Source organism: Mesorhizobium sp. LSHC412B00 (assembly GCF_000503035.1).
In the GTDB taxonomy this organism is placed as follows: domain Bacteria; phylum Pseudomonadota; class Alphaproteobacteria; order Rhizobiales; family Rhizobiaceae; genus Mesorhizobium.
In genome coordinates this window covers 455,429-499,765 of record NZ_AYWB01000002.1, presented here as the reverse complement: position 1 = coordinate 499,765, position 44,337 = coordinate 455,429, and the positions used below count along the sequence as shown (strand labels likewise).

Sequence of the window (44,337 nt, the reverse complement as noted above, 5' to 3'; positions counted from 1 at the left end):
GCTCTTGTGCAGCGCTTCGGCTGCCGCCAGGAAGCGCTCGATTTCAGCCCGGGAAAGCTGTTCGGAAGGTTTGTTCTGGCCATTGGCGCTCTCCATTGAGGGCGTCGCCGCAACGAGGACCATAATCCTACATGCCAGGCCGTCTGACAAGCGCCTCGCCGGCCTTACCCGAAGGAAGACGCAGGGCCACGGCGCCAAGCGGAGCCATCAGGAGCAACCCGCAAAGATGAGCAACGGCAGGCCCGGCGACCTCCTTTGGCACACGCGACAAACAAAAGGGCGCCGAGCCTTACCGGCGCTGCTTTGTGAGGGAGACGACGCCGGATGATGAGAGTATGCGATCATGCTAGTGTCTGCGAACCATGCGAATGAAGGAAAGCCGCGTGGCAGTGCCAATCAACGACGTTGAGACCAAGGTCGGTGGGTGCGATCAGGTTCGGACCATGATGACGGGCTGGTGGGCCTGCACATGGTGGTGGCTACCGCGCTACCGCCTTGCTTTGCGCCAGCCGGCGGCCCATGCCTCTGCCTCGCTGCACAGCCAGCGCTCGCTGTACTGAAACTGATCGTCGTCTTCCAGTAATGCTCCTGCACTGGACGTGATAAATCGCTCATCGGTACTGGTGGAAATGTTGCCCTTGATATCGCAGCTCCCCGCGTGCGGGTGCCACTCAGCCAGCCAGCTGGGATGAGCCGGTCAGGGAACCATCACCAGCGCCGGCAGATATTGCCGTCGCCACATCCACCGCCCCTTTGCGTTCTTGCGCCAGCGGTCGGCCTGATCCGCACCTTGATGACGCTGGACTTTGCCCACGCCCTCTCCCCCGAGTGCAGAATGCTTCCAAAGCGGTAGCGAGTCCAGACCGGAACATTAGCGCCGACTAACGGTTATTTCGGCAGTGTTCCGAACCGTGATTGGTAGAGCGTTGGTGGCGTTTCATCTTGTCTATTTTTCCGGCCTGACGGCAGACCAGCTGCTAGGCAGCGCCGTTTCTATGATAGTGTGTTTGCTGCTTTATCACGCTCTAGCTACGGACCCTTAACTGATGGTCCACTTCCCGGCTACCCGGCAATCGAAGGTCGCGCGACGTTCCCGACCTTTTCAGCATGATGAGAAGCGCCTCTAGGATTTGTTGTGCGCCCGTAGCCAGTGCCCATGCATTCGCGACGATCTCTTGCTCACGCTCTGTCATCCCGCCCTCCTGAAAATATGAGGTCGGAGCGTGCTTTAGAAAGCTTCGCCCCAGCAGGGGCGTGCTTGACGATTTCGGCGAACAGAAAAAGTCGCCGGCTCCGCCCGACCAGGCCGGGATGGTCGTTGGGATATTTGTTGACGGCGCTCGTGTTCACCTCACGTCCAACGCGGTTGAACTGCAGCTGACCGTCGATGTCGTGGCTGAGAATGTCCTTGGGGCTGTCCTTGGGCGTCGCCGGGTCCAGCCAGNTTGTTGACGGCGCTCGTGTTCACCTCACGTCCAACGCGGTTGAACTGCAGCTGACCGTCGATGTCGTGGCTGAGAATGTCCTTGAGGCTGGTCCTTTGGTCCCCTGGTCCAGCCAGGCGTCATAGTATGCCTGGTAGAGAATGAGGCTGTTGATCATGCAACTGCTTCATCGGTTCTGCGGCAGGCTTTGTGATGATGGTGCAGCTGGTTATGTCGAGATTGGAATTGTAAGCCCAAAGTCCGGCGAACGAGAAAGGCGCGTGGCCTGGCTGGGGCAAAACGCGCAGCGAAGGAGAGGCAATGAGCGCGTTCGCTATTGTTCTCCCTGAGCAGCACGTTCACGCGGCGGTTGCTCGGCCGTCAATCTAGGGAGCATGGCAGTTGCCGGCGCGGTTGATGTCGTCGACAATATCGTGCCATTCTACACCGATGCCTCGATGAAGACACTGAAGTCCATGCCCGAGTTCAAGGCGGTCTTCATAGCCAAGCCTAAGCCCATGCACGAAATGATCATGCGCGAATGCAATGACGCGGCAATGAGCAAGCCCTACGCCGAGTTCTGCGCCGACGTGAATTCCCTCCGCGGAATGCAGTAGATCATTCACGGTGCCGCGCAGTTTGACGACGATGGTGGGCAAATTGCCCTCATCACAATGACTGCCAGCTTCTGCCGGCAACAGCGTAATGCCAGGGGTGACCGACGCCGGCCCAGAGACTCCCCGGGCCGCTCCTCCCCAGCCTCCAGGCGAGCAGGCCGGCATCGGTCAGTAAGGTCCCGTAGGTGTGCAATATATCGTTGACGCCACGAATTGCGGACGTTCGAAACCGGTCATTGGCCATTTCGTGTGACCAAATTCCGCGACTGTTTACTTGCGATCACAAGGCCCCGCAACCTGGAGGTTCCGAAGCGCCATACTGGAGTACCATTGGCGTGGTCACGCGATTTGAACCCGACAACGGTGCTTGAACCAGACCAGGTTAAACGTCCGTTATCGTTTTGCGCCAGAAGCGGCCAGTCAGCTTCCGGCCAAATGCGGCAGCGCTCATACTACCATGGTCAAATACAGCTCCCATGGAACTAGTTGTCTTCTTGGCCTTTGGTTCGCCAGACCATACGAGAGAATACGAGAGAAACGGCTTGGCGAACCAACCACTGACGTACTGATTTCCTGTAGAAAACGCTGACCCTCCGGGCCCACAAACTTAATAATCAATGGATTACGCTTAATTCTCAAAGTTTGAATTGAGCATCATCGGCTAAGTCTTTCCGCTAGAGTCAAATGACTTTGGCCCTGTTCGTCAATTTCTCGGTCTTTCGTTGGCGCCTGTCACAGTAGCTCAAGCCTCCCGGTCTCGAAAGACCCTGCAACGATGCGTGCGGTAATCGGCGGCAACGACGTGCAATTAGGCGGGTTCTGAACTCCGTATGGCGAGGACACGTATGAAGACGACTACCTGGGCGCATCCAGATCGTCATCCATAAGAATACGCTCGGCCTCGGATCGCCAAGATCTATGGCCTTCCGCATGAAGATGACCGATGCCGGCATTTCCTATGGGTTTCACGGGCTTACCTATAGCCATATCGCTTCGCAGCTTCGGACCCGCTACGGACCCGCAGCTGGCGGCAAGGTGATCGTCGCCCATCTCGGCAGCGGTGCCAGTCTGTGCGCCATGAATGCTGGAATAAGTGTTGGGTTTTCGACATTGGACGGCCTCGTCATGAGCACGCGTTGCGGCGCGCTCAATCCTGGCGTCACCCTCCATTTGCTGAATGACCGGAAGCTGCAGACGGACGATTGGTCACCCTTCTCTACGAGCAATCCGGCCTGCTCGGAGTGTCGGGGATATCCGGTGATATGCGGACGCTAATCGACTCCGATGATCCTCTTGCCGCCGAAGCAGTCGATCTCTTCGTCTATCGTATCGCACGCGAGATCGGGTCGCTGGCCGCTGCGATAGGCGGACTGGACACGCTGGTGTTCAAGGCAGGCCTAGGCCAAAACGCCCAATATATTCGAGAGAGGGCCGGGGCTGTGGCCGGCTGGTTTGCGGTTAATATCGACCACAAGCTGAATGGACGAGGCGACGAGGTCATCAGCCTTGCTGGTTCCGACGTCGACGTGCTTGTGATCCCCACGGATGAAGAGAGAGCCGTGGGGATCCAGCTGCTATCTGTGCGCCCTCAAGCTTTGTCGCTCGTGCCCTGAGCGCCGAACCTGATGCTACTCGCGCGGCGGGTGTCTCGACCTGTCAGGAGTTCGGCGGCAGCAGCATGGTCCCATAGCCGGCCATCAAGGCGATCAAGGTTGCTGCAACCAGCGGCAACCAGAACTTGATCGGTCCGGCAATACTGCCAGCGATGCGCGGCGATGCCGTCAGCACCGTCAGGAGCCAGACCTCCCACGGGTTGAAACCGCCCCATGGGTCAATCGTCCGGTTTGGCAACAAGGGCAAGATGATCGCTGTCGCAGCCGTGCGGCAAGACATATTTGCGGCGATGTTCCTCCGGCAACGAATCGTCCCAGCTAGTTGTGGAGGTGCGACAGTTGAAGTCCAGGCTGGTGCTCCATGCCGGATAACAACGATTCCGCCGATCGGAACATGTCCTCGAATTCCAACTCGTTTTCAAACACCACGCCGCCGACGCTGATGGTCAGCGTGTCCGCGGTTCCTTTTGGCGCGAAATAGGCTTGGGCCACGCGCGCCCGGATACGCTCGCCGATCTCCCTGGCGTCTTCTTCTGTCGCACCGGGCAGAAAGACCCCGAACATGGAGGTTCCGATCCGGCCCACCAGATCTTCCTTGCGTACCGATGACTGGATGGTCGAGGCTATGAGCCGCAAGGCTTCGTCACCCCAGCCAAGGCCGAAGCGCAGATTGATGGACCTGATGTGTTCGGGATGAATGACCAGGAAGGCGCCAGATCTTGGACCAGACGATTTCGGCCTGGTTGCTCTCCTTTCGACCATCGACGTGAAGACTGTCCGGTTGAGGCAGCCTGTCAGGCTGTCAAAGGTCGCCGACTTGTTGAGTTCTCTTCGATAACGGACGAGCTCGGTCCGCTGCAGGCCAATGAACAGCAAAAGCGGGCCACCGACGATGACCGGCAACAGGATCGCTGTGACCATGCTGCGGCCGAACGGCGTCAAGGCTTCCGAGAACAGAAGCAGATAATTTAGGCCAACCGAGAGGAGCAGAATTCCCGCCGATCCCAGGGCAGTCAGCCATGCGATATCTTTCCATTGCCGGGGCGAGCTATTCGCCATTGGTGTCATCATTAGCCAATCTCCCGCCTGATCGGCTGTCATAAGGCCAAGGTGCTGCACTTTCAGTTTCGAGGAAACATACAATTTTAGTAATGGCGCAATCACCTACCATCGGCCCGAAATCAGGCCTTCAAAAGCAAGGCTACGGCGGTAAAAGCGACGACACCGAATTATCGGCTATTGCGGCGGGCCGAATATCCCCATCTGCGCGTCTCTGGCCACTGCCTCCGCCTTGCCGTAGATGCCACTCGCCAGGGCCGTCGCCCAGCCATTGGAAACAAGCCAGGCGCCGACATCCTGCTTGCCCAAGCTGCACGGTGCCGCAATGGCAAAACGATCGATTTCCGGCGGCACGACGCATTTCAGCGCCCGGCCGCGCAGCCAGGAATTGAACGTCGCGCGCGCACGCTGGCCGCAAGGCCAGGCGATGCCACGAAAGGAACAGGTCTCATCCAGGTCAATGCCTTGGATCCCGCTGATGGCTACCTTGCGCCCCATCGATTCGAAGGTTGCCGACGAGGTGGCAACCGGTTGGTACAGCAGGACCTCTTTCCAATCCTTTGGCATCCGCATCCCTGCAGGCGAAGCCAGACCAAGGTCGCTGAGCGGCGGGCGCGGCTCGACCCGTTCGATTTGCGCCGGATCAAGCTGTGGCGGCGCGATAAGGTCCTGAGCAATCTTGCGTGCCCGTCCTCGCCATGGCGTATTGGCGGCGCTCGCAATTGGTCGCAGTGGCTGGCTATCGTCGATGGATTGACGCGACGCTGGTATCGGCCGATCGATGGGAAGCAGATCGGCGGCCCGCATGATCAACAAGACCCCGGCCAGGAGGAGCAGGCTTCCGAGCGCTATCAAGCGATTGTGCCTCAGCCAGCCCATCAACTCAAGCAAGGTTCCTTGCCCCTCAATACCCCGATGTCGATTTGGCGACCAGCTTGAGTGCGCCTTTTCGAACCTGATAGAAGGGCATGGATCGCTCACTGGAGCCATCCGCCCGAAACCGGAACAGGCCGGTCGATCCGCGAAATCCGCTCCGATTTTCGAGCACCTGCTTGCTGAAGCCGTCAGGCCCGGCCGAACTTGCAATTCCTGCTGTCAGGGCGACCATATCATAGGCGTAGGCGACATTGGCGTCGGCTGGATAATTGTAGGTCGTCTTGAAGCGGTCGGCGATCGGGCCGGTTTCGGTTGGGTCGAGCGTGGCGATGTAGGAGCTCTCAAACAGCGGCTCCATCGGATGTTCCAGCCAGCGGTTGGTTCCAACGACGGCAATTGCTTTTCCAGGAATGCCTTTCGTTTTGAGCGCCGCAAGGATCTGCGCCGGATTGTCGTCGCCGCTGGCGATGATGATGGCGTCGGGAGCCTCGACCAGCGAGCCCACATCATCGACCACTTTGGTGCCGCCGTCGCCGGCCGGATACGGAATGGTGACGGCGAGCGTCGCGCCATAGATGCTGAGACTGTTGGCGACCCGCTTTTCCACCACGCTGGCATTCGGGCCCGCCGCAACGAGCAACACGAACTTCTTGCTGCCTTTGGCCGCCAGGCCGGCTGCGCCCGCGGCCGCGCTGTCGGCCTCGTTGAGGCGCACCGCATAGACGCCTGGGCCGCCGGCGAAATTGTCGGCCAACGCCAGCACCGGCGGCCGCTTCGATCCCGACAGCTTGGCTATGTGCTGCGCGGCCGCGAGTTCGACCGGGCCGATGACGATCTTGGTTCCAGTGGTGATCGCCTTCACAGCCAATTCGCTGGCGTGCGCGCTGTCGCCCTTGGTGTCCTCGACCGTAACCGTGAGCAGTGCGCTGCCAAGGTCGGCCATTGCCAGCTTGGTCGCATCGAGCATCTTCCGGCCGTTTTCGCCGGCGACTCCCGGGGCCGACAAAGGCAGCAGCATCGTGACCTTCGTCGACCCGGTGCCGAGCGATCGCGTGGCTTGGGCCGGGCTGGCAGCGGTGCCGGCGGCCGGCGCTCCGGGTGCGGCGATCGCCGCCTGGTCGAGCGCGTCCGAGACGCTGCCTTTCGACTGGCAGCCCGACACTATGCCCGCTAACGCAAAGACGATCGCCCACGTCCACGAACCGTGTCGCTGCCGGCCAGAATCCATGATGCCTCCCTCATATCCCGCCGGGTATTTGTCCCGGTCTCATCCGTTCATCTTACGGCAGACTTGCCTCGCCGTCTTTGCAATTGCTGGATTATGGCTCAGCCGTCGAAAAGTTTTGCCCGGAGCGCCTTGATCATTCTGGCTTGCCCGGCGCTTCGATAGTCCGCGCATTTCATGTATCGTGGGCCCGGCACGAACAGGCGGCGCACACAAATCCGCCTCGCCGGGGCAGGGGCACCATCGTCTCCTGCTGTCGGGAATGCGGAGAATCCGAACGTCGCCACCGGCAATGGCCCGGCCACCGCAAAACCTTCTCTCGCCAGGATTGCACGCGCACGCCGGCAGTAGCGGACCGAAAGTTCGGAGAACCGGGTTTCACCGTGCCCGGCACGATACTTCATGACGGTGGTGCAGAGATCGCCTGCGGCAAGGCTGTTTGCCTGCGCCAGATATCTGACGCCGAGCGCGATGTTGGTCGCCGGCGCGCCAAGCTCGTCGAGCGAGCCGCGAAAGCCGAGCATTCGCGCCGTTCCCGGCATCACCTGCATCAACCCGACCTCACCATCGGCGCCGCGCACATCGGGATCGAATTCGCTTTCGATCTCCATTACCGCGTGCGCCAGCACCGGCTCCAGGCCGTAGAGCGATGCCTGGCATGTCGCAAACGCCTTGAATGTCGCGCGCGTCCATTCGGAGGCGGCGTCGCAGCGAACCGGCCGCCTCAAGCCGAACGGTGCTGGTCTCTCCAGGCTAGGTCGTTCCAGCCAGTTGGCGCAGGCTTGAGTGGCAAGCTGGCCAAAACCGGTCAATGCGATCGCTCCGGCGATCGCCCTCGTCAATCGTCCGCCGACCATGGGGTCAGCCAACCGGCACGGCCGGATCCCTTCCGGTCAGTTCATGTACTCGACCATGCGGTCGTGGAAGCACTCGCACTTGTTGAGGGTGTCTTCGTCCTTGTAGTTCGTCTTGAGATAACCATAGGCCATGCCGCAGGCGACCTTGGCTTCCGATGCCCAAACGAAGGCGGGGCGCGAAGAATTGATCCATTCCGAGCTGTTGGCGACGGCCACCGACTCGTCCATCAGCTTCACCACCTCGGCCTTGAGATCGACGATGTTGTCATTCAGCACCAGGTTCGACGTGCCGACCGTGCGGCAATAGTCTGCCACCGGCCCTTCGATGATGTCGGCGGCGAAGCCCGTCGATCCAGCCAACAGCAGCGCCGCTGCCGAAGCCAGCAATCTTGCACAACGCTTCATTTAAGTCCCTCTCCAAACTGCGGTTTTATGTTTCGCTAATATATAGCATGGGAGCACGGCCACGCATAAGTGCTAAATCGTGGCCGTGTGCTGTACGTGGGCCGTGTCGTCGTAAATCAGATTGATGGTGCCGGCGACAGGTGCGTTCTGCAAGACGGCGACGTCGACGAAATTGGCGCCGCCGGTTGTACCATTGGTATCGACGCTGAGCGTGTGTGAGGCCGAATCGTATTTCACGAAGTCGGCGATGTTGGCCCCCGGTCCTGTTTCAAACAGGGATGACAGGTCGATCTTGTCGCCTTGGCCGCCGCTGTAGTCTGCGATGAGGTCCTTGATGTCCAACCCGTCGAGCTTGAATGTGTCGGCGCCCGTGCCGCCGGTCATGGTGTCCTGGCCGGCGCCGCCGATCAGAAGGTCGTTGCCGGCGTTGCCGTTGATCGTATCACTGCCGGCGCCGCCATAGAGCACGTTGTTGGCGCCGTCGCCGTTCAGCGTGTCGTTGAAGTCCGACCCGATGATATGAGGCGCCGCCAGCGTCGACGTGTACGAGTGAGGGTCTCCGGCCAGATCCGACGAGTGATTCTGGATGGTTTGTCCCGCCGGGCTCAACGTGATGCCGATGGTGCCCGCAGCGGTGTCGTTATCGCCATCGACGACACTAACCGGAAGATCGAAGCTCACCGGACTGTTTGTCGAAACTGCTGCGCCAAAATCTCCGAGCTTGAAAGTATCGCCCGATTCGTAACCGATCTGGAGGCTGTTGTACCCGTCGGCCGTATAGGTCGCTATCGAAGTGTTCGAGACGATTGAACCGACGACTGCTTCATATTGTGTTCCAGCCGCTGCGCCATCGACGAAATGCACTGTAAATAGATGACCGCCGACTGTGACGTTCGTTGTTGTTGTACCAATGTCGGCGAACGACACCAAGGTCGTCGCGCCATTGTAGCTTATTGCAACTGCGGTAAGGGAATCCTGGACGCCGTCGCCGACTTTCGTGTTGCCGTCCGGATCATCGAAGGCAGCGAAACGAGCCGCAGACCCGGACGTGCTGGTGAACAACGCCGATGCGCCGTTGGTCGTATAGTGTTGGTCGAAAAGATGATTTTGGTTCGCCACCGTCGAGTAGTCACCGTTCGGTGGACTTCCGGTCAGGTCCACGACAAAGTCAAGGCGCATTTTCTCACCTAACCCAACCGAATTGCCGCCGCTGACGCCACCCTCATTCGCGTTTGTGTTCAGAGTCCCGGCGTTTACGCCGCCTTCCATCGGCGTTAGCAGCAGATCCTTGCTGTCGTCATTGGCTGCGGTATTGAAGCCTGCCCACACCTTGTTGCCGCCGACGAAATCATAGGCGCCCCCGTTGAAATCGACAGTGGTTATGCTGTCCACAATTCCGTTCATATCGACGGAGTATGAGGCGGTCGCCGGGTTGAGCGTAATGACAAACACGGATGTGGCGCCGGCCAGACCCGTGAGCATGTGGCCGTCTGCGGAGACGTCGTACACGATCGAAACGCCGTTTGAGGTCAGCCCGCTCGCCGTGCCGTCGAGCGACGTCGGGAAGATGACTGTTCCGCCATCAGCGCCGTAGTTGTTGGTAAGTATCCCGTCGATATCGAGGTCGAACGAGACGGGCGCTCCTGCTCCGTTTGCCACGACTGCGGAGGCCGGAGATATAATCGTCGGGCCGTCATCGAGGAAGGTCAGGTTCTGGCCGATGTTGAGCGTCGCAGCGGAGCTGTCGCCGTCCTTGTCNCGAGATCGTCGGGCCGTCATCGAGGAAGGTCAGGTTCTGGCCGATGTTGAGCGTCGCAGCGGAGCTGTCGCCGTCCTTGTCGGTGATCGTTGCCGTCAGCGTCACCAGATTGTCGGCATTCAGGCTGACTGCTTCGTTCGGGTTGGCCGTCGGATGGACGACCGCCCGCTGCTGGTCGAGCGTCACATTGCCCGACGCATCGGTGGTGACCGTGAACACGATCAGGCCGCCGGCCCCTGCACGGCCGACCACCTGGCCGGCTTCGAGGCTCAGCACTACCGCCTGGCCGCTCGCCGTGTCGACCAGTCCGGTCGTTCCGGCATTGAAGCCAAGCGCATAGCTGATCGAACCGGCGCCGTCGGCGCCATAGCTCGACGTGAAGGCACTGGCAAAGCTCTGCGTGTCGTTGGTCGCCAGAACCGTCTCGTCGACCGTCAGCGAGTTGCTGGCGCCAGGCGCCGAGATCGTCGGGCCGTCATCGAGGAAGGTCAGGTTCTGGCCGATGTTGAGCGTCGCAGCGGAGCTGTCGCCGTCCTNCTCCCGCCGGGGCGCTCGCCGTGTCGCCCAGTCCGGTCGTTCCGGCATTGAAGCCAAGCGCATAGCTGATCGACCCGGCGCCGTCGGCGCCATAGCTCGACGTGAAGGCACTGGCAAAGCTCTGCGTGTCGTTGGTCGCCAGAACCGTCTCGTCGACCGTCAGCGAGTTGCTGGCGCCAGGTGCCGAGATCGTCGGCACATCATCGACGATGTCGACAGAGATGGTCGAGGTCGAGCTGTTGCCGAAGCTGTCCGTCACCGTATAGGTGAAGACATCCTTGCCGAGTTCCGTCTCGGCGCCGTTGTTTGTGGCCGGCGCCGTCGTGAAGGGTGTCGTCAGCGTGTAGGTGTAGTGCCCGTCCTGGTCGATCTGCAGCACACCGTAGGTGCCCTGCACGGTCACAGCGCTGCCGCCGACCACCGATGACGTGGCCCCGGCGATGTTGGTTACATGCGGGCTGTCCGGATCGCCGAGCGTCAGCGTCCCCATAACAGTCTCGGCCGTGCTCGACGGGTTCGTGCCCGTCACTGTGCCATGGTCAATGTCGTCGCCTGTCGTGCTGGTGTCCAGCGCCGCCTCGTTAACCATTAGCGTTGCCGCAACCGGCTGTGGCGCGCCGCTCGACACGGTGATTGTCAGCGTCGAGGGCGAGGTGTCGCCGTCGCCGTCCGTGATGGTGTAGTTGAAGACGTCGACACCCGACGCGTTCGGGTTGGCGTGATAGCTGTAGCCGCCATTGGCATCGACCGTCAGCACACCAAAGGTGCCTGTCACCGTGCTGCCCGCAACATTCGTCCAGGCAATCGAGGCGATGCCGTCGGCGCCGGCCGTGTCGTTAGTCTCGACATTGCCCACAACCGTCTGGCCTGACTGCGCCACGTCGGTATCGATTTGCGCCGTCGGCACGTCGTCGGACACCGTCACGTTGACGGTGCCGGTTGCCTGGGTGCCATCGGTATCGGTGGCGACCACGCCGACATGGCCCAAATTGACCAGGTCGTCGGCGTTAATGCCGGGATGGGCATCGTAACTGTTGTTCAGCGTCGCTGTCACCGTCGCCACGTTGTTGGCAACCGACAGATCCAGCGTCACCACGGTCACGGCGCCGTCCTTGCCCACGACCTGGGTGTCCGATACTCTGGTCCAGGTCAGGTTCGCGGTGTTCAGCCCGCTCAGGTCGGTGCCGAAGGCGATCGAGGCGATCGCATCCGAGCCCGGCGTGAAGGTGATCGAGTTCGAGGCGAAGTCCGGACCGGCCGGCGTCGAGCCGTCGCTCAGGTTCTGGTCGTCAAGCGCCAGCGTGATCGGAGCGCCCGCAACCGGGGCCGCGCCGTCCGTGATCGTGAAGGCGATGTTGGCCGTNTCAAGCGCCAGCGTGATCGGAGCGCCCGCAACCGGGGCCGCGCCGTCCGTGATCGTGAAGGCGATGTTGGCCGTTGACGTGTCGAGGTCGCCGTCCGTCACCGTGTAGGTCGCGTTGACCGCCACGGGACCGGAGCTGTTGTCGACCGAGGCATCCGGCGTGAACGAGTAGGACCCGTCCGCCTTCACCTGGATGGTGCCCGCGCCGATGTCGATCGACTGCGAGTAGCCCGTACCGGGATCGAAGGCCAGCAGCGTGCCGTTGATATGCGTCACTGTCGCGCCATCGGCGCCGGCGACGAAGTCCAGTGTTCCCGTCAGCGCCGGGGCACCTTCAGCAATCGACTGCGAGGCCTCATCATGCGCCGTCGGCACGTCGTCGGACACCGTCACGTTGACGGTGCCGGTTGCCTGGGNAGTGTTCCCGTCAGCGCCGGGGCACCTTCAGCAATCGACTGCGAGGCCTCATCATGCGCCGTCGGCACGTCGTCGAGGATGTTGACGGTGAGCGTGGCGTCGGTGCTCTGCAGATCCTGATCGGTTAGCGTTACGGTGAAGTTCTCGAAAAGGCTGTTCGTGTCTTGGCCCGCGGCATGCGCCTCGTTGTCGGCCAGCGTGTAGGTGTAGCTCACCTGGCCGGTGGCGGCATTGTAAGCCGTCACATTGAGTGTGTTGCCGAGCGCGGTGGTGAAGGAGCCTGCGGTGAACACGCCATCGGTGATGAAGGTGTTGCCGCCGATCACCAGCGAGTGGATGCCGTCGGGCGAGGAGACAATGAAGGTGCCGGCGCCGGTCTCGGCCGTGCTTGCCGGATCGGACCCTGGTCCGCCCGGCGTGCCGGCGTCCAATGCCGCCTCGTTGACGATGACGTCGCCGCCACCGGCCTCCGGCGTCAGATCCGTGATCACAGGCGTCGAGTTGCCAATCGAAATCGTCAGCGTGGTGTGCGAGGTGTCGCCGTCGCCATCCTTGACGGTGTAGGTGAAGACGTCGTTGACGCCGCCGGCCGAGCCTGCATCGCGAACGTAGCTATATGTTCCGTCGGCGGCCAGCGTCAGCTTGCCGTAGAGGCCCTGGACCTGGACGCCGAGCGAGCCGGTGGCGTCGGCATTGGTGTCGCCGGCGGCGACGCCAACCACCGTCGCGCCGTCGGCGCCCTGGGTGTCGGCAACGCCGTCCGTGGTGTTCGCGTCGACCGCGTCCGTACCGCCGACAAGCACATTGCCCGTCGCGGGGCCAAACTGGCCGGCGGCGATGCTGTCCGTGTCGGCAACCGCTGTCGGCACGTCGTCTATGATGGCGACGGCAAAGGTGGTGCTGGCCGAATCGCCGTCGACATCTGTAACTGTGATGCTGAAATTGTCCGGAACCGTGTCGTTGGGATTGAATCCGCCCCCCTGAAGGGGATGAGTGACCGATTCGGTCACCGTGTAATCGTATTGGATAGCACCCGTGCTCGGATTGTAGGAGACGATCGTCAGGTAGCCGAAATCGCCCGGAATATGCTGGCCGACGGCGGTAACGGTGACGCCGTTGATGACGATCGACCCGATACCATCTGGTGCGTTGATGCTGATCGATCCGATGCCGGAGGTTTCAGAGTTACTGGGCGCATCGCTGCCGGGTGATTGAGCCGGGCCGCCGTCAAGACCAGTTTCGCTGGCCGCCTGGTCCGGGGTGAGCAATGATGTGGCCACTACTGAAACCGGCCTGTCGACGACAGACGGGAAGAGTTCGCGCCGATCCAGAAGGCCAAATTGCAGAGCCGTGGGCGGCAACAGCGCCGAAAGACCGAATCCGTCGCCGATGCCACCTGGGGGAACCGAGAAGTCTCCGCCGGCACTTGAGTTCGAACCGCCTTGACCGGCCGATATCGAGCCATCGGCACCGAAGGCGACATCGACATGGCTTGCTTCAAGCGCTGCCAGCAAGGCAACGCGCGGTACCTCGACGTCACCGATGATGAAGGTCGGCACGTTGAGCGCGCCATCCTTGATCACGATCACCGAGCCATCAGCCTGTTCAAGCACGAGGTTGTGGCCGTCGACCTTGATGTTGTCGATCGAGACGTCGGCCGGAAGCTTTACCACGTTGCTGGCGTCGGCCACGTATTCGTGGGGCGCAGCTGCCGCCGGGGCCTTTGCCTCCGCGGGTGCATCTTGCTTGACGGGCGCGCCGCTGCCGACATCGACCGGTACGGGCTCGGCAGGCGCCGCCTGAGCGGCCTGCGCTACCTGGACCTGCGACGGCGAGCCGCCATGTTCATCGGGAGAATGCTGGTCCCAAGAATTCGAGACGGTGTCCAATTCGTTACTGTTCGTCATAACCAAACCCCTCCGGTATTTCCCGGAAAGAGACAGTGACGGCCTCTGCTTTGCAACTATCCCGCAATCATTTTCATATATTCCGATATGCCTGTCTCGGCATTTTTTACACGTGGTAAACCCCAAACATATAACCTGGTATACATGGTTGAGTCGCAATCCGTTTAATATCCGCTAGGTCGAGCTGGGTTGGTAAATACAGGTATAAATTTGAATAAAATTTTATGCAAAATAGATGTTACTGTTTGCGAGAAACTTATCCACCTTCATTTCCAGTAATTTGAGACAAGATTGGTAGCGTCCGCAGTCAAAGGTGGGCGTTATGAAAAAAGAAAAATCTGCCCCGGGGATAACCGGGCTCAAGCTGCTCCTGCTGGCAATGGGCATAGCAAGCCTGCCGCAGCCATCATCCGCGAGCGCCATCGCAGCTGACGTCGGCCGTACCGATGCGCTGCTGGCTCGGGTCGAAACCCCGCCCAGTCTCGGCGGCGTTTCACTGGCTCGACCGCAACCTTGGCAGCCCGTTTCGGCCTACAGGATCGGTATGATTTTCGGCAGCTATGGTCCCGTTGCCGTTCATGAAAAGAGCGATCCTTCGATCGCGCAGGACGACGCCGGGATCGACCCGATCCAGACGGCGGCGATCATTCCCGGCGTGTTCGGTTCGGTTGCCCTGTCGATGCGCAATTTCCCGGTCTCGGCGCGCTGGGCGCCTGTCTACAAGGCAATCGTCGACTGCACCGCGGACAGCGCGTGCGAGCGCAACAACAGCACCTTTGCCGGGATCGTCAAGGCAGCCCGGGACAAGCGCTTCCTCGACAAGCTGTCCTTCGTCAACGCAAGTATAAATCGCGCGATCGCCTACAAGAAGGACAGCGTGGTTTACGGCAAGCTCGACTATTGGGCCAAGCCCGCGGAAATCCTCGAGCGGCGGGCAGGGGACTGCGAAGATTTTGCCATCCTCAAGATGGCCGCGCTGCTGCATGCAGGCATCCCGGTTCAGAGCATGTCGCTGGTTGTCTTGCAGGATCGCAAGCGCGGATTCTTTCATGCCGTGCTGTCGGTCAGCACCGGCAGCGGGGTCTTCATTCTCGACAGCCTGAGCAATGTCGTTTCGCGCGACAGCGATCTGCCGAGCTACGTGCCGCTGTATTCGTTCAGCACCGACCGCGCATGGATCCATGGCGCAAAGACCGGCTCTGCGCAGACAGCCGATATCAAGGGCGGCCTTTCGACGGTCGCGCCGGGCGAAGGTCTGCAGCAGTAAGTATGCCGTGTCTGGGGCACTCTAGAGCAGTTCCAGGAAAAGTGTGACACGGTTTTCCCGGGAAGAGTGCGTAGCGCTTTCCGTTGGGAACTGAGTCAAATCAGCGAGATAGAGCGGTTCACCGTTCCGTGAAGCGGTGAAACGCTCTAGCCGCCGAAGACGAACGCCATCAGCAGTTCCGGCTCGACCACCGGCGCCCGCACCGCATTCAGTTGACCCCGATAGCGGCGGTCGCCGGCGCCGATGACGAAACCGGTGGCGACCGGCGTCTCGCCATTGGCCTCGAGCCTGGCGAATATGTCGGCGACATTCAGGTCCAGCGCCAGCTTGAGGTCGTGGCGCGCATCCTCGTTCGGCGCCGCCGGCAATTGACGGCGCACCAGTTGCTGGAACGGCGCATTGAAGGTCAGGATCTTCTTCGAAGATGACAGGGCAAAGGCCGGCGAGGGGCAGGCGACCAGAATGGCGTTGATGGTCTTGATCGACGCCAGCCTCTGCAAGGTGACGTTCTGGTCGGCCAGTCCACGCATGCACGCTACGCGGATTGCCGATGTCAGGTTTCCGGTGTTGGCGTGGCTCTCGGCAATCTCTTCGATCAGCATGCCGATCGTGCATTTCCGGCTTTCTGCCATTTGCTTCAGCGAGGTCCAGAACGCCCGTTCCAGACGAATGCCGCGGCGCGTGCCGCCTCGCGCCACAACCCGGAACTCCAGTCCGAAATCCTCTGCCGCCAGCGGTGGCAGCAGCCGGTCGCGATCGGCAGGAAGGGAGACCGCGCTATCGCTCACTCATCGCCTCCTCACGCGCCTTGTTGATCGGCTTCATCAGGTAGGTGAGGATCGTCTTGCGTCCGGTCTTGATGTCGACCGAACAGATCATGCCGGGGATGATCGAATAGGTCTTGCCGTCGCGTGTCAGGGTCGATTTGTCGGTGGCGACACGGACCTGATAATAGGGTTCGCCGGTCTTCTGGTCGACCAGGCTGTCGGCAGTGATGTTCGAGACCTTGCCTTCGATGCCGCCAAAGATCGAGAAGTCATAGGCGGTCACCTTGATCAGGGCATCCTGGCCCGGCCGGATGAAGGCGACGTCCCGCGGTGAGACCCGGGCTTCGACCAGCAGGGTCTCGGACGTCGGCACGATACCCGCGACGACCGCGCCGGGCTGGACGAAGGCGCCGACCGTGTTGATGTCAAGCGTGTTGACGATACCATCGACAGGCGAACGGATATCGGTACGCGCCACCTTGTCGGTGGCACCGCGTATCGTCTCGTCCACCACCGAGAGATCGGCCAGCGCCTGCGTTAGATCGCTGAGCGCTTCCTGTTGCAGCTGGAGGCCAAGTTCGTCGACCTGAAGCTTGGCTTCCGTGATGGCAGACCTGGCTTTCTTGATGGTCTCTCCGGCAAGCGTCAGCTGACCATTGAGCTCGGTCTGCTCGCGCTCGACGCGGAGCTGCTCGGTTCGCGCCATCAGGCCCTTCTTGACCATCGCTTCGACCAGCTTCGCCTCCTGGTCGCTGACGGCCAGGTTCTTGGTGAGGCGATCGGCATTGGCGTTGGCTTCGTCGAGTTCCTTCTCACGCTGATCGAGGCGCGACTTGAGAACCGACAGTTTGACTTCGAAGTTGTCGCGCCGCGCGATTAGCAGCTTCTGCTCGTTGTCGCAGATTTCCGGCGCCACCTTCTGGATCTCGGGCGGGCAGGGAAACGCGCCCTCTAGACTTCCGGTCTGTTCGAATTGGAGCCGTGCAATGCGCGTCTGCAGCGCCCGCGCCTTGGCCTGCTGCTCGCCAAGGCTGGAAGTGTTGAAGGTGTTGTCGAGACGAATGATGAGGTCATTCTTCTTGACGACCTGACCGATCGTCACGGCGATTTCCTGAACCACGCCCGGCTCGCTGGCCTGGATGATCTGGGTCTTCGACGCCGGTATGATCTTGCCGTCGCCGCGTGCGATTTCATCGACCTCGGCAAAGGACGCCCAGGCTACCGAACTCGCAAAGAGCGCTCCGATAATGAATATCGAAGCCGACGCAAAAAGCGGCGGACGGTCTTCCCTGGCTAGCATTTACCACGTCCCAACGTGCTGTGTTCACGCATAATTCTGTTCGTCAGGCGCTTGTTTTCTGCAGCGCTTGTATCACTTGGTCTTTCGGTCCATCGGCAACGATCTTGCCCTGCTCGATGACGATCAGGCGGTCGGCCAGCTCGAGCATGCTGAAGCGGTGCGTCGAAACGATCAGCGTCGTGTTGCGATCGAAAGCCACTTTGAGCTGCTTGATCAGCTGGCGCTCGGAAGCCAGATCCATCGAGCCGGACGGCTCGTCCAGGAACACGATTTTCGGTTTGGTCAGCAACAGGCGGGCAATTGCCATTGTCTGCCTCTGACCGCCCGAGAGATTGGTGCCGCGCTCGCCGACATTCATGTCGTAACCTCGCGGATGGCGGGAGACGAAGTCGTCGACGCCGGCAGCCTTGGCCGCGTCGACGATCTGCTCATCGGTCGCCTCCGGGCACGCCATCAGGAGATTTTCCTTGATGGTGCCGGAAAATAGATCGTTGGCTTGCGCGACGATCCCGACCGCGGCGCGAACCTCCGATGGGTGGTATTGGCGGATGTCGATCCCGTCCAGCAGCAGCTCGCCGGAGGTCGGCAGGAAAAGCCTGCCGATCAGCCTCCCCATGGTCGTCTTTCCCGAGCCTATGCGGCCGATGATGCCAATCCGCTCACCGGGCTTCACCGAGAAATTCAGGCCGGTCAGCACTTCGTTTTCGGAACCCGGGTAGACAAAGCCGACATTCCTGAATGCCATTGCACCGTTGCGAATGGGGCGGTTGACGAAACCAACCGTGTCCGGCCGATCCTCAGGCTGCGCCATGATCGAATTCACCATTCGCAGGGACAGCATCGCCTGGCGAAGTCTGGACAAGGTGATCGCAATCTGCCCAAGCGGGGCCACCGCCCGGCCCGCCAGCATGACGGTGCCGATGATGGCGCCGGTCGAGACATGCCCTTCCGAAAAGGCATAGGCGCCGGCCACGATCAAAGCGACGGTGACCATCTGCTGGATGGCTTGCGTTATGTTGCCGGCGGCAGCCGAAAGCTGTTTGATCTTCTCGGACGTGTTGGATGCGTTCTTGGAATGCTCCGCCCATTTTCGCAGAAGGTACGCCTCTGCCCGCAGCGATTTGATCGTTTCCAGCGTGGAGATGGATTCCACCAGCAGGGCCTGGCGCTGCGAAGCCTCGTTCATGGAAGCGGCAACGCGTTTGCCGATGCGCCGTTGCGTGATCAGCCCGACGATCACCGAGGCGACAAAGGCAATGGCCGGTATGACGACCAGCCAACCGCCTATCGCATAGATGACAAGAAGAAAGACGAAGACGAAGGCTGTGTCGATGAAGACGCTGATGGTGTTCGACGTGAAAAACTCGCGCACGAACTCGTACTGGGTCACCCGATTTGCATATTCGCCGGTTGAGCCGGGCCTTGCCGACAAGGACGAGTTCAGCACCTTCTCGAAAAGCATATAGGAGATGCGAAGATCGGCCTTGCGCCCGGCATAGTCGATCAGTGACGCTCTGGCGGTCTTCAAGAGCAGGTCGAACAGAATGACCGCGCCGATCCCGATCGACAGCACCCAGAGAGTCGATATCGCCTTGTTCGGCAAGATCCTGTCGTAGACGTTCATGGTGAAGATCGGTGAGGCAAGAGCCAGCAGATTGATGAATACCGCCGACAGGATGACCTTCGAATAGGTGCGCCAGAACGGCCCCATCGTGCCGGTCAGCCAATGTCGCCGCTCGATCTTGGCCGCCGAACCGACGCTCATCGCCTCTACTGCGTTGGCATAGGTTATCGAGAAGGAAACGCCGCCACTAATATAACTTCCGGAAAACTCGGATTTGCTGATTGTCGTGCGGCCGTCTTCCTGGGGAGCGGTCGTAAATCCACCGTCCTCGGTCTGGGCAAGCAGCGCTACAGGCAACTGGCTGACGCGAAACAGAATGGCGGGAAGGTCGATGCGTCCGCGAAGAAAGTCGCGATGGCTGAATTCCGTGATTTCAAGACCGATGCGTTCGGCAAGATGCCGGATGGCGTCGATATCGATGCGGGTGTCTGACAGCGGCACGCCGGCAAACAGCACGGTCTCGGAACTCGGCCTGCCGAGGTACCCGGCAACAGCGGAGAAGCAGGCCTTGAACGCCTCTTTTGGGGAGAGGATTTTGGGTTGTGGGTTCACGATTGGCCCGCAGGACTATCGTTCGTCCTTGACCTTCCTACTTCTTTCTTACCGGTGCGAGGATGTCGAAAGGCAGATCGTTCGTCTGCTCCGACGGCGTGCGCGCATAGGTTTCGGTGTCGGCCGTTTCAGGCGCATTGAACTCGGCCTTGGCATAGGCGGTGGCCTGTTTTGCCGGCTGAAGATTCATGGTCTTCAGCAACTGCCCGGTTGCCGCCAGCAGCCGGTACTGCGCGAAAAGCGACGCGTAGGATGCGGTGTCGGCAAGCGTAGCTGTGTTGAACCGCGTGTTCTGCGCGTCGAGCACGTCGAGCAGCGAGCGCTGTCCGACCTTGAACTGCTCGCGATAGGACGCCACCAGCCTTTCGTTGGCGGCAGCCTGAAGCTTCAATGTCTTTGCCAGATCGGCCTGCCGGAAGCGGCGATCCCATGACGTACGGACGGCTTCCTCGATCTCGCGCAGAACCTGGTGCAGCACAAGGCGCTGCTCGCTGGTGCGGCGGACCTGCTCTTGCTCGTTGGCTTTGTCGATGCCGCCGCGATAGAGGTTCCAGCGCAGCACCAGCCGCGCCTGCAGGTCGCTAGCGTCGCCATCGTCGCCGTCGATGTCATAGCCGCCGCGGGCGCGGCCTTCGGCGATGACGGAGGGCCCGAATTTCGCCCGCGCCGCATCCACCAGGGAGGCGGCGGCGTCGATATCGCTGTTGGCCATGTGGACGCGCGGATTGTTCTGTCGCGCCAGCCCTAGCGCGTCGTCGAGCGACCTTGGCAGCGCGCTCGAGACATCGCTCGGCCTTGACGCGTTGGTCAGCGGCTTACCGACCGTCTTGAAGAACCGTATCTTGGAAGCCTCCAGTTCTTCGGTCGCCTCCTGCATACGTGCCTTGGCAGCGAACAGCCGCTCCTCGGCCTGCTGGCGATCAGCCTCGTTCAACGCGCCGCCTGCAATACCTTGCCGGATGTCGCCGAGGATTGCCTGGTGAAAGCCCAGATTCTTCTTCGCTTCCGAAACGATCGAAGCCTGCAGCATGTATTCGAGATAGTCCTGGACGACAGACAGTCCAATGAATTCAGACCGTTCCAGCACCCGGAACGATGCGCCGTCGACCCGCGACGCCTGACGGTTCAGTTCCGCCCGCCTTGCGCCGCTGTCATAAAGCGTCTGCGTGACAACGACATCGGCTTCCGACGGATAGAGCGCGTCATCCTCTATGGACAGCGAACGCCGGGAGGAATTGTCGAGACGACGAACCCCCGCCGACGCCTCGACATCGACGCTGGGAAGATAAAGTCCCTTCGCTTGGCGTAGCTCGAATTCGATTGCTTCGCGGTTTTCGATCGCTTGGCCAATTTCGGGGTTGGACTCCACCGCAACCGCTATCGCCTCCTGGAGAGTGAGCGCGTGAGCATTCCCACAACTCAATATGGCGACCGTCGTCAGCAGGCCGAGGCGCTTGCCTATCGCCGACATAGATGTCGTATTCATTTCACCCCACCCCAACGTTCCCCTGCGCCATTATTGCCAGGCGTTACAACTCAACCGTGATTGTTCACAAATTTGCAAAATATGGGAGCACTTATTGATTTAGTGACCGCTAAAACGCTAAATTCAAGCAAAATTCTATAGAATGTCGCAAAAATGGCACATAAAATACCCACTGCGGTTTTTGAGTAACAGCCGTCCGAGTTTGAACAGGCAAGCGAAACCGCTCCGGGAAGGAGGACCGCAAGGCCACCTTACGACCTATTTGCTCCTGATAGCTTGACTATTTCTGGGTGTATTTTTTCAGCGAGGTGACCGACAACATCTTGGTTGGCGGCTACAATCGGCAGGATAATCTTAGCCCGCTTGCCAGAGCCTGGAACCGACACCCCGGTCTTTCTTCGACCTGAAGCGTGGGCATAAATCCCTGAGCCGGCGAATAAAGGCCGACAACTGCTTCACTGGCCAGCGTGCCAGCATAGGGCTCATATGACGGCCGATCAACGACTCGGTCAACCGAAGAGGTGACGGTACTTTTTGAGGCGGTTCTGTAGGCCATCGAATGCCGCAAGGTCCAAAAATCGCTCCAGTGAACCCGATAGCTGGTGAAACCTCAAAATAGTTCTTGCGGCGATTTTCCGTTAAAATCAAAAGCGCAATTTTTTTGACGGTTAGTGTCCGCCTTTTCGCAGCTCAGAAAAAAATCTGACTGGAATTGAGTCATACGCTGTTTAAACAATGCGGAACGAAGTGGTCGGTTGCGCCACCACTTTGCGGGACGACATACGAGAGTTGCAGGACGAGCGCGGTCAAACATCGAGGGCCGCCGGCTCGTTAGATACCACTACTCGTTCCTCCGCGCCATTCCAACAGGCTGAACTTCGAGGCAAGTGAGCCGGTCCTGGTCCGGCGCCTCGACTCGTAAATCCATTCCACCGATCACAACTGCCTGCAAGCTGCCGCTTGTTTGTTACTTCCCAAGTCTCATCGGCCATATCGAGGCGCTAGACCGTCAGCTGGTCGCGCGCTGTTGCCACAGCTGCCGATCTGCAATCGTCCCCATTTCCGCCGTTCTGGACCCTGTCTCCCAACGTTTGCAAAACGAGGTCAGCTATGGTCGGCAGTTTGGGGTCGCGGGAGCATACGGGATGATACGGGACCTTTCAGATTTTGGCCCACCAAAATCCAGCAAAATCAACAATTTCCGTTCGCCCTCCGGGCCCACCAATAACTCACGGCTTACGCCGAACTCTTTGTTTTGTGATCGCATCCGCGAAAAAGCACTCTACCGTCAAAGCTTTTCCCCACCTCTCGATAATTTCGCAAGCTGCCGCTGGCTATCGGCGGATCGTTGATGCGCAACTGTGACGGCGGTCGTTACCGTGGCTCGAGTGTCAGCAGATGTGGTAAGGCTGATTGTCGACGAGTAGCAGAGGGTCCAGCAACAATGACTTTGAGACGAACCAGAGCTTACGGCGGATCCGGCTTGGTTCTGGCGGTTTGCACTGTATTGGCTTGGCAAAACGCCACCGCCGCTCAAGATTGCTACGCAGCCGCGACGCCTGGCGTCAATTGGCAGGAGTGTGACAAAAAGCTTCTCATCCTGGAAGGACAGGACCTGAGCGGGGCAAACCTGTTCGGTGTTGATTTCACTTCGACCGACCTCAGGAACAGCAATCTCCTTGCGGCAAATTTTGAGAAGGCAACGCTTGTGCGCGCTTCCCTGGCCGGCTCGACCGCCAAAGGCGCCCGGTTCGACAAAATCGAGGCGTACAGGACCGACTTCAGCCAGATGGACGCGCAGGGCGCTGTGTTTACGGGCGCGGAAGTGCAGCGCTCGAATTTCCAGAACGCCAATCTGGTCAATGTTGATTTCACAAAGGCGGAATTGGGGCGTGCACAGTTCCATGACGCCGATATCAGCGGCAGCCACTTTTCGTTTGCCAATCTCGCGCGGGCGGATTTCCGAGGAGCGAAGTTCACCGCACCGATAGACTTTGACGGCGCTTTTTTCTTTCTGACCCGTATCGAGGGCCTCGATCTATCCAATTCGGCGGGTCTGTCCCAGTGGCAGCTCAACATGGCTTGTGGAGACGCCCGGACCGAGTTGCCTTCTGGCATGACGAGGCCAGAAGATTGGCCCTGTCAATTCCAGCAGGAATAGCCCGCCCGTCCGCTTCCCGCCCAAAGGCTGCCGGGCGGCAAAGCGCCTCAATTCAGTCCTCGGCCGCGGGTCAAAGCACGACACTGCGGGACATTTCCGGCAATCTCATTTACCGGCGAACGACAACGACCAAATGGAGGACGGATGCCCAAGGTCAAAGGTGATACCGCTCTGGACAAGGAGCGCGCCAAAACAGAGAAGCTCCTCAAAAAGGTTGGATACACAGCCTTGAAGGAGGCCGGTGTGGTATCCAAGCGACCCGACCTCCCAAATCTAAAGATTGAAAAGCGAGGGAAGTAGCGGACACTCCCATGCTGACCTGACCGAAGGCACGCCCAAAATGTAGACGTCTGCTTTGCCTTCTCAAGCTAGGAGTGTGCAGGCGGCGCTTGCGACAACCACAAAGCGGACTGCTGGGGCCGGAAGAAGCTGTCGTATTTCCGCCCCGGTGCGATCCGATACTTCACAACTTTTTCACTTTCCAATTGGGGGGCCATAGCAAATGAACGAAGAGACCGGCGTTCAGAAGTTGGTGCGCACGCTGCGTGCTCGAGCACCTGATGACGCAGCTGAATTGCTCGCTAGAGAGTCTCCCGAGTTCATCCGCGACACACTAAAGCTGTTGCCGGACGGGCACGCCCGTAAGGTGGCCGAGCATTTGCCACTGCATATGCGGCCCATCAGCTCTCATGACGGTGAGATGGGTTTCGCGATCCCCGAGTCGCTCGTCGACGTGATGGACCCGATCCCCGCCAGCGTTCCTGTCGGGACGACGGTTGCTGCCGCGGTGGAAGCTGTCAGAGGCGCCCAGGTGCCGACCGAGCTCACTTATCTCTACGTCACGGACGAGGGCAATAGACTGGTTGGCCTAGCGGTCCTGCGCGATCTGATGCTGAGCGAACCCGACGCGATTGTCGATCACATCATGCTGCCCAGGCCGTTCGCTCTTGATGTCGGTCTCTCTTTGAGTAACGCATGCAAGGCGGCGGTACGGCGTCACTATCCTGTCTATCCGGTGGTGGATGCGGAGAACCGGCTGCTCGGGCAGGTTCGCGGCTGGCGATTGTTCGAGCAGCAAATCATCGAGATTTCCGCCCAGTCTGGCCAGATGGTAGGCCTCCAGAAGGAGGAGCGCTCTTTTACGCCGCTGTTTTCAGCCTTCCTGAAGCGTCATCCGTGGCTGCAGTTGAATCTCCTGACGGCCTTCATGGCCGCATTCGTGGTCAGTTCGTTCACAGGCACGATCGAGAAGATCGTTGCTCTGGCGGCGTTTCTCCCGGTCTTGGCCGGGCAGAGCGGAAACACCGGCTGCCAGGCACTGGCTATGACGCTGCGTGGCCTTGCCCTGGGGGATGTGGACAAACGACCGAAGCTGCACTTGGTGATGAGAGAGGGCGCGCTCGCGGCCGCCAACGGCGTGCTCGTCGGCGTTGTTGCGGCTGCGGCGATGTGGTTCTATGCCTCGAGGCAACCGGCGTCGGCGGCGCAGGCGCCGATGCTGGCACTTGTGATCCTGCTTGCCATGTCCGGATCGTGCCTCATGTCCGGCATCTCCGGCGTGCTGATCCCGTTGGGCCTGCGCCGGGTAGGCGCCGATCCGGCGGTCGCCTCGGCGATCTTCCTCACCACCGTGACCGATATTGTAGGCATGGGCCTGATGCTGGGGCTGGCCACCATGCTCGTGCTGTAGCAAGCTGCGTGCGGTGACGCGTCCCTGGGCGTTGAGGCAATGAGCTGACCTCGCGTTCAAAGAAATTGCAAGACCCGGGCCGAATCGCACACGCCTCGTGAGAAGCACCTCCGGCAGCTCTCCGTCCCTTGCGAAACGCGACGGAAGGCCTTTGGAGAAGCCGTGGGTGACCTTGAAGCCTGGTGACCAGATACGCAGGATCGCCCACCCAATATTAATCTTGTCGGCTGTGCGATCCACTACTGATGAGATTTGATTTTGTTAAGCCTTGGGCCAAATACTTCAATCACGTGCAGCAATGTTGAGAAGAGTTTTTGACAATCAGCGCAGCCGAAATAGGAATAAACCCGATATCTTGTTGCGCAGCTGCAACAGCTGCTGAGGACTCGCATAAGTCCGGCGACCGTTCAGTCGCCTTTTTCTTGCAGTCGTGCTAAATCCCTCGCACTAGTCGGGTTTGGGGTGGGTTCTCGGCATGCAATCTTCGTTTCGAACGATCTTCGGCTTCGCCGCAGCGCTGCTTTGTGCCGGCGTGTTGCCGGCCGGCGCACAAGGTCTTTTTGGGGCCTATGACGATGCGTTTGCGGCCCGCATCGCCAGTCCGGCCGACAATGGAACGCTCGCCCAATTCGTCACGGTTGCGGTCAACGCTGGGCAATACGATCAGGCGATCTCCTCGATCGAGCAGTATCTGATCCAGTACCCCCGCGATGCGCGCGCCCGGCTTGCGGCCAGCCGGTTGTATTACCATGTCGGGTCCTATGAATTGGCCCGGCGGCAGGTGCAGTACGGCATCGAAGTCGGGGGTCTGACCGCAAGTGAGCAACAGGAAGCTGTTCGCCTGCTCGCCCGCATCGAGCGCGCGTTGCGTGGCGTCACCTGGGAACTCGCCCTGACCGGCGGCGTATTCAGCGCATTCACCGATTTTGAGCCAGGCGGGGCGCAGGACGACGACAGCTTCGTCTCGCCTTACGGGCAGGCGGAAGGTTTTGTGCGGTGGGACCTCGGCACGCCAAGTGCCGACGCGCTCGTTCTTTCGGGGTCGTTGACCGCGACTGAGCGTGTTTTCACGGAAGACCTGTCGGTTCCGGGTGGCGAGAAGACTTTTATCCACGGCAACGCAGCGATTACCTGGGACAAGGGACTGCCCAACAGCGGGATCGATTCGCTGCGCCTGCTGCTTTCCGCGTTTACCGTTACGGATCGTTTCGACAGCGACATTTACGAAACCGGCATCGGCCTCAGTGGACGTTTCGTCGTTCGCCCGACGGTCGAGACGACGCTCTTCGCCGGTGGCGGCTACATCGATCTAAGCGCCTCGCAAGGCATTTTCGCGGATAGCAGGGTCTTCTATGAGGCAGGCGGCAGCTACCGCTTCCGCAATGGCCAGGCGCTCGGCTTGCGCTTTGTCGGCTCGAATGACTTCGCTTCCGGATCGGGCGAAATCAGCCGCAGCTATACGGGCGAGGTCCGCTATGGCGGCCTGTTGATTAACGTACCGGATTTTTTCGCATGGTCGCACCAGATCGCCTTATCGGCCGGCCACAGCGACACTCCCGATCTGTCCGTCGGCATCGGCACAAATATCAAGAGCGACTTCTGGCGCATTGCCTCGGAAAGCGATTTTCAGCTGACGGAAGCGCAGAAGATCAGCGTCGATCTCGCCTACCGCAAAACCAACTTCGCCCTCGCCAACCGCGACCGAAAATCGTTCGAAATGCTCATGAGCTATACGTTGACGCTCAATTGAAAGAGGCCGCGATGAGGTATCATCAGATCGTCGTTTTTATCGCCTGCCTCGCCTTCGCGGCACCATCCGCTGCTGAGACGGTCGGGTCGATGACGGCCTATCAGACCATCATCGTCCGCAATAACGGCGGGACGATGAACGTTGGCGCCGGCGTCGAACTCGGCGACCAGTTGCGCAGCAATCCCACCGGTCTCGGAATGCTGGTGTTCCGGGATGAATCGAGCGCCAAGATTGGTCCAAACACCAGCCTGACGATCGATGAGTTCGTCTACAATCCGGGCTCCGGGTCGGGAAAGATCGACATCGGGATGAACAGCGGCCTGGCCCGTTTTTATGGCGGCCAGGTTTCGAAAGGGGGCGTCATGCAGGTTGCGACGCCGCACATGGTGCTCGGAGCGAGAGGCGGCATCATCGAAGTGCTGGTGGCAGCCGGCCAGACCGTCGGCATATTGCGCGCCGGCCGTATGACCTGCACGATCAATGGCAAACGGCTGGTCATCACGAACCCGGGCTACGCCTGCACGTCGGACGATGGCAAGCTTCTGGCCGGCTACGGCGGCATCGACGCCTTCCCGATCTTGGACAGTATCGACCGGATAGCGGGAACTGGCCTGCCGGGCGCACCGGGTCCTGGGTTGGACGTAAGCGCAATTTGTGCGTCGGCTCTAGGCTCCTCGCTCAAAGTCTGCGGGTCCAGGGACGGCGCACTGCCAGGAGTGGTCATGGAATTCCCTGACAGCCCAACGCCACCTGCGGGCAGCGGGGGGCGGCGGGGCGAGTGTGAGGGTGAGGGTTGCTGCTACTACTACAACTGCGATTAGGCCTGGCTGCACGAGATGAGCCACTCGGTCGGTAGGCGCTGGGCTGATTGGCGGCAAGCCGGCAGGCGCAAAATATCCGGCCTTGTGGTCGTGCTCCTGCTGCTCGCTTGCCATTTGGCTTTTGACGGGCCGTTGTCGCGCCTGCGTGAGCGGACGTACGACTTCTATCAGTTTCTCGCCCCACGTCAGGCGACGAGCAATCCTGTCGTGATCGTCTCGATAGACGACGACAGCCTCAAGGCACATGGGCGATGGCCCTGGAACCGTGGCCTCCTGGCCGATCTGGTCGATGGCATCACGCAATCCGGCGCGGCGGTGGTCGGGCTTGCGCTGGTACTCCCCGAGGCTGACACCTCGCCTGAGGGCATGGCCGGAGACAAGCGCCTGGCAGCGGCGCTGTCCAAAAATCGAACGGCGCTTGCCGTCAGCCTGGGCAATGAAGCGACGGTTTCAGAAGCAGAACCCAAAGCCGGCTGGTCGATCGTCGGGCAAGTACCCGATACACTTCCCGGCTTCACCGGTCTTACCGGCTCGCTTGCCGAATTCTCGAACGCCGCCGCAGGCCTCGGCGTGATTCGCACCTTGCCCGATCCCGACGGCGTACTGCGCCATGTGCCGCTGCTCTGGCTCCGCAATACCCCTCAACGCGCGCAGTTGTGGCCGTCTTTCGCACTCGAGCTCCTGCGCCTTTACGCTGGACAGGACGGTTACACAGCCCGGATGAATGCAGCCGGGTTCGACGCACTCAGGATGGCAGGCGCCATTGTGCCGCTCGAGCCGGAGGGGAGCATCCGCCTCTGGGAAACCGCCACGGACACGCCTCGCCTGTCTGCCAGCACTATCCTTTCGGGCCATGGCGATCCGCGGCTGCGGGACGCCATCGCCATTGTCGACCTGTCGGCTGTGGGCCTGACGCAGTACCTGCCCACGCCGACGAGTCCAGCGCGACCAGGAGCGGAGATCCACGCCGATGCGATCGGCCAGATGCTTGCCGGGCGCTTCCTGGCAGAGCCAGCGCACGCGCGTATGCTCGAGCGGCTCTGGTTTCTCCTCAGTGCCGTCGTTTTCATCGGGCTTTCCGGAGTGCTCGCCGGGCGTGTCGTGCTTGGCGCCATCTCCCTGGCGCTGCTGGCCGTCTCGCCGTTCGTGTTCGGCGCTCTCGAGTACAGCCTGCAGGGTGCACTCTATGACCCGCTGCAGCCGGCGCTTGCAACCATCATGGTTGCGGGCTTCGAAGGCTATGTCCTCTACAGGCGCAGCGAGCAGCGCCGGTCCACCCTGACGCGACAGTTCTCCCAATATCTGTCGCCCTCCGTGGTGCAGCGCCTCGCAAGCTCGGACACCGAGGCAATCCTGTCCGGCGAGAAGCGCGAGATCACAATTTTGATCAGCGACATACGTGGCTTCACGACCATGAGCGAACAGCTCGACACCCAAGAGATCGCCAAGGTGGTCAACCATTTCCTCGGCATTGCGACCGATGAGATCCTCAAGCGCGACGGCACCATCGACAAGTTCATGGGCGATGCGGTGCTGGCCTTCTGGAACGCACCGCTAGATCAACCCGATCATCGTGAGCGTGCGCTCGACGCGGGCCTGGCCCTTATCGAGCGGGTGAGGCGCGAAGACGCCGCCTTCACCGCAGATGGCCATCGCTCCATCGAAATCGGCGTCGCCATCGAGACCGGCATCTGCTCGGTAGGCAATTTCGGCTCCGAACGGCGCTTCGATTACACCGCGATCGGCTCCCCCGTGAACCGCGCGGCACGGCTCGAATCGACGACCAAGAAGCTGGGCATCCCCCTGGTGCTTGGACCCGGCTTTGCGGCAGGAGCATCGATGCCGGTCGTCCAGGCGGGCGCCTTTGAGCTCCAGGGTTTCAAGGGCGAGGTGCCGGTTTTCACCGTTCCGGAGATGCAAGCTGCTCAACAAGGTATGAGCCGCGAAGTAGAGAGCCAACGTGGTGAGCAATCTGGCGCCCCCGCCATGGTGGTTGGTTCGCCGCCATCCGTGCAAATGGCGGCGGTTGACCTGACACCCCGAACCCGGAGCATCCGCTGATCGGATCCAGCGGATCGCAAGATGCAATTGTCACGGGCACAGACGGACATCTTGTTTCGGCGACCATCGAGGGATGCGACGGCTTGCGTCACTCGTCCTTGAAAGTCACCTTCATATGTTTTTGGACCATCGAGGCGAGGTCCTCGGCATCCCAGTTCGTGAGCCTGATGCAGCCGTGAGAGAAGGTCTTCCCGATCTTGCCGGGTTCGGGCGTGCCGTGAATGCCGTAGCTTTCGATGGAGAGGTCGATCCAGATTGATCCCACGGGATTGTTAGGGCCGGCAGCAATGGTGAAGGGCCGCTTGGTTTTGACTCCCTTGAATGCAAAATCGGGATCGTAGTGATAGGTCGGGTTGTGCACCACCCTTTGGATCTCTGCCTGCCCACTTGGTGCCGGCTTCTCGTCGCTCCCGATCGAGGCAGGGTAGACGGCAAACGCTTTATTGGAGGGGTCGAGCACGCGCACCTGATGAGCGCCTTTGTCGACTTCGACGCCGGCAATGGTGGCGGGAGGTTCACCCCGGCCAACATCTGGTACCAGCAGCGTGGTTCCAGCTTTCCTGAATCCGGTGCCTGGGTTTAGCCTCCTGAGCAATGGTTCGCTCACATGGAAGCGCTCCGCCAGCTTCTCGATCGAGTCGTGATAGCCAAGCCTTCTCAGGCGAGCCATCCTCTCCATGCGCCCCGGAATGCGTTTGGTGAAGGGGCCGCGTACATCTTTGCGGGTCAGTTCATAGGTGACCAGAGCTGGGCTGGTGGAGGTTGCCATCAGCTTGTCCCAAGTCGCCTGGGTGAGCTTGCCATCTGGCGCCAGTCCGTTCGACGCCTGGAAGGCCTTGATCGCCTTGGCGAAGTTCTCTCCAAGGCGGCCGTCGATGAGCCCCGGTGAGAAGCGCGCACGATCCAAAAAAATTTGCGCCTTCAGCACAGCAGGATCGAGCCCTTTCGGATCGCCGCCGGAGAATTGCGCCTGATTTACCGCGGCTAGGTCCAGCTTGGCCGCCTCCGTCCCGCCGCATGCGAAGGCGAGTGCAATGGCGAGGAGGAGAAGGAGCCTGATCATCGATGTCACTCCTTACGTTAAATCGCACCTGATCTGCTTCTATGACGCGCTGTGGCAGATCTGGTTCCATTCGCCGGTAGGAGGATCATAGGCAACCAGCCTTACGCTGCCGACCGGTCCGAGACGTTCGATGCCCATGCCTTGCCCCTCACGAGAGGCGTTGCTGGCCGCGCAGATCGGCAGTGTAAAAATGGTCTGGCCATGTTGACGTGAGCTTCTACCTTCAAACTGCCCACTACCTGGACCGGCAGTCAAATGGTCTCAGGGCAGCAAGTGAGGAGATGCGCTGGGAACCGGCTTGTCGGGCGGGTATTCTATTGATCTTCGGTATCGATAGATCCATGTTCCGTCGTCACTGTGATCGCGTTGTCGCCCGCGATTGCCCTAGCGTATTCGAAGCGCTCCAACTTCTGTTCTGCCGATAGGCCTTTGAACATCGCGGTGGCCGAGTTCGTGATTTTGAAGTCGCCGCAACTCGGACAGCGAAACTCCCGGATGTCACCAACTGTCTCCGAATTAACGAGCGCCTGCTCATCTGTAATCGGGCAAATTGCGGCCATCCAAGCCATCGTGGTCCTCCGTCCTAAGGCCGTCCTCGATTACCCAAAAGGCATCGTCGAGTGCAAAATCCATTTCTGCCGACGCTCACCCCACCTGGAGTACTCCACCGAGTAGATTGCGCTCTCCACTCTCCAACCCAGAATGTGGATTAAAGCCAGTTCCTCGGCGAGCGATTTGCTGGTGGGCGGTAGGCGCTCTCGCTCTGGAGCCTCTCCCAAAGGATCGGAGATGTTCATGCGTCATGGTCCAAAGTTGTCCCAAGGTGGGTTCTCACCAAAGCGGGCGGCGAGAAGCGTCACAAAGCTTTGAACTTTGGCGGAAAGATGCCTTCTTGACGGGTACATCGCGTAGATCGACCGGCTTACCGGCTTGAACTGGGGCATCACTGTCTCCAGCTGGCCCGAACGAATGGCTTCTCCAACAAGGAAAGTGGGGCAAAGTACTATGCCTGCTCCACCCAGCGCCGCATCGCGCAGGAGCTGCCCGTTCGTTGCCGTCATCCGTGCAGTGATTTTTACCGCCACTTGCCCCTTTGGTCCGTCGAACCGCCATTTTCCGCGGCTGGCGCGCAACGCGTAGTCCAGACAATCATGGTCGTGGAGATCCGACGGCTTTGTCGGACGCCCGCGTCTGTCCAGATAATCGCGCGAAGCGCAGACCACCTCGCGTGACGGCGCGATTCGGCGAGCAACCAGATTGGAAACCGTGAGTGGAGCGATGCGTACCGCGACATCCAGGCCCTCTTCCACGATGTCAACCACACGGTCGTCCAACACCAACTCAACCGACACCTCCGGGTAGACCGCGAGATATTCTGCAACGACTCTCCCAAGGTGCATCGCGCCGAAGGAGATCGGCGCGCTGACACGCAGTGAGCCGGTCGGACGTGTCTTGCTCTCGGCCGCGCTCGTACGAACTTCCTCGACATCCTCGATTATGCGCAGACTGCGCTCGTAGACGGAGGCGCCGAGCTCTGTCAGGCTGATGCGCCGGGTCGTCCGGTTGAGAAGGCGTGCGCCAAGCCACTCTTCCAGCATTTGGACATGCTTGCTCACGGCCGCTGGCGATAGTCGCATCCGCTTGGCCGCTCCAGCGAAGCTGCCTTCACCGACGACGTTGGCAAACACGGTCATGCTGGTCAGCCGGTCCAACTGCAATCACCTCTTTCATTCACGTTTCGTGAATTCACCATCCATATCTCCCTCGATTATCAATCCGCAGTGGACAGATTATCTGAAACCAGGCCGGGATCAATTGCCCGATCCGTCTCTCTAACGTTTGCCCGAAACGTTGGCGTCGAGTGCCTTCTCGCGGGCTGGAGGTGATCATGTCTCTGACCAAAGCAGCCCTTCGGGAGAAACAGGGAGCCACTTTTCGCATGTGGCTCTCCGTGCTCACTGTATCGCTGGGTATTTTTTCGATGATCACTGCGGAGCAACTCCCTGTGGGGCTGATTCCGGCAATTTCTTCCGAGTTGAATGTCTCTATTGGGAGTGGCGGTCTCACGGTGACGATACCCGGCGTAATTGCGGCGTTCGCTTCTATCGGTTTGCCGTTGGCAGTGGGGAGGCTCGACCGGCGTATTCTGATGGCGGGCCTGCTCGCGGTAATGGCTGCGGCGAGCGTGATTTCAGCGCTCGCAACGAACTTTCCCGTTCTGCTCGCGTCCAGGCTGCTCGTCGGGATCACCATCGGTGGCTTTTGGGCGATAGCCGGAAGCATCGCAGTACGCCTTGTTCCTGGACCGTCCGTGCCGCGCGCCATGACTACTGTCTTCGGCGGTGTAAGTGCCGCTGCGGTGCTGGGCGTGCCGGCCGGCACGATCATCGGTGATCTAGTCGGCTGGCGCGGCGCGTTCTGGTCTCTCGCCGGCCTGAGCTTTGCCATACTGCTCGCCGCCCTGCTTGTGCTTCCGAAGCTGGAGGCGGCGCAGCCTGTGGAGGTGAAAGCCCTGCGTGCGCAATTGCGCAATCCCGCCCTTCTGGCGGGCGTGGTTGCGACCGCACTGCTGGTGGCTGCCCACTACGGTGCCTACACCTTCGTGAGCCCGGTGTTGCTGGAGGTCTCGGGCGTCACTGCAGGGAGCATAGGCTGGCTACTGTTGGGGTATGGCATTCTCGGAATGATTGGCAACGCCGTCGCAGGCGTCTGGGCCGCAAAATACGTCGGTCGCACATTGGCCTGCGTCGTCATTGGGCTCGGGGCCACGCTGGCTCTTTTCCCGTTGCTCGGGGTCACGCCGCTCACAGGAACCATCCTGCTGCTGGTGTGGGGCTTCGCGTATGGCGCGGCGCCCATTACGCTGCAGACGTGGGTGCTGAGTGCAGCATCAGAAAGCGCGGAGACCGCGACGGCCATCTACTGCTTCACTTTCAATCTTGCCATCTCCGTGGGTACCCTAGCGACCAGTCAGATCGTCGACACGATGGGCGTGAACAGGGTCCTCTGGGTCGATTCCGCCATCATCCTGCTGGTGCTGCTGCCGGTGTGCCGCGCACCCATGCTTAACCGGAACATCGGAAACTCGTAGACAGCAAGCCATCCTGCGCCGCCATCTATGATGCTGTGTAGGTTGAAGTAGACCTTCGTTCCTCTGTCTTGAAAGTCACGCGCGTCACATCAAACGCGGGTTCCGCCGCACCGTGCGGGTGCCGATGCTTTGCGCCCCCGGAGGACAACTGGCTACTTGAAAAAGGACTTGATCCCCTCGTCGATATGTGTGCTGATATGAGATCGATCTCATGCCGCGCTCTCAATTACTGTTTCTCTACGGGAGCGCGCTCTGGGAAGCATATGTCTGAATGACGATGAAGAGGGAGGTTCAAGTGAGGAAATTGATCGCGTGGCTGGCCTTGGCCACTACCACGCTCGCGTTCGCGTCTGCGGCGTCGGCGGGTGAAACCATCGACCGGGTTACCTCGAAGAAGGCAATGGTGGTCGCCACAAACAGCGGTTGGCCGCCGCAGAGTTTCCTCGACGACAGCAATCAGTTGGTCGGCTTCGATATCGACGTCTCGAAGGAGATCGCACGGCGCTTCGGTGTGGAGGTCAGTTTCGACACGCCGGACTGGGCGACGATGACGGGCGGCCATTGGCAGGGACGCTACGATCTGGGTGTCGGCTCGGTGACGCCGACCAAAGCGCGGGCCAAGGTGATCGATTTCGAAGGCATCTATTATTATAGCCCCTACGTTTACGTGGTTCACAAGGACAGCCCGGCCAAATCGGTCGCCGACCTGAACGGTAAGATCATCGGGGTCGAGACCGCCACCACGTCGGAGGATTTCATCCGCAGACAACTCGAGATCGATGCTCCCGGCCTGCCGCCCATCGAATACAAGCTGGAGCCCGGTGAGATAAGGACTTTCGCCGACTCAATGCTGCCGTTCGACGATTTGAGGCTCGGCGACGGCGTGCGCCTCAACGCGGTCATCGCACCAGAACAGACGGCTCAAAACGCGATAAAGAACGGCTACCCGTTGCGTGTCCTGGAAGGCGGCTATGCCTTCCGTGAGCCACTGGTGGTGATCGCGGAAAAAGGTGATGCCGAGTGGAATGCCAAGATCGGCGCCATTCTCGACGAGATGAAGAAGGACGGTACCCTCGCGAAGCTGACCACCAAGTGGTACGGCAAGGATTACAGCGCCGACTGAGGAGCGTCGTGGATAAAGCTTGAGCGGGATGCATTCAATTGAACATCCCGCTCCATCTGTTTTGTTTCAGCCGCGTTTCCACGACACCGGGCGGCTCCGCCTGCCTGCAAAATGCTCTAGTGCCGCCACCTCATCGTATTGATCATGACATGTCCTGACACCTATTACCGACGCACGCTTGCCGACAACACCATCAGACCGCCGCTGAGCGGCGTTTCCGAGTGCGAGACAGTCGTTGTCGGCGGCGGACTGGCCGGCCTGACGACGGCGTTGCAGCTGGCTCGCGCCGGCCAGCAGGTCGTCGTGCTTGAGGCGCAGCGGATAGGCTTCGGCGCTTCCGGTCGCAATGGCGGCTTTGTCAATCCCGGTTTCGCCACCGGCACCGACAACATCGCCGCGATGGCCGGCGTCGACGCGGCACAAAAACTGCACCGCCTGTCCATCGAAGGCGTCGACTTCGTGCGGCAGACGATCCGCGATCTCGACATCAAGGCGGCAGAGCCGCGCTCCGGTATATTGAGCGTGCTTCGCCACGATGGTGGCGCCGCGCTCAAGGCATATGCCGAGCAACTGGCGCGGGATTTCGACTATCGGCTCGACTATCTCGATCGCGACCAGGTGCGAGCGGTGCTGCATTCGGATCGCTACCACCAAGGCCTGCGCGATCCCAGCGCCTTCCACATGCATCCGCTTAACTATCTGCGCGCCGTTGCTGGCGAGATCGAGCGGCTGGGCGGCAGGATATACGAGAGAACGGCTGCCGTTGAAGCCAACCTTGACGGCGCCGAAAAGATCTTGCGTACCGACAGCGGCGAAGTGCGCGCCCGCCAGGCCGTAGTTGCCACCGGCGGATATACGGGCCCACTGGTCGGCCGGCTGCAGCGGGCATTCCTGCCTATCGCCACTTACGTTATGGTGAGCGAGGACGCGCCTGACCTCATCGCCAAGGCGATTACGACGACCGACGCCGTCGGCGATAACCGTCGCGCAGGCGATTATTACCGTGTTGTCGAAGGCGGCAGGCGGCTGCTCTGGGGAGGGCGCATCACCACCCGGGCAGCCTCATCGGGCGTGTTGGCGAGGCAATTGCGCCGTGAGATGGTCACCACTTATCCGCAGCTCGAACACCTCAAGACCGAACTCGCCTGGTCCGGGCTCATGTCTTATGCCCGGCACATGATGCCCCAAATAGGCCCGTTGCAGCCGGGCGTCTGGTACCTCACGGCTTTTGGTGGCCATGGCATCAACACCACGGCGATCGCCGGCAAGTTGATCGCCGAAGCCATACTGGCACAATCGGACCACTACCGGCTGTTCGCACCATTCGGCCTTGCCTGGGCGGGCGGCCCGGCTGGACTTGCGGTTGCGCAACTCACCTACTGGAAGCTGCAGGCGCAGGATTGGTGGCGCGAGCGGGCCCGCTGACCGCAGGGAGATCGAAGACGTGATCGGCCGACTATTGCTCAACCACCCGGACGCGGCGCGCCGCGTTGGCGTGTTCTTCGTGCTCGCCGCCATCGCCGCCGGCCTGTATGGGCTCGGCATCAAAGCCAGTTGGCTCGGCAAGCTCGTTCCGTGGTCCGTCGAGTGGCTCGCCGCCAACCCGGACGTCGGGCGGGCGGTCTCGGCGGTGCTGATCGCATTGATCTTGGTGGCGAACTGGAACGCGCTGCGGTATCTCAGCCGCAAACAGCAGATTGTGGCAGTCTGGATAGAGCTGTTCGTGTTGCTAATGTTGTTTTTCTATTCCTTCGACTTGTCCTTCGCGTTCATCGCCAAGAAGATCGGCTTCCTCGTCTCGAAGGGTGTGGTGACGACCCTCTACATTTCGGCGATTTCGATCGCCATCGCCACCCTCATCGCCTTCGTTGGCGCCATCGCCAAACTTTCCCGCAACGGCGTGGTCTATGGCTTGGCGACCTTCTATACCTCTCTGTTTCGTGGCTTGCCGTTGTTGATGCAGATCTACATCATCTATCTCGGCCTGCCGCAGATTGGCTACGTGATCGGCGCCGTGCCGGCCGGCATCATGGCGCTGTCGCTCTGCTACGGCGCGTACATGACCGAGATCTTCCGCGCCGGCATCGAAAGCATCTCGCGCGGCCAGACCGAGGGTGCTACGGCACTCGGCCTTAGCGCTAACCAGACGATGTTCCTGGTGATCCTGCCGCAGGCGATGCGGGTCATCGTGCCGCCAACCGGCAACCAGTTCATTGCGATGCTGAAGGATTCTTCGCTGGTCTCGGTGGTCGGGGTCTGGGAGATCATGTATCTCGCACGCACGCAGGGCCAGACCGAGTTCCGCCACATCGAGATGCTCATCACCGCCTCGATGATCTATTGGCTGCTCTCGATGGGGCTCGAGTTCCTGCAGTCGCGGATCGAGGACCGGTTTGGGGGCGCTCACTCAAGCGCTGAAGTCATCCGTGATCTTCGCCAAAGCGAGTTGCACAGCACCGCAACAGCCAGCTTCGGAGAGCAACTGCAGATTGTACGCGAAAGCACGCCGTTCGGCGACGTCGTCAAGGGTGAATCAGCCCGGTATTTCAGTGGCTTAGCCCGATCGGAGGGCAGAATAGAGCAAGTGCTGGACGAGCATGTTCGTTGGCCGGCCTCCCGGCAACTACGACCGATTGCTGGACGCTATGTATCAATGGTAGCCGAGTTCGCCACGTGGTTCGCTAGGCAGTGGTTTGCGCGTTGCCAGCCGCACGACTCGGTCCATGCCCTGCACAGCCAAACGCACCGGCGAGGCTTCCCGGGAATGAAGCTCGGCATGGTGTTTCGTTCCCTTGAAGTGGGCGTGTTTGGGGGAAGACCGTAGTCGGCGCGTTCGCGCCCGATGGAATTTTCGAAGAGTTGTTTCCAACGGCGGGAACGAACCAAACTTCCATGCATTTAGCTCTGGCTTCGTTCATTCACTCTTTCTTCTGGGAGCTGGACCATTGTCATCCGGAGGCTATCTCTTGGCCGACCAACAAACCAATGACGTTTCCATCGTTGATCTGATACCTGCCCTGCGGGCTTTCGCGCGCACCTTCTGCCGCGTTCCAGACGATGCCGACGATCTGGTGCAGGAAACGTTGACCAAAGGGCTCGCCAACATCGACAAGTTCGAACCCGGTACACGCATGAAGTCGTGGCTCTTCACCATCATGCGCAACACCTACTACACCCGGATCAAGATCGCTGCACGGGAAGCGCCAGGCCTTCTCGACTGCGCGTCTTCGAGACCGATTTCGGAAGCTACCCAGGAATGGACCGTTCAGAGCAAGGAAGTTCACGGCGCCATCCAAAAGCTGCCCGAACATCAGCGCGAGGTGCTGATGCTGATCGGCGTTTTAGGAGTGGGCTACGAGGAAACCGCCGAAATCTGCGGCTGCGCGGTAGGGACGGTCAAGAGCCGGCTGAACCGTGCCCGCGCCAACATCCTTGAGCTACTCGGGGAGAGCTCTCTGCAGACATTGATAGAGAGACGAAATCAGCTGTCGGATGGTCAGCTCGATATAGAGGTCGACAACCGCAGATAGTCAGCTCTTCACGTCTCGCCGACGCTTCTCGACGAGAGCGTTTTGCAATTCGATCGCCAGCTTGGAGAGGCGGTCCGGTATCTTTTCCTGCTCTATGGCGGCCAGGAGGGAAGCAATCTCCTGATCCACTGCCATCTCGACAAGCAGATCCGTGGTATCGTCGCTCGAATGAGACATCACGTTCTCTTGATAGCATCCCTAGATCCAAGTCTGATGATGAGCGCTCGGCACTACAGGGCGTTGTCGACCGCCGAGAGGCTCACCGGCGGCCCTTGCACAGTTTTCCTCCTTGCCGCGGCAAGACGCGGCGCGGTGGCGTCAGTCCTTCAGCAACCGGTTTGCGGCGTGATCCTGAAATTGATCGGACTTGATTCGATTGCCGTCCAGCCCGCGCTCTCGGCCATGTTGCTTCCTGTCGCGGTTGGACAAAACCGCGTTTTCCTCGATCTTGTCCTTGTCCAAGGTGGTCATTGCGCGGGCGCCGGCACCTTTGCCTTGGCTGCCTTGTCCGAAATGCTTTTTGCTGCCGGATGCCACGATCTCCTCCTTTGAATCCAGGACACCGATCGGTGCCGACGCCCGAACCGGCATCGCGCTGTAATGTTCCGTCTCACCCAGCAAGCAGGAAGGCGTCGCCATCCCATGACCGAAACGGCTTCTGGCCGTCGATGACGACCCGCAATTGGTGAGTTTGCGCAAGACGGCCGATGTCGGCCCGGTCCAAAGAAAGCGATCCGCGATAAGAATAGTTCAGCAATGCGAGCCGGCCCGGCCGTTTGAGAACGCGCGCAATTTCATCGAAAAGCCGCTCAGCCATGCCGGCCAGGACCAGGTAGGGAAAGCTGTCGACCGCCAACACGCAATCGAAACTGTCGTCGTCGAAGTCGGCCAGATCGAGACCGGAGGTTTGGCGCAGTTCGACATTGCCGAGCGCTGCGCATTGCTCGGAGGCGATAGAGATCATCCGCGATGATATGTCGATGCCGACCATCCGCTTGAAGGAATTGGACAGCGCGCGCTCGAAACGTCCGATGCCGCAACCGATGTCGAGGATGTCTCGTTCAATTCCGGTGAATTCTCGCGCCTCGAGCCATTCAACAATTTCGTCGGTCATGGCTGTCAGCCGCTCGTCATCGCCAAGGGATCCTAGCTGGACACTTGCGGCTGTCGAAATTGCTGCCGCGGCATCAAAACTCGAGGCCAGCCGCGTGACGACTGCGATATCCGTCTCGCCGTTACCGCGTTCATGCCGAACGGCGCCGCCTGTCGCTCGCAAAGTGGCAAGGACGCCCGGTCTGTGGCACAGCAGTCCAGCGACCTTTCGCAGTCTTTCAGCATCGCCGGTATCCGCCGGACGGACTTTCAGCACGACCTCCGCCAATTCCGCCGCTTCAATTGTGAGCGGCAGGTGAAGCGCCAGCCTGACGAGAACAGCTTCGGCGCAGGCACCATCGGCCACACAATCCTCGACCGCCCGTCTGACCGTTGTCCGGCGCTGCGCGTGCACACTCATGACATCAACTCCGCGTCCAGATCCTCCGCATCGTCCACCTGTCGACGGCGCCCCAGCCATATTTGTAGGCCTCCTGGCCGCGCAGGAAGTCGAACTCGCGCGCATCCTCGCGGATCGACTCCGCGATCGCGTGGCCGATCAGGATCGCCCCTGGGCTCTCCTCGGCATAAGCAGGATCGAGGCCGCCGAGATAGGCATAGGCGCGGCCGCGGTGGTGAAATCCGTAATAGGCGGCGACAGTCGTGCCATCGATCGCGAGCAACCAGCATCGGACCAGGCCGTGAGCATCGAGCAAGGGAAGTGAAAGCCCATGGAAGTGCTGCACGGCGGGGTCAGCCAATACACCACCTCCATGTCCAACCCAGCGTGCATGGTGCAGGCGGATCAATTGGTTCAGGAAGTTCTGATCGCCCCGGGCTGACGCCAACGCGAGCCGGCCGCGTCTGGACGCCGCTTGGCGCGCCCGGCGCAACTGGCGCCTGCGCCGAGCGGGAACGCAGCCGGCCAACGTGTCGTCGCCGGCAACAGCAAGCACGGGACAGGCTGCATGAATTACCGGCCTCTCGACCGTTAAACCGGGATGCGCGATCGTAAGACCGGCACTGTTTTGCGGCAGATCAGACAAGATCCATTGTGACCACCCGACCGAGCAGATCGTTTCGGCAATGGTGGCGACAACCGCCGCCTCGATATCCCGGACAGCCAGGATGTCCAGATAATCACTGAGCGAAATACCGACCGGAAGCAGCTTCGAACCGGCCGTTCCATGCTCGAGATAGAGTGGCGCCAGCCCGACCAGATCGCCGCCACGCCAGACCGCAACTGTCGCCAGTTCACCGGGTGCGAATGCGCGCCACCATGGCACCAGCCAGGCGGGGGATTGGAACGGCGTCGCAGAGGAACTCTGCTCCCACAGTTTCCACCAGTGCGGCGTCAAGGCATCGAATTTTACGGGGTCATCGATGATTTCGCTGCGCAACACTGCTTTTCTCACGGTGCCGCAGCGAAGCGCCGGCAATCTGTGCCAAGTTGTGCCAGCGCCTGATAAGCAGCCATATACGACGAGATCATCCGTTCCAGCGAAAACCGCCGCCGCGCTTCAACCCGGCACGCCTCGGCGTCCAGGCTGGGCGCCGCAAGAATGGCTTGGGCCATCTCGTCGACTGTGTTGACGAGAAAGCCCGTCCTGCCGTGCTCGATGACATCTGCAAGCGCACCATTCGGGAATGCGACCACCGGGGTACCGCAGGCGAGGGCCTCCATCGCGACAAGCGAGCTTGTCTCGGCGGCGAGGCTTGGAATGACCAGACAGCGGGCTGCGTTGAGAAAGCGCCTCTTGGCGTTAAAACCGAGCGGGCCTAGGAAGCGGCGGCGAGTATCAAGACGGGATTGGACCTCGTCGCGAAAGTAGCGCGTATGTGTTTCGTAGGGATAGACCTTGCCGCCGATGACCAAGGGCACGCCCGCCTGTTTGGCCGCGTCCAGGGCCAGGTGAATGCCCTTTTCCGGGCAGACCCGGCTGAGAACCAGGGCAAAGTCTCGCTTCGGCTGCACCAGGTTCAATGATTCGATGTCAACGCCGTTGGGAATCGGCGCCACCAGTCTGGCCCCTGGTGGCGCCGTTTGCTGCTGGGTGGACGAGACCGCATGGAGCCACAGGTCGTCGCGCGTCGGTCGCAGAGCCTCGGCCGGATACCAGTCCAAGGGCAGGTGGAGGCTCACCAGGGTCGGGCCATCGTCGGGCAGATAGGCATCGAAATCGATGCCGTGCAGATGGACCACATCGACCGGCCATCGGGCGCGGGCAGCGGCGATCGCTTTGCGATGAGCCTGCTGCGCGCGGCTCTTCGCCGCCTCGTCGAGCACGCCGTCTTCAGCCGGTATTTCCACAAGGGTACCGCTCGCGCTGGAGCCGCGGCAGCCAATGACGATAGAGCGGTGGCCGGCGCGAACCAGCGCCCGATCGAGCATCGACAGAACCTGTTCGGCACCGCCGACAGCATCGGGTCCGACGGGTGCGAGAGGGTAGGCGACATTGAGGACAGTGAGCGCCGCGGCTGGTTGGGCCTCGGTCCCGTACGCCGCACCACCTGTCCATGGTGCCGCTAATTCGTCCAATGTGTCAGGCGTCTGATGCATCGGCAGCATGACATTTCACGCGGCCGAGGCCCGCCGCGTCGGGAGCGAAGCGGACGTCATGCCGGGCGCATAGCGGCGGATCATGGTTGCGCAGAATTCCGCGAACTCCTCCGGCACCAGAGGTGGGCTGGTGTGGTGGGGCATCATTCCGCGATGCTCCGGTGTAAAGCAAAAGGTGACCGTCACGTCGAAATCGGCGAGTGCCTCCATCTGCCGGTCGAACCAGTCCAGCGCGTTCGGCCGGAAGTTGTCTGCCCAGGAAAGCCCCGTGCGCATATTGGTGACGCCCAGCCGCTTCATCCAGGCGACGGCATCGTCCAGCCGGGGGTCCTCGAAATGAAACCACTGCACCAGCCCCATTGCGGGCGTGTAGCGCAGGAACTCCTCCAGCGCAGGTTTTGGCGTACCGTCCTGGCGCAGCAGCCCCATGTGGAAATGTCGATAGTAAGAAGAGCCCTCCGCCTCGCGATGCCGCGTCGTTGCTTCCCATTCGCGCGGAAGATCGTAGAGGCTGTACCACTGGATGCGTGGTGCGTTGCCGATCAGCAACTCGGCGGTGCGCTTGAGCCCCCAGACCTGGATTTCTTCCGCGCCGAAGGTCGATACGCCGACTTCGCTGACCCAGATGGGAAGGTTGGTGACGGTCGCGATCTCGCCGATCTTCTGTGGCCATTCGTGGATCTGCCACAGGTTCCAGTCGAGCGGAAAGCCGTGCACGGCGACGGCATCGACATGGTCTAGCACGCCGAATTCCTTCATGCGGGTGATAAAGCCCGGATCTATCGGCGAGATGCCACCGAGTACTTTCGTCAAAGACGGGTTCTCCGACGCGATTGCGTCAGCCGACAAGATCGCCATCCTGGCAAAGCGGCTCCAATCGGGATCGAGCTCTGGGTCCCAATGCGATTTGTTGTTGGGCTCGTTCCAGATCATGGCGGCTTCAATCATGGAGCTGTCCTTTCGAGGGGTAGATGGCGCCGCCGCCGGCCGGGTCCCCGGCTGCGCGGCAGAAATAGACCTCCTGCTCGGGGTGCAGAACGATCTCGAAACCGGCGCTGCGCAGCATCGCTTCGGTGCAGGCGCGGTTTGGAATCCACCAGTTGGTGGGATCGTCGGCATAGCGGTGCTCGATAAAATGCAGCTTGGGAAACTGCGGCTGGTCGAACAGGTCATGCGTCCAGAAATGATAGTTTTCTTCCAACTCGGGCAGATCCGCGCTGCCGCGCTGCATGGACTGGAAGATCATCAGGTCACGGGCGACATGTTCGCGGATCAGGTCGAGCGCGAGCAAGGGGTGGCGCAAATGGTAAAGCACCCCCATGAACAGCACGACATCGAACGTCTCGCGCAGCGAGCCGACGTCGTAGACCGAAAGCTTCTGGAATTCGATCTCGCAATCGGCAACCTCGGCCGCAAAGCGAGCTTGGGCCAGATAGGCGTCATCGAAATCGATGCCGAGGACACGGTCAGCACCTCGCCGTTTCATCTCGATGGAGTAAAATCCTGCATTGCAGCCGATATCGAGTACCGCCTTGCCCGTCAGATCAGCGGGAATGGCATTGGCAAATTTGCGCCATTTGATCAGCGGGTAGTTGCCCAGAAAATGGTTGGGAGCGGTTTCGACGCCGGCAAGTTCCATGTTGTGGAACCATGGGCCGAGCGCATCGATGCGGCGGCGGATTTCGGCATGGGAATGCAGCATGGCTCAGGCTCCTTCGCCAGGAACGACGGGTACATGCGACTGCGCGCCGGGCATGATCATGGTGGGCCGGCGGTGCGCGGATGGGGCGTCGTTTTCAAGCAACCGCAGAGCTGTTCGATAGCCGTTGAAAGTGCCGACATCGACATAGTCCGACCCAGCCCTGACACCAAAAGCTGTACCGCCGGCCGCAATATAGGCGTTGACCAAAGTGCCGATATATTCGTCACTGCGCTCGCGCTCACGCCAGAGTGCCGCAAGCTGATGCAGGATATGGCCCGGCATCTTGAACGCACCCCAAACCCAGTTCGTGGCGGCATCCTGTCGTTTGACCTGGATTTCGATCACGCGCTCGTGGACGTCGGTGACGACGGCGTCGAAGAATTCCGGCTGATCCACCGGGAAAAGCAGAAATGAGAGCTGATCGTCGGGCAAATGGCGGAAACCGTCCTCGGGAAACCAGATCGTATCGGGAAGGCCGACCAGGACGACCTCGTCGGGCGCGACGAGGGGCGCCGCCCGGAAGATCGCATCGCACAGACCGACGGGGTTCGGCTGCACCACGAAGAGAGCCGCCGCGTCACCGTAGCCGGCGGCGTAGTATTCAAGGATGTCGGATTTGCCCGATCCGATGATGAAGC

Annotated in this window: 37 protein-coding genes and 2 pseudogenes (1 of these 39 running past the window's edge); 13 read left to right on the top strand and 26 right to left on the bottom strand. The window is 60.6% G+C overall.

All coding sequences use genetic code 11. From position 1 onward, the window contains the following. Positions 1-1,564 precede the first annotated feature (1,564 nt). Positions 1,565-1,723, bottom strand: coding sequence for an SOS response-associated peptidase family protein (locus X757_RS1000000169660; RefSeq protein WP_198024394.1), 159 nt, complete (start codon positions 1,721-1,723; stop codon positions 1,565-1,567). Between the two features lie 96 nt (positions 1,724-1,819). Between X757_RS1000000169660 and X757_RS1000000168470 the strand changes: the two genes are divergently transcribed. Together X757_RS1000000168470 and X757_RS1000000166250 are read left to right on the top strand one after the other, a co-directional pair. Next, entirely contained in the window at positions 1,820-2,041 is a 222-nt protein-coding gene (locus tag X757_RS1000000168470) for a hypothetical protein (RefSeq protein ID WP_023725563.1), read from the top strand. Positions 2,042-2,959: 918 nt separating this feature from the next. Continuing rightward, positions 2,960-3,654 (top strand): annotated as a pseudogene (locus X757_RS1000000166250) (hypothetical protein). 43 nt (positions 3,655-3,697) lie between these two features. Here the strand turns inward: X757_RS1000000166250 and X757_RS1000000169385 are convergent. From X757_RS1000000169385 to X757_RS158095, 10 genes are all read right to left on the bottom strand, one after another. Further along, complete coding sequence (locus X757_RS1000000169385; RefSeq protein WP_280940376.1) at positions 3,698-3,829, bottom strand: hypothetical protein; 132 nt, start codon at positions 3,827-3,829, stop codon at positions 3,698-3,700. A gap of 143 nt (positions 3,830-3,972) precedes the next feature. Then, the gene (locus tag X757_RS158055; protein WP_023725559.1) at positions 3,973-4,725 is read right to left on the bottom strand and encodes a GGDEF domain-containing protein; all 753 of its coding nucleotides are present in this window, start codon (positions 4,723-4,725) and stop codon (positions 3,973-3,975) included. 165 nt (positions 4,726-4,890) lie between these two features. Next, positions 4,891-5,604 carry a thermonuclease family protein gene (locus X757_RS158060; protein WP_245275038.1) on the bottom strand — a complete coding sequence of 238 codons (714 nt, stop codon included), beginning with the start codon at positions 5,602-5,604 and terminating at the stop codon, positions 4,891-4,893. A gap of 13 nt (positions 5,605-5,617) precedes the next feature. Next, positions 5,618-6,817 (bottom strand): ABC transporter substrate-binding protein, encoded by a 1,200-nt coding sequence (locus tag X757_RS158065; RefSeq protein ID WP_023708369.1) that lies wholly within the window; start codon positions 6,815-6,817, stop codon positions 5,618-5,620. Positions 6,818-6,915: 98 nt separating this feature from the next. Next, complete coding sequence (locus X757_RS158070) at positions 6,916-7,626, bottom strand: lytic transglycosylase domain-containing protein (RefSeq protein ID WP_245275037.1); 711 nt, start codon at positions 7,624-7,626, stop codon at positions 6,916-6,918. A gap of 81 nt (positions 7,627-7,707) precedes the next feature. Beyond that, positions 7,708-8,076, bottom strand: coding sequence for a hypothetical protein (locus X757_RS158075; RefSeq protein ID WP_023725556.1), 369 nt, complete (start codon positions 8,074-8,076; stop codon positions 7,708-7,710). Between the two features lie 72 nt (positions 8,077-8,148). Next, positions 8,149-9,855, bottom strand: a complete 1,707-nt coding sequence (locus tag X757_RS158080; RefSeq protein WP_023725555.1) for a type I secretion C-terminal target domain-containing protein — start codon at positions 9,853-9,855, stop codon at positions 8,149-8,151. Then, a complete protein-coding gene (locus X757_RS1000000168845; RefSeq protein ID WP_023725554.1) occupies positions 9,770-10,420 on the bottom strand; it encodes a DUF5801 repeats-in-toxin domain-containing protein in 651 nt (216 codons plus the stop codon). The genes X757_RS158080 and X757_RS1000000168845 overlap by 86 nt, the downstream gene beginning before the upstream one ends. After that, positions 10,311-12,128, bottom strand: a complete 1,818-nt coding sequence (locus X757_RS158090) for an S-layer family protein (protein ID WP_023725553.1) — start codon at positions 12,126-12,128, stop codon at positions 10,311-10,313. Before X757_RS158090 ends, X757_RS1000000168845 begins: the two co-directional genes overlap by 110 nt. Beyond that, positions 12,125-14,059 carry an Ig-like domain-containing protein gene (locus X757_RS158095; RefSeq protein ID WP_023725552.1) on the bottom strand — a complete coding sequence of 645 codons (1,935 nt, stop codon included), beginning with the start codon at positions 14,057-14,059 and terminating at the stop codon, positions 12,125-12,127. The genes X757_RS158090 and X757_RS158095 overlap by 4 nt, the downstream gene beginning before the upstream one ends. A gap of 322 nt (positions 14,060-14,381) precedes the next feature. On the opposite strand from X757_RS158095, the gene X757_RS158100 reads away from it, so the two are divergent. Continuing rightward, positions 14,382-15,326: a transglutaminase-like cysteine peptidase gene (locus tag X757_RS158100; protein ID WP_023725551.1), complete on the top strand. Its 945-nt coding sequence runs from the start codon at positions 14,382-14,384 to the stop codon at positions 15,324-15,326. Between the two features lie 146 nt (positions 15,327-15,472). Here X757_RS158100 and X757_RS158105 read toward each other — a convergent pair whose 3' ends face one another. Genes X757_RS158105 through X757_RS158120 form a run of 4 tightly spaced genes read right to left on the bottom strand, consistent with a single transcriptional unit; the run spans position 15,473 to position 21,055 of the window. Continuing rightward, a complete protein-coding gene (locus X757_RS158105) occupies positions 15,473-16,114 on the bottom strand; it encodes a ribbon-helix-helix domain-containing protein (protein WP_023725550.1) in 642 nt (213 codons plus the stop codon). Next, on the bottom strand, positions 16,104-17,393 hold the full coding sequence (locus X757_RS158110) for an HlyD family type I secretion periplasmic adaptor subunit (protein WP_023691466.1): 1,290 nt from the start codon (positions 17,391-17,393) through the stop codon (positions 16,104-16,106). The genes X757_RS158105 and X757_RS158110 overlap by 11 nt, the downstream gene beginning before the upstream one ends. 43 nt (positions 17,394-17,436) lie before the next feature. Further along, the gene (locus tag X757_RS158115) at positions 17,437-19,569 is read right to left on the bottom strand and encodes a type I secretion system permease/ATPase (protein ID WP_023687775.1); all 2,133 of its coding nucleotides are present in this window, start codon (positions 19,567-19,569) and stop codon (positions 17,437-17,439) included. A gap of 37 nt (positions 19,570-19,606) precedes the next feature. Further along, a complete protein-coding gene (locus X757_RS158120; protein WP_023725549.1) occupies positions 19,607-21,055 on the bottom strand; it encodes a TolC family protein in 1,449 nt (482 codons plus the stop codon). Between the two features lie 1,444 nt (positions 21,056-22,499). Between X757_RS158120 and X757_RS158125 the strand changes: the two genes are divergently transcribed. From X757_RS158125 to X757_RS158145, 5 genes are all read left to right on the top strand, one after another. Next, on the top strand, positions 22,500-23,216 hold the full coding sequence (locus tag X757_RS158125) for a pentapeptide repeat-containing protein (RefSeq protein ID WP_023687777.1): 717 nt from the start codon (positions 22,500-22,502) through the stop codon (positions 23,214-23,216). Between the two features lie 502 nt (positions 23,217-23,718). Continuing rightward, positions 23,719-24,906: a magnesium transporter gene (locus tag X757_RS158130; RefSeq protein WP_023736095.1), complete on the top strand. Its 1,188-nt coding sequence runs from the start codon at positions 23,719-23,721 to the stop codon at positions 24,904-24,906. 535 nt (positions 24,907-25,441) lie between these two features. Then, on the top strand, positions 25,442-26,656 hold the full coding sequence (locus X757_RS1000000167795; RefSeq protein ID WP_198024393.1) for a M48 family metallopeptidase: 1,215 nt from the start codon (positions 25,442-25,444) through the stop codon (positions 26,654-26,656). Beyond that, positions 26,653-27,477: a FecR domain-containing protein gene (locus X757_RS158140; protein WP_031251132.1), complete on the top strand. Its 825-nt coding sequence runs from the start codon at positions 26,653-26,655 to the stop codon at positions 27,475-27,477. Before X757_RS1000000167795 ends, X757_RS158140 begins: the two co-directional genes overlap by 4 nt. A gap of 15 nt (positions 27,478-27,492) precedes the next feature. After that, positions 27,493-29,538, top strand: a complete 2,046-nt coding sequence (locus tag X757_RS158145; RefSeq protein WP_031251131.1) for a CHASE2 domain-containing protein — start codon at positions 27,493-27,495, stop codon at positions 29,536-29,538. 88 nt (positions 29,539-29,626) lie between these two features. Here the strand turns inward: X757_RS158145 and X757_RS158150 are convergent, their stop codons facing one another. The 3 genes from X757_RS158150 to X757_RS158165 all read right to left on the bottom strand — a co-directional run bounded on the left by X757_RS158150 (position 29,627) and on the right by X757_RS158165 (position 32,313). After that, positions 29,627-30,601: a L,D-transpeptidase gene (locus tag X757_RS158150; protein WP_023725545.1), complete on the bottom strand. Its 975-nt coding sequence runs from the start codon at positions 30,599-30,601 to the stop codon at positions 29,627-29,629. Between the two features lie 314 nt (positions 30,602-30,915). Further along, a complete protein-coding gene (locus tag X757_RS158155) occupies positions 30,916-31,170 on the bottom strand; it encodes a hypothetical protein (RefSeq protein WP_023699977.1) in 255 nt (84 codons plus the stop codon). Between the two features lie 231 nt (positions 31,171-31,401). Beyond that, positions 31,402-32,313, bottom strand: coding sequence for a LysR family transcriptional regulator (locus tag X757_RS158165; RefSeq protein WP_023725543.1), 912 nt, complete (start codon positions 32,311-32,313; stop codon positions 31,402-31,404). Between the two features lie 176 nt (positions 32,314-32,489). Between X757_RS158165 and X757_RS158170 the strand changes: the two genes are divergently transcribed. The 5 genes and pseudogenes from X757_RS158170 to X757_RS158185 all read left to right on the top strand — a co-directional run bounded on the left by X757_RS158170 (position 32,490) and on the right by X757_RS158185 (position 38,345). After that, positions 32,490-33,692, top strand: a complete 1,203-nt coding sequence (locus tag X757_RS158170) for an MFS transporter (RefSeq protein WP_023725542.1) — start codon at positions 32,490-32,492, stop codon at positions 33,690-33,692. Between the two features lie 295 nt (positions 33,693-33,987). Continuing rightward, entirely contained in the window at positions 33,988-34,815 is an 828-nt protein-coding gene (locus tag X757_RS158175; protein WP_023725541.1) for a transporter substrate-binding domain-containing protein, read from the top strand. Between the two features lie 144 nt (positions 34,816-34,959). After that, positions 34,960-36,240, top strand: coding sequence for an FAD-binding oxidoreductase (locus X757_RS158180; protein ID WP_023725540.1), 1,281 nt, complete (start codon positions 34,960-34,962; stop codon positions 36,238-36,240). A 19-nt stretch (positions 36,241-36,259) separates the two neighbouring features. Beyond that, a pseudogene (locus tag X757_RS0133540) lies at positions 36,260-37,213 on the top strand (amino acid ABC transporter permease); the annotation flags it as partial. 568 nt (positions 37,214-37,781) lie between these two features. Beyond that, positions 37,782-38,345 (top strand): sigma-70 family RNA polymerase sigma factor, encoded by a 564-nt coding sequence (locus tag X757_RS158185; protein WP_023681087.1) that lies wholly within the window; start codon positions 37,782-37,784, stop codon positions 38,343-38,345. On the opposite strand, the gene X757_RS1000000166240 is transcribed toward X757_RS158185, so the two are convergent. From X757_RS1000000166240 to X757_RS158220, 8 genes are all read right to left on the bottom strand, one after another. Beyond that, entirely contained in the window at positions 38,346-38,522 is a 177-nt protein-coding gene (locus X757_RS1000000166240) for a hypothetical protein (RefSeq protein ID WP_023725538.1), read from the bottom strand. Positions 38,523-38,663: 141 nt separating this feature from the next. Then, positions 38,664-38,984, bottom strand: coding sequence for a hypothetical protein (locus X757_RS158190; protein WP_373432827.1), 321 nt, complete (start codon positions 38,982-38,984; stop codon positions 38,664-38,666). Continuing rightward, positions 38,956-39,858 (bottom strand): class I SAM-dependent methyltransferase, encoded by a 903-nt coding sequence (locus tag X757_RS158195; protein ID WP_023725536.1) that lies wholly within the window; start codon positions 39,856-39,858, stop codon positions 38,956-38,958. The genes X757_RS158190 and X757_RS158195 overlap by 29 nt, the downstream gene beginning before the upstream one ends. Before the next feature lie 4 nt (positions 39,859-39,862). After that, a complete protein-coding gene (locus tag X757_RS158200) occupies positions 39,863-40,840 on the bottom strand; it encodes a GNAT family N-acetyltransferase (RefSeq protein ID WP_245275036.1) in 978 nt (325 codons plus the stop codon). Positions 40,841-40,848: 8 nt separating this feature from the next. Further along, entirely contained in the window at positions 40,849-42,006 is a 1,158-nt protein-coding gene (locus tag X757_RS158205; protein WP_023725534.1) for a glycosyltransferase, read from the bottom strand. Between the two features lie 6 nt (positions 42,007-42,012). Next, on the bottom strand, positions 42,013-42,945 hold the full coding sequence (locus X757_RS158210; protein ID WP_023725533.1) for a beta-xylosidase: 933 nt from the start codon (positions 42,943-42,945) through the stop codon (positions 42,013-42,015). Next, entirely contained in the window at positions 42,938-43,699 is a 762-nt protein-coding gene (locus X757_RS158215; RefSeq protein WP_023687791.1) for a TIGR04290 family methyltransferase, read from the bottom strand. Before X757_RS158215 ends, X757_RS158210 begins: the two co-directional genes overlap by 8 nt. 3 nt (positions 43,700-43,702) lie before the next feature. Continuing rightward, positions 43,703-44,337: the 3' portion of a sugar phosphate nucleotidyltransferase gene (locus X757_RS158220; protein WP_023725532.1), read on the bottom strand. The gene runs 169 nt beyond the window's last position; 635 of the gene's 804 nt are visible here — the last part of the coding sequence; the start codon falls outside the window, past its right edge; its stop codon occupies positions 43,703-43,705.

What these genes read in the sequence shown, in the direction of transcription:
- X757_RS1000000168470 (WP_023725563.1), top strand. Translation starts at nt 1,820, where the DNA reads ATGGCAGTTGCCGGCGCGGTTGATGTCGTCGACAATATCGTGCCATTC.
- X757_RS158055 (WP_023725559.1), bottom strand. Translation starts at nt 4,725, where the DNA reads ATGATGACACCAATGGCGAATAGCTCGCCCCGGCAATGGAAAGATATC.
- X757_RS158065 (WP_023708369.1), bottom strand. Translation starts at nt 6,817, where the DNA reads ATGGATTCTGGCCGGCAGCGACACGGTTCGTGGACGTGGGCGATCGTC.
- X757_RS158075 (WP_023725556.1), bottom strand. Translation starts at nt 8,076, where the DNA reads ATGAAGCGTTGTGCAAGATTGCTGGCTTCGGCAGCGGCGCTGCTGTTG.
- X757_RS158100 (WP_023725551.1), top strand. Translation starts at nt 14,382, where the DNA reads ATGAAAAAAGAAAAATCTGCCCCGGGGATAACCGGGCTCAAGCTGCTC.
- X757_RS158110 (WP_023691466.1), bottom strand. Translation starts at nt 17,393, where the DNA reads ATGCTAGCCAGGGAAGACCGTCCGCCGCTTTTTGCGTCGGCTTCGATA.
- X757_RS158120 (WP_023725549.1), bottom strand. Translation starts at nt 21,055, where the DNA reads ATGAATACGACATCTATGTCGGCGATAGGCAAGCGCCTCGGCCTGCTG.
- X757_RS158125 (WP_023687777.1), top strand. Translation starts at nt 22,500, where the DNA reads ATGACTTTGAGACGAACCAGAGCTTACGGCGGATCCGGCTTGGTTCTG.
- X757_RS158130 (WP_023736095.1), top strand. Translation starts at nt 23,719, where the DNA reads ATGAACGAAGAGACCGGCGTTCAGAAGTTGGTGCGCACGCTGCGTGCT.
- X757_RS158145 (WP_031251131.1), top strand. Translation starts at nt 27,493, where the DNA reads ATGAGCCACTCGGTCGGTAGGCGCTGGGCTGATTGGCGGCAAGCCGGC.
- X757_RS158150 (WP_023725545.1), bottom strand. Translation starts at nt 30,601, where the DNA reads ATGATCAGGCTCCTTCTCCTCCTCGCCATTGCACTCGCCTTCGCATGC.
- X757_RS158155 (WP_023699977.1), bottom strand. Translation starts at nt 31,170, where the DNA reads ATGGCTTGGATGGCCGCAATTTGCCCGATTACAGATGAGCAGGCGCTC.
- X757_RS158170 (WP_023725542.1), top strand. Translation starts at nt 32,490, where the DNA reads ATGTCTCTGACCAAAGCAGCCCTTCGGGAGAAACAGGGAGCCACTTTT.
- X757_RS158180 (WP_023725540.1), top strand. Translation starts at nt 34,960, where the DNA reads ATGACATGTCCTGACACCTATTACCGACGCACGCTTGCCGACAACACC.
- X757_RS1000000166240 (WP_023725538.1), bottom strand. Translation starts at nt 38,522, where the DNA reads ATGTCTCATTCGAGCGACGATACCACGGATCTGCTTGTCGAGATGGCA.
- X757_RS158190 (WP_373432827.1), bottom strand. Translation starts at nt 38,984, where the DNA reads ATGGCGACGCCTTCCTGCTTGCTGGGTGAGACGGAACATTACAGCGCG.
- X757_RS158195 (WP_023725536.1), bottom strand. Translation starts at nt 39,858, where the DNA reads ATGAGTGTGCACGCGCAGCGCCGGACAACGGTCAGACGGGCGGTCGAG.
- X757_RS158205 (WP_023725534.1), bottom strand. Translation starts at nt 42,006, where the DNA reads ATGCTGCCGATGCATCAGACGCCTGACACATTGGACGAATTAGCGGCA.
- X757_RS158210 (WP_023725533.1), bottom strand. Translation starts at nt 42,945, where the DNA reads ATGATTGAAGCCGCCATGATCTGGAACGAGCCCAACAACAAATCGCAT.
- X757_RS158215 (WP_023687791.1), bottom strand. Translation starts at nt 43,699, where the DNA reads ATGCTGCATTCCCATGCCGAAATCCGCCGCCGCATCGATGCGCTCGGC.